Source organism: Sulfitobacter sp. G5_S2_6_S6, assembly GCF_054968505.1.
The window spans coordinates 616571-671520 of record NZ_JBQKUI010000001.1 but is presented as its reverse complement, the minus strand read 5'-3'; the positions used below and the strand labels follow the sequence as shown (position 1 = coordinate 671520).

Sequence of the window (54950 nt, the reverse complement as noted above, 5' to 3'; positions counted from 1 at the left end):
GGTGAACGAAAGTTCACCGACATTAAAAGGAGAAGGCCAATGGCCAAGAAACTCGTCGGTACGATGAAGTTGCAAGTTAAAGCGGGTCAAGCGAACCCATCCCCACCCGTCGGCCCCGCATTGGGTCAGCGCGGGATCAACATCATGGAATTCTGTAAGGCGTTCAACGCCAAGACAGCGGACATGGAGCCAGGTGCCCCTTGCCCGACCGTGATCAGCTACTATCAGGACAAGTCCTTCACCATGGACATCAAGACGCCTCCTGCGTCCTACTACCTGAAGAAAGCTGCCAAGGTTAACTCCGGCGCGAAAACACCAAGCCGCGAGACCGTCGGCACCGTGACCACCAAGCAACTGCGCGAAATCGCAGAAGCTAAAATGGCCGATCTGAGCGCTGTGGATGTTGAATCCGCGATGAAAATCATTCTGGGCTCTGCCCGCTCCATGGGCATCGAGGTTAAGTAAGATGGCAAAACTCGGAAAACGCACCCGCGCCGCACGCGAAGCATTCGTAGGCAAAGAAGATCTGACCGTTGAAGAAGCAGTCGCACTGATCAAAGCCAACGCAACCGCGAAATTTGACGAAACCATCGAAATCGCGATGAACCTTGGTGTTGACCCCCGTCACGCCGACCAAATGGTTCGCGGTGTTGTCGGCCTGCCAAACGGCACCGGCAAATCCGTTCGCGTTGCTGTATTCGCCCGTGGCCCCAAGGCTGACGAAGCACAAGCAGCAGGTGCCGACATCGTTGGTGCCGAAGACCTGATGGAAGCTGTCCAAGGCGGCAAGATCGACTTTGATCGCTGCATCGCGACACCTGACATGATGCCCATCGTTGGTCGTCTTGGTAAGGTTCTCGGCCCACGTAACCTGATGCCAAACCCAAAAGTCGGCACAGTTACAATGGACATCAAAGAAGCTGTTGAAGCTGCTAAAGGCGGTCAGGTTCAGTTCAAAGCTGAAAAAGGCGGCGTTGTGCATGCTGGCATCGGCAAACTGTCCTTTGACGAAGCCAAGCTGGTTGAAAACGTACGTGCCTTTGTTGGCGCTGTGTCCAAAGCCAAGCCTACCGGCTCCAAGGGTGCCTACATGAAAAAGATCGCGCTGAGCTCCACAATGGGGCCAGGTGTGACTGTAGAAGTCGACAACGCTGTAACCGAGTAAGGTTCAGCGATAGGCGCAGTCCTGCGCTTGCTATCAGGTCCCCGCATTGGTCATCCGATGCGGGGATTTTTTTATGCGCAAACCGGCCGGATAAACCCGGTCTGACGGCGTTTGAAACAGATTAGCCTAAACTCGGCGCAAGAAAGTCGAGTTTCCCCTTGGCATTCCGCGCTGCATTCCCTAAGAAGCCCTCGATTCACTATGCATCGCATGGTGAGTCTTCTGTCCGAGACGAAGGGTGGCGCAAGCCTTAATTCCTTTCTGAGATGGGAGATGCAAGAATTACCGTTCGCGTAAGCGTGGGGCTATTTTGGCTTATTCCCGTAAAATGGACCAAGACTGTTCGCGTAAGCGGACTTAATTGAGCCGGGGGGTAACCCCCAGATTTGGAGTGAAACTGTGGATAGAGCCCAGAAAGAACAGTTGGTCGAAGAGCTCGGCCAAATCTTCGAAAGCTCTGGCGTCGTTGTGGTAAGCCACTACGTCGGCCTGACAGTTGCTGATATGCAGGACCTTCGTGCGCGCGCTCGCGCTGCGGGCGGGGCCGTGCGTGTTGCCAAAAACAGGCTCGCCAAAATTGCCCTAGACGGAAAGCCATGCGAAAGCATTGCAGATCTCCTGACGGGTATGACCGTTCTGACCTATTCCGAAGACCCCGTGGCAGCTGCCAAGGTCGCTCAGGAATTCGCTAAAGAGAATCAAAAGTTTGTCATTCTCGGCGGCGCAATGGGTGAGAACGCACTGGATGTCGCCGGTGTTGAAGCCGTGTCCAAGATGCCTTCGCGGGAGGAGCTTATCTCCACCATCGCGGGTATGCTGGGCGCACCTGCTTCCAACATCGCCGGGGCCATTGGCGCACCTGCAAGCAACATCGCTTCCATCTTGTCCACCATCGAGGACAAGGCGGCTGCGTAAAGCAATATCGTCAAGCTGGCGCAGGGTTGAACACTCGCGTTGGAACACACATATCGTTAACGGAAAGAGCTAAACATGGCTGATCTGAAAAAACTGGCAGAAGACATCGTTGGTCTGACACTGCTGGAAGCACAAGAACTGAAAACCATCCTCAAAGACGAGTATGGCATCGAGCCCGCAGCTGGCGGCGCAGTGATGATGACTGGCCCTGCCGATGCAGGCGCGGCTGCTGAAGAGAAAACTGAATTCGACGTCGTTCTGAAGAACGCCGGCGCATCCAAAATCAACGTGATCAAAGAAGTTCGCGGCATCACCGGTCTGGGCCTGAAAGAAGCCAAAGATCTGGTTGAAGCTGGCGGCAAGATCAAAGAAGGCATCGACAAAGCCGAAGCCGAAGACATCAAAGCCAAGCTGGAAGCAGCTGGCGCAGAGATCGAACTGGCCTAAGCCATTAGATCTGGGTGCTGTTTTTGCTTGATGAAAGCAGACCGAAGTTTGTAAAGCTTTGGGCAAGCCCATAAAAATTAAGGCTGGACGGGGAATTCCCTGTCCAGCCTGATCTGTTTTGAAAAGTATTTCGCGCGAAATACTTCTCTGGATAGGTCCTAGTGGTCGGAAGAGGTACGGTGGGACGTGCCTCAAGAATTGATCAGGATTTACCGCTCTTATGGGCGCGCATCACGGCCCCGGTGATGGCGAGCTCGGCAAGAGATACGAAAGGTGACAGACACATGGCGCAAACCTTCCTTGGCCAGAAACGTCTACGTAAATACTATGGCAAAATCCGCGAAGTGCTGGAGATGCCGAACCTGATCGAGGTTCAGAAATCCTCTTATGATTTGTTCCTGCGCTCCGGCGATGCGGAAACACCGACAGACGGTGACGGCATCCAAGGCGTGTTCCAATCGGTTTTCCCGATCAAGGACTTCAACGAGACGTCGGTGCTTGAATACGTCAAGTACGAGCTCGAAAAACCCAAATACGATGTCGAGGAATGTCAGCAACGCGACATGACCTACAGCGCGCCTTTGAAGGTGACGCTGCGCCTCATCGTATTTGATGTGGATGAAGACACCGGTGCGAAATCGGTGAAAGACATCAAAGAACAAGACGTGTTCATGGGCGACATGCCCCTGATGACGCCAAACGGTACCTTTGTTGTCAACGGTACAGAGCGTGTTATCGTATCCCAGATGCACCGTTCGCCCGGCGTTTTCTTTGACCACGACAAAGGCAAAACCCACTCTTCGGGTAAGCTGCTGTTTGCTTGCCGCATCATCCCATACCGCGGGTCGTGGCTCGACTTCGAATTCGACGCCAAAGACATCGTGTTCGCGCGCATCGACCGTCGTCGTAAGCTGCCTGTAACAACGCTGCTCTACGCGCTTGGCCTTGACCAAGAAGCGATCATGAACGCGTATTACAACACCGTGAACTATACGCTGAAAGACGGCGAAGGCTGGGTTGCACCTTTCTTCCCTGACCGTGTGCGGGGCACACGTCCATCGTATGATCTGGTTGACGCCGCAACAGGCGAGATCCTGTTCGAGAAGGGCAAGAAGGTTACACCTCGTGCCGTTAAGCAGTTGATCGACGAAGGCAAAGTGACAGAACTGCTGCTGCCCTTCGGTCACATCGCTGGCAAATTCGCCGCGCGTGACATCATCAACGAAGAAACCGGCGCGATCTATGTCGAAGCGGGCGACGAGCTGACGCTCGAGCACGATAAAGACGGCACGCTCATCGGCGGTACAGCGAAAGAGCTGATCGACGCGGGCATCACCGAGATCCCACTTCTCGACATCGACAACATCAACGTCGGCCCCTACATGCGTAACACCATGGCGGCGGATAAGAACATGAACCGCGACACCGCGCTCATGGACATCTACCGTGTGATGCGCCCGGGCGAGCCGCCCACAGTCGAAGCCGCGTCGAACCTGTTCGACACGCTGTTCTTTGATGCGGACCGCTATGACCTTTCGGCGGTTGGCCGCGTGAAGATGAACATGCGTCTTGCGCTCGACAAAGAAGACACGCAGCGCACGCTGGACCGTGACGACATCGTCGCCTGTATCAAGGCGCTGGTTGATCTGCGTGACGGCCGTGGCGACATCGACGACATCGACCACCTTGGGAACCGTCGTGTACGCTCCGTTGGCGAACTGATGGAAAACCAGTACCGCGTCGGCCTGCTCCGGATGGAGCGCGCGATCAAGGAACGTATGTCCTCGGTCGAGATCGACACTGTCATGCCACAAGACCTGATCAACGCGAAACCAGCGGCTGCTGCGGTACGTGAATTCTTCGGCTCCAGCCAGCTGTCGCAGTTCATGGACCAAACCAACCCGCTGTCCGAGGTGACGCACAAGCGTCGTCTGTCCGCGCTTGGGCCAGGTGGTCTGACACGCGAACGTGCCGGCTTTGAGGTGCGTGACGTTCACGCGACCCACTACGGTCGTATGTGTCCGATTGAAACGCCCGAAGGTCCGAACATTGGTCTGATCAACTCTTTGGCAACATTCGCCCGCGTCAACAAATACGGCTTTATCGAAACACCCTACCGTAAAGTAACGAACGGTGTTGTTTCCGATGACGTGCAGTACATGTCCGCGACCGAAGAAATGCGTCACACCGTGGCGCAGGCGAACGCGAACCTTGATGAGAACATGAAGTTCGTCAACGATCTGGTGTCGACACGGAAATCCGGTGACTACACGCTGTCGCCTTCCGAGAATGTCGATCTGATCGACGTTTCGCCGAAACAGTTGGTCTCGGTCGCTGCGTCCTTGATCCCGTTCCTTGAAAATGACGATGCGAACAGGGCCTTGATGGGCTCGAACATGCAACGTCAGGCGGTGCCTTTGCTTCAAGCCGAAGCACCACTGGTGGGGACAGGTATCGAAGAAGTCGTCGCACGGGATTCCGGTGCTGCCTATATGGCGAAACGCGGTGGTATCATCGACCAAGTCGACGCCAGCCGTATCGTTATCCGCGCCACCGAAGACCTTGAACTGGGCGACGCGGGCGTAGACATCTACCGCATGCGCAAGTTCCAGCGTTCGAACCAGAACACCTGCATCAACCAGCGTCCGCTGGTGAAAGTGGGCGAGACGGTTCAAAAGGGTCAGGTTATCGCGGACGGTCCATCGACCGACATGGGTGAACTGGCGCTTGGTAAGAACGTGGTCGTCGCGTTCATGCCTTGGAACGGCTACAACTACGAAGACTCCATCCTGATCTCTGAACGTGTATCGCGTGACGACGTGTTTACCTCGATCCACATCGAGGAATTCGAAGTCGCCGCCCGTGACACAAAGCTGGGGCCAGAGGAAATCACACGCGATATTCCGAACGTCGGTGAAGAAGCGCTGCGCAACCTCGACGAGGCGGGCATCGTGTACATCGGTGCGGATGTTGAACCCGGTGACATTCTCGTCGGCAAGATCACACCCAAGGGCGAAAGCCCGATGACGCCAGAGGAAAAACTGCTGCGCGCCATCTTCGGTGAAAAAGCCTCGGACGTGCGCGATACATCGCTGCGTGTGAAGCCCGGTGATTTCGGTACCGTTGTTGAAGTCCGCGTGTTCAACCGTCACGGCGTTGAAAAAGACGAACGTGCGCTGCAGATCGAACGTGAAGAAGTCGAACGTCTGGCCCGTGACCGGGACGACGAACTTGGCATTCTTGACCGCAACATCTACGCGCGTCTGCAGTCGATGATCATCGGCAAGACGGCTGTCAAAGGCCCGAAAGGCGTCAAGGCAAACTCTGAGATCACCGAAGACCTGCTGGCATCCTTGTCGCGCGGTCAGTGGTGGCAGTTGGCTTTGGCCGACGAAGATGATGCCAAGATCGTCGAAGCCCTGAACGAGCAGTACGAGATCCAGAAACGGACCTTGGATGCACGTTTCGAGGACAAAGTCGAAAAAGTCCGTCGTGGTGACGATCTGCCCCCGGGCGTGATGAAGATGGTCAAAGTTTTCGTTGCGGTGAAGCGCAAGCTGCAACCGGGCGATAAGATGGCCGGTCGTCACGGCAACAAAGGCGTTATTTCCAAGGTTGTACCTATGGAAGACATGCCGTTCCTCGCGGATGGTACGCCGGTCGACTTCTGTTTGAACCCGCTGGGTGTTCCGTCGCGTATGAACGTCGGTCAGATCCTTGAAACCCACATGGGTTGGGCCGCACGTGGCCTGGGCATCAACATCGACGAGGCGCTGCAGGAATACAAACGCTCCGGTGATCTGACACCTGTGCGCGAAGCAATGCACCACGCCTATGGCGACGATGTCTACGAAGAAGGCATCTCGGGTATGGACGAGGAAACATTGCTGGACGCAGCCAAGAACGTCGCGCGCGGTGTCCCAATCGCCACGCCGGTATTCGATGGTGCCAAAGAAGCGGATGTGAACGACAGCCTGACACGGGCCGGTTTCGACAGCTCCGGTCAGTCGGTCCTGTTTGACGGCCGCACGGGCGAGCAGTTTGCACGTCCGGTGACCGTCGGCGTCAAATACCTGCTGAAACTGCACCACCTTGTGGACGATAAAATTCACGCGCGTTCAACTGGTCCATACTCGCTGGTCACCCAGCAGCCATTGGGCGGTAAAGCGCAGTTCGGTGGTCAGCGCTTCGGTGAGATGGAGGTCTGGGCTCTGGAAGCTTACGGCGCTGCATACACCCTGCAGGAGATGCTGACTGTGAAATCGGATGACGTGGCCGGACGGACCAAGGTCTATGAAAGCATCGTCAAAGGCGAAGACAACTTCGAAGCCGGTATTCCGGAATCGTTCAATGTACTTGTGAAAGAGGTACGCGGTCTTGGCCTGAACATGGAACTCCTGGATGCGGAGGAAGACGAGTGAGGCACGCGCCGGGGTTTTCATAAACCCCGGACCGTTTCCTGAAGCAGGAAACACCTTTCTCCCTCCGCTTTCGAGACTTATCTAAGGATTTAAGATGAACCAGGAACTGACAAACAACCCGTTCAACCCCGTCGCGCCGATGAAGACGTTCGACGAAATCAAGGTCTCTCTGGCATCGCCAGAGCGGATCCTGTCGTGGTCGTTCGGTGAAATCAAGAAACCAGAAACCATCAACTACCGGACGTTCAAGCCAGAGCGTGACGGCCTGTTCTGCGCGCGTATCTTTGGCCCGATCAAAGACTACGAATGCCTGTGCGGTAAATATAAGCGCATGAAGTATCGCGGCGTTGTCTGCGAGAAATGTGGTGTTGAAGTCACGCTGCAAAAGGTCCGTCGCGAGCGTATGGGCCACATCGAGCTGGCGTCGCCTGTTGCGCACATCTGGTTCCTCAAGTCGCTGCCGTCGCGCATCGGCCTGATGCTGGACATGACCCTGCGCGATCTGGAACGTGTTCTTTACTTTGAAAACTACGTTGTGATCGAACCCGGTCTGACGGATCTCACCTATGGTCAGATGATGACCGAGGAAGAGTATATGGACGCGCAGGATGCCTATGGCATGGACGCGTTCACCGCCAATATCGGTGCCGAAGCGATCCGCGAAATGCTGGCCGCCATCGATCTGGAAGCCGAAGCGGACCAGCTGCGTGCCGATCTGAAAGAGGCGACCGGCGAACTGAAGCCCAAGAAGATCATCAAGCGTCTGAAAGTCGTTGAATCCTTCCTCGAGTCTGGCAACCGGCCCGAGTGGATGATCATGACCGTCATTCCGGTGATCCCGCCAGAGCTGCGCCCGCTGGTGCCGCTGGACGGTGGCCGTTTCGCGACGTCGGATCTGAACGACCTGTATCGCCGCGTGATCAACCGGAACAACCGCTTGAAGCGTCTGATCGAACTGCGCGCGCCTGACATCATCGTCCGCAACGAAAAGCGGATGTTGCAGGAATCCGTCGATGCCTTGTTCGACAACGGCCGTCGCGGCCGCGTCATCACTGGTGCCAACAAGCGCCCGCTGAAGTCGCTGTCCGACATGCTGAAAGGTAAGCAAGGTCGCTTCCGTCAGAACCTTTTGGGTAAGCGCGTCGACTTCTCCGGTCGTTCGGTCATTGTGACTGGCCCCGAATTGAAGTTGCACCAATGCGGTCTGCCCAAGAAGATGGCGCTCGAGCTGTTCAAGCCGTTTATCTACTCGCGTCTTGAAGCCAAAGGTCTGTCTTCCACTGTGAAGCAAGCCAAGAAGTTGGTTGAAAAAGAGCGTCCCGAAGTGTGGGACATCCTCGACGAAGTGATCCGCGAACACCCTGTCATGCTGAACCGTGCGCCTACCTTGCACCGTTTGGGCATTCAGGCGTTCGAGCCGGTTCTGATCGAAGGTAAAGCGATCCAGCTTCACCCGCTGGTCTGTTCCGCCTTTAACGCTGACTTTGACGGCGACCAAATGGCTGTGCACGTGCCGCTTTCGCTGGAAGCACAGCTGGAAGCACGCGTCCTGATGATGTCGACGAACAACGTTCTGTCGCCTGCAAACGGCGCGCCGATCATTGTTCCGTCGCAGGATATGATCTTGGGTCTGTACTACACGACCCTGGAACGCGAAGGCATGCCGGGCGAAGGCATGGTGTTCGGCTCTGTCGAGGAAGTCGAGCACGCGCTTGGTGCCGGTGCGATCCACCTGCACTCCAAGATCAAGGCGCGGATCAAACAGATCGATGCCGAAGGCAACGAGGTGATGAAGCGTTACGACACCACGCCGGGCCGTATCCGCCTTGGCGCGCTGCTGCCGCTGAACGCCAAAGCGCCGTTCGATCTGGTGAACCGTCTGCTGCGTAAGAAAGAAGTGCAGCAGGTCATCGATACGGTCTACCGCTACTGTGGTCAGAAAGAATCCGTTATCTTCTGTGACCAGATCATGACCATGGGCTTCCGTGAAGCTTTCCGTGCCGGCATTTCCTTCGGCAAGGACGACATGCTGATCCCGGAAACCAAGTGGACCTTGGTGGACGAAACGCGCGAGCAGGTTAAAGACTTTGAACAGCAGTACATGGACGGCCTGATCACTCAGGGCGAAAAGTACAACAAAGTCGTCGACGCCTGGTCCAAGTGTAACGACAAGGTCACCGACGCGATGATGGGGGCCATTTCGGCCGAACGTCGCAACGATAACGGCGCGGTGATGGAGCCGAACTCGGTCTACATGATGGCGCACTCCGGTGCGCGTGGCTCGGTCACACAGATGAAACAGCTGGGCGGGATGCGCGGTCTGATGGCGAAGCCGAACGGCGACATCATCGAGACTCCGATTATCTCGAACTTTAAAGAAGGTCTGACCGTTCTGGAGTACTTTAACTCCACCCACGGTGCCCGTAAGGGTCTGTCGGATACCGCTTTGAAAACAGCGAACTCGGGTTACCTGACCCGTCGTCTGGTGGACGTGGCACAGGACTGTATCGTGCGTATGCATGACTGTGGCACCGAAACCGCGATCACGGCCGAAGCGGCTGTGAATGATGGTGAGGTTGTCTCTTCGCTGGCGGAACGTTTGCTGGGTCGCGTTGCGGCGGATGACATCCTGCGCCCCGGGACCGACGAAGTGTTGGTGCCTGCGCAGACTGTGATCGACGAACGTCTGGCTGACATCATCGATGAAGCGGCTGTTCAATCCGCACGGATCCGCAGCCCGCTGACCTGTGAGGCCGAAGAGGGCGTCTGCGCCATGTGCTATGGTCGTGACCTTGCACGCGGTACGCTGGTGAACCAAGGTGAAGCTGTCGGCATTATCGCTGCTCAGTCGATCGGTGAACCCGGCACGCAGCTGACCATGCGTACATTCCACATTGGTGGTGTTGCGCAGGGTGGCCAGCAGTCCTTCCTCGAGGCATCGCAGTCCGGTAAGGTTGTGTTCGAGAACGCTCAAACCCTTGAGAACGCCGCAGGCGAGATCATGGTAATGGGCCGGAACATGAAGCTTGCCATCGTTGATGATAACGGCGACGAGCGTGCCAGCCACAAGGTTGGCTACGGGACCAAGCTGTTCGTCAAGGAGGGTCAGTCGATCCTGCGCGGCGACAAGCTGTTCGAATGGGACCCCTACACGCTGCCGATCATCGCGGAGAAATCCGGTATGACCAAGTTCGTCGACCTGACGTCGGGGATCGCGGTCAAGGATGAAACCGATGATGCAACCGGTATGACACAGAAGATCGTGATCGACTGGCGTGCAGCACCCAAAGGCAATGAGCTGAAGCCTGAAATCATTCTGGTGGATGCCGATGGCGAGCCGGTCCGCAACGATGCGGGCAACCCGGTGACCTACCCAATGTCCGTTGATGCCATTCTGTCCGTTGAGGACCAGACTGAAATCAAGGCCGGTGACATCGTCGCGCGTATCCCGCGTGAAGGTGCCAAGACCAAGGATATTACCGGTGGTCTGCCACGTGTTGCGGAACTCTTCGAGGCACGTCGCCCCAAAGACCACGCGATCATCGCCGAGATCGACGGGTACGTCCGCTACGGCAAGGACTACAAAAACAAGCGTCGTATCTCGATCGAGTCGTCCGAGGATCCGGATCACAAGGTCGAATACATGGTGCCTAAGGGTAAGCACATTCCCGTTGCGGAAGGTGACTTTGTCCAGAAGGGCGACTACATCATGGACGGCAACCCTGCGCCGCATGACATCCTCGCGATTATGGGTGTCGAAGCGCTGGCTGACTACATGATCGACGAAGTGCAGGATGTTTATCGTCTGCAGGGCGTTAAGATCAACGATAAGCATATCGAAGTGATCGTGCGTCAGATGTTGCAGAAGTGGGAAGTCCAGGACAGCGGTGATACCACCCTGTTGAAAGGCGAACACGTCGACAAGCAAGAGTTCGACCAGGCCTGTGCCAAAGCGCTGTCCAAAGGCGGGCGCCCTGCGCAGGGCGAACCAATCCTGCTGGGGATCACCAAGGCGTCGCTGCAAACCCGCAGCTTCATCTCGGCGGCGTCCTTCCAGGAAACCACACGCGTTCTGACCGAAGCATCGGTCCAGGGTAAGCGCGACAAGCTGGTTGGCCTGAAAGAGAACGTCATCGTGGGCCGTCTGATCCCAGCCGGTACCGGTGGTGCGACGCAGCAGATGCGCAAGGTTGCGACGGATCGTGACAACGTGGTCATCGAGGCCCGTCGCGAAGAAGCCGAAGCCGCAGCACGTCTGGCCGCGCCCGAGCCTACAGCCGACGATGTTGTTGGTGGCGATGTCTTCGACAACGTCCCCAGCGACGACGAAAGCCGCAGCTAAGCCTAGGCTTGATAGCTAACTAACAGAGCCCCCGCCGAGAGATCGGCGGGGGTTTTTCGTTGTGGGGCAGGGGGATGAAATAGCGTCGAAAATTTGCGCCAGTGGGCTGGTTTTCCACCGCGGCTTGCGCCAATGATAAGTCAACCTAACAAACGGAAAGCCACCCGATGTCGCCAAACCTTGCCGGAGCACTTTTCATGATGGGCTCTATGGCGGCCTTTGTGTTGAACGACACGATGACCAAGACGACGGGCGGGGCCGTGCCCTTGTTCCAGCTGCTGTTCTTGCGCGGTGTGATCTCTATCTCGTTGATCGTTATGCTGTGGGGGCGGCTCGGCCCGATGCATCTGCGTCTTAACCGGCGCGATTGGAAGCTGGTCGCAATTCGGTCTGGTGCCGAAGTCGGGGCGAGCTTTTTCTTCGTGACCGCCTTGTTCAATATGCCCTTGGCGAACCTCAGCGCCATTCTGCAATCCCTGCCGCTGACGGTGACTTTGGGCGCGGCGCTGGTCTATCGCGAAAAGGTCGGCTGGCGGCGCTTCTCTGCGATCCTTGTGGGGTTCTTCGGCGTGATGCTGATCGTCAAGCCGGGCACCGAGGGCTTCAACATCTGGTCGATCTACGCGCTGATCGCGGTGTTCTTTGTCACCGTGCGCGACCTCAGCACCCGCCGCCTGTCGAAAGAGGTGCCGTCGATGACCGTGACCTTCGCCGCTGTGCTGGCCGTGACGGGGTTTTCGACCTTCGCGCAGTTCACCACGCCGTGGGCTCCGGTCTCTTCCGCGCATTGGGTCGCCATTACGGCGGCCGCGGTCTTTGTGCTGATGGGGTATTATTTCAGCGTGCAGACGATGCGGGTGGGCGACGTATCGTTCATCGCGCCGTTCCGCTATACGGGGCTGATCTGGGCGCTTATTCTCGGGTGGTTGGTGTTCGGCGACTGGCCGGTGCCGTCAACGCTCGCTGGGGCATCTATCGTCGCTGCGACGGGGCTGTTCACGCTCTACCGTGAACGCATCACCACCCGCCCGTTGCCGCCGCTTTAACCCTTGGCAAAGACGCGGCGCACAGTGTCGATGTCGATGGCAAAGCGGTCCTTGAACAGGCTCTCTTCCTCGGTGCTGAGTGGGGATAGGTCGACCGCCCGTGCATTCTTTTGGCGTGAATCGTTAAATCCATTGTGGCCGCGGACATACATCGCAGGGTCGGGAAAGCTCAGCGCTGGCATAAAGCGGGGCAGCTTGTCATGGGCAAAGTTCATGATCGTAAGCGGACACCCCGCGTTCACGAACATGGCCAACGCCGCGGTGTAGAACGGCCGGAACGACGGGGTCGCCGTGATACCATCCGCGCCGAACTCGGCCACGTAGCCCTTGTTCCAGTCAAGCGCGACGGATTTGTGCTGGACCAGTAGCGGGGCGGCGTCATCAACAGCTTTACGCAACTTGGCCACGAAATCGACCGCAATTGCGTCGTCGTCATCAAAGCGGAATTGCACACAGGGTTCAGAGCGCGCGTGGCGGGCCTTGTTCAGAATTTCCTTCATCACCTCGCGGTGCGGGCGTGGCGGCTCTACCACAATCCGCGCTTGGGGCAGGGGGGCGAGCAGGGCCGTGAGCCGTTCCAGATGGACAGGGGGAAAGCGATCGCCGACCAGCACGATCATCTCGAAATCCGGGTCTGTTTGCGCCATCAGGCAGGGCAGGGCGACGGTTTCGAACAGGCGGAACCTTTCCTCAAGCCGCGCGGGATCATAAAGGTAGGCGATACGATCAGCGGTGGTGTCATGCCCGACCTGAAACCCGCCAAGCGCCGGATAGGAAAAGCGGCATAGCCCAAGTACCTGCATCGTGATCCGCCCTGTCCGAATAATGTGGCATAAATATGCGCGGTAGCCGGGGTATCTTGCAAGGCGGAATACCCGTTTGGCGTGCCATGGGCGGCTTGGGGGCGGGGGCTGTTGACAGCGTGGACGACTCTGCCTATACGCCCCTTATCTCGGATGCGGGGGTCGCCCTGCTTTGCCGACATCATATCTACTGTGGTCACGATCCGGTCTACTGCTGACTCGATCCTCTGTTACCCCACCGCTTCGTTTTCCTCGGTACGGGAACGCTGCGGTGATTTTGCTTTGCGCCAGTGGTGTAGGGCGAAAGATAGGCTTCGTGGACGTGCGAAGTGACCGAATTTGAAACCGCACTGGGGTCCGCCCCGCTGCACCACTTATGTGAGCTAAACGGGGATAAAACCGGAATGCCAACGATCCAACAGCTGATCCGCAAACCGCGCCAGCCTAAAATCAAACGTTCGAAATCCATGCACCTGCAAGAATGCCCGCAAAAGCGCGGCGTTTGTACACGTGTTTACACCACCACACCTAAGAAGCCGAACTCGGCCATGCGTAAGGTTGCCAAAGTGCGCCTGACCAACGGTTTCGAAGTCATCAGCTACATCCCGGGTGAATCGCACAACCTGCAAGAACACTCCGTTGTTCTGATCCGCGGCGGCCGTGTAAAAGACCTTCCCGGTGTGCGCTATCACATCCTGCGCGGTGTTCTTGATACGCAAGGCGTTAAAGACCGTAAGCAGCGTCGCTCCAAATATGGTGCAAAGAAGCCAAAGTAATTTGGGTCGGTTTGGGGTCGCGTATCGCGGATACACGATGCCGGATCCCGCCGCCCGCCATGTTTTCCCGTAAGGGAGTGAGCCGAGTAAGACTGAGCGCCGGACGATCGGGGTGCAATATGCACCAGACGCACTGGACCAAACCTGCCTCGGCAACTGACAATTAGGAGCTTTAAATGTCACGTCGTCACGCCGCTGAAAAACGCGAAGTACTGCCAGACGCCAAGTACGGTGATCTGGTTCTCACCAAATTCATGAACAACCTGATGATCGACGGTAAGAAGTCGGTTGCGGAGCGTATCGTTTACAACGCGATGAACCGTGTTGAAGACAAAATCAAACGCGCGCCCATCGAAGTCTTCCACGAAGCGCTGGACAACATCAAGCCGTCCGTCGAAGTGCGTTCGCGCCGCGTTGGTGGTGCCACGTATCAGGTTCCTGTCGAAGTGCGCCCCGAGCGTCGCGAAGCACTGGCGATCCGCTGGTTGATCAAAGCGTCCCGCGCCCGCAACGAGAACACCATGGAAGAGCGCCTAGCAGGTGAGCTTCTGGACGCTGTTCAATCGCGCGGTACTGCTGTTAAGAAGCGCGAAGACACCCACAAGATGGCCGACGCGAACAAAGCGTTCAGCCACTACCGCTGGTAATTCGGGCGGCATAAGCCGTTCCCGTCGCGTCCCACCCCGGGGCGCGATTTATCCGTTTCAGATATATTCGAGGAAGCAGCCCAATGGCACGCGACTATCCGCTCTCACGCTACCGCAATTTCGGCATCATGGCCCACATCGACGCAGGCAAAACAACCTGCTCCGAACGGATCCTGTTTTACACTGGTAAGTCCCACAACATCGGCGAAGTGCACGACGGTGCCGCCACGATGGACTGGATGGAGCAGGAGCAGGAACGCGGTATTACAATTACTTCCGCTGCGACGACAACTTTCTGGCAGCGCCAGGAAGAGCCAACAGCCGACGCGACATCCGACACCAAGTACCGGATGAACATCATCGACACCCCCGGCCACGTTGACTTCACCATCGAAGTTGAACGTTCGCTGGCCGTTCTTGACGGCGCCGTTGCTGTTCTTGACGCCAACGCCGGTGTTGAGCCCCAGACCGAAACCGTTTGGCGCCAAGCGGACCGCTACAAGGTTCCGCGCATCGTTTTCGTCAACAAAATGGACAAAATCGGCGCTGACTTCTTCAACTGCGTGAAGATGATCAAAGACCGTACCGGTGCGACACCTGCGCCGATCCAAATTCCGATCGGTGCCGAAACCGAGCTGGAAGGCATGATCGATCTGGTCACCATGAAAGAATGGGTCTGGGCCGGTGAAGATCTTGGCGCGAGCTGGGAACAACGCGAAATCCGTGCCGAGTTGAAAGACCTGGCCGACGAATGGCGCGCGCATCTGATCGAGACTGCGGTCGAGATGGATGACGAAGCCATGGAAAACTACCTGATGGACGGCGCAGAGCCTGACGTCGACACCCTGCGCGGTCTGATCCGTAAAGGGACACTGGCGATCAAGTTCATCCCCGTACTCTGCGGCTCCGCGTTCAAAAACAAAGGTGTTCAGCCTCTGTTGAACGCTGTTATCGACTATCTGCCATCCCCGATGGACGTTGTTGACTACATGGGCTTCAAACCAGGCGACGAGACAGAGACACGTAACATCCCACGCCGTGCGGATGACGACATGGCCTTCTCCGGTCTGGCGTTCAAAATCATGAACGACCCCTTTGTTGGCTCGCTGACCTTTACCCGCATCTACTCCGGTGTGCTGAACAAGGGCGACACGCTCTTGAACTCCACCAAAGGTAAGAAAGAGCGCGTCGGTCGTATGATGATGATGCACTCCAACGATCGTGAAGAGATTCAAGAAGCGTTCGCGGGCGACATCATCGCGCTGGCAGGTCTGAAAGACACAACAACCGGTGACACGCTTTGCGCCGTCAACGACCCTGTTGTTCTTGAAACAATGACCTTCCCAGATCCGGTTATCGAAATCGCGGTTGAGCCTAAAACCAAGGCTGACCAAGAGAAGATGTCCACCGGTCTGGCGCGTCTGGCTGCAGAAGATCCCTCCTTCCGCGTTGAAACGGATCTGGAATCCGGTCAGACCATCATGAAGGGCATGGGCGAACTTCACCTCGACATTCTGGTGGACCGTCTGCGTCGTGAATTCAAAGTTGAAGCGAACATCGGTGCGCCTCAGGTTGCCTACCGCGAGACCATCTCGCGCGAAGCAGAAATCACCTACACCCACAAGAAACAGTCCGGTGGTTCCGGTCAGTTCGCTGAGGTGAAGATGATCCTGATGCCAACCGAGCCAGGCGAAGGCTATTCCTTCGAAAGCCGCATCGTTGGTGGTGCCGTTCCGAAAGAATACATCCCGGGCGTCGAAAAAGGGATCAACTCGGTCATGGACTCCGGTCCTTTGGCAGGCTTCCCGGTCATCGACTTCAAGGTTGCTCTGATCGACGGTAAATTCCACGACGTTGACTCCAGCGTTCTGGCGTTTGAAATCGCGGCCCGTATGGGTATGCGCGAAGGCATGCGTAAAGCTGGTGCGAAACTGCTCGAACCGATCATGAAAGTCGAAGTTATCACTCCTGAGGACTACACAGGCGGGATCATCGGCGATCTGACATCGCGTCGCGGTCAGGTTCAGGGTCAGGACACACGCGGGAACGCAATCGCGATCGACGCACAGGTGCCGCTGGCCAACATGTTCGGCTACATCAACACGCTGCGTTCGATGTCGTCGGGTCGTGCGAACTTCACCATGCAGTTCTCGCACTACGAACCTGTTCCGCAGAACATCTCTGACGAGATCCAAGCGAAATTCGCGTAACTGGCGCGTTGCAATAACTGGGACGGCGGGGATAACCCCGCCCTACCCAAACCGTAGGGTGGGTGTTCAACCCACCGCCCAATTTGAAAACCAAGGAGGCCACCATGGCTAAGGCAAAGTTTGAACGTAATAAACCACACGTTAACATCGGTACCATTGGTCACGTTGACCACGGCAAAACCACGTTGACCGCGGCGATCACCAAGTACTTCGGCGACTTCCGCGCCTATGACCAGATTGACGGCGCGCCCGAAGAAAAAGCACGCGGCATCACCATCTCGACCGCACACGTTGAGTATGAGACCGAAGGCCGTCACTACGCCCACGTCGACTGCCCAGGCCACGCTGACTATGTGAAAAACATGATCACCGGTGCGGCGCAGATGGACGGCGCGATCCTGGTTGTGAACGCAGCTGATGGCCCCATGCCACAGACCCGCGAGCACATCCTGCTGGGCCGTCAGGTCGGCATTCCCGCCATGGTTGTCTACATGAACAAAGTAGACCAGGTGGACGATGAAGAGCTGCTGGAACTGGTTGAAATGGAAATCCGCGAACTGCTGTCTTCCTACGACTACCCAGGCGACGACATCCCTGTGATCCCAGGTTCCGCTCTGGCGGCGATGGAAGGCCGTGACGAGAACATCGGCGAGAACTCCATCCGCAAGCTGATGGAAGAAGTCGACAACTACATCCCGACACCAGAGCGCGCTGTTGACCAGCCGTTCCTGATGCCTGTGGAAGACGTCTTCTCGATCTCCGGTCGTGGTACAGTTGTGACCGGCCGTGTTGAGCGTGGCGTGATCAACGTTGGCGACGAAATTGAAATCGTCGGCATCCGCGACACCAAGAAAACCACATGTACCGGCGTTGAAATGTTCCGCAAACTGCTGGACCGTGGGGAAGCTGGCGACAACATCGGCGCCCTGCTGCGCGGTATCGACCGTGAAGGCGTTGAGCGTGGTCAGGTTCTGTGTAAGCCAGGTTCGGTTAAGCCGCACACCAAGTTCACAGCCGAAGCCTATATCCTCACCAAGGAAGAGGGTGGCCGTCACACGCCGTTCTTCGCGAACTACCGTCCACAGTTCTACTTCCGGACCACAGACGTCACCGGTACCGTTCAGCTGCCAGAAGGCACTGAAATGGTTATGCCTGGCGACAACCTGCAGTTCGACGTGGAACTGATCGCCCCCATCGCGATGGAAGACGGTCTGCGCTTCGCGATCCGCGAAGGCGGTCGTACCGTTGGCGCGGGCGTGGTTTCCAAAATCACCGAGTAAGCCAACCCGCGGGTCATCCCGCGCACCGGCGACAAGACGAAGGCCGCTCCCAATCGGGGCGGCCTTTTTCGTTGTGTGGGGGCGGCGGTGCTGGCTATGACACGATTGTTTTGATCGCGGATGGCGGTCGTACTGGGCGGATTCGAGCGAAACCTCGGATTCCCCCCTTGCCACATGGCGCGACTCGACCTATAGAGCGCAAGTCTCAGCGGGGTGCGTTTTTACGCGCCCCGTTTGATTTACGACAAAACGCAATGAAGGGCCGTGATGAGGCGTCTCTTCCTCTTCGTTTCTACTCCCAATGAGGGATGATGACATATGGCACAAAGCCAAAATATCCGCATCCGTTTGAAGGCGTTCGATTACCGCGTGCTGGATGCGTCCACACAGGAAATCGTTAACACCGCCAAGCGTACCGGTGCATCTGTTCGCGGCCCAATCCCGCTGCCGAACAAGATCGAAAAATTTACAGTTCTGCGTGGCCCACACGTTGACAAGAAATCCCGTGACCAGTTCGAAATCCGCACGCACAAGCGTCTGCTGGATATCGTTGATCCGACCCCCCAGACCGTGGACGCGCTGATGAAGCTCGACCTGGCCGCTGGTGTGGACGTCGAGATCAAGCTGCAGTCATAAGCGTAGGAGGGTAATAATATGTTGCGCTCAGGCGTTATTGCAAAAAAGATGGGCATGACCCGTTTGTTCATGGAAGACGGTAAGCAGATCCCTGTGACCGTTCTTCAGCTCGACAAACTGCAGGTTGTGGCTCAGCGTACCCCCGAGAAGGACGGCTACACAGCTGTTCAGCTTGGTGCAGGTACAGCCAAGGCCAAGCGGACGTCGCAGGCCATGCGTGGTCACTTTGCTGCGGCAAAGGTTGAACCCAAGCGTAAGGTTGCGGAGTTCCGTGTGGACCCCGAAGCCATGTTGAACGTTGGCGAAGAAATCATCGCCGATCACTACTTTGCTGGTCAGTATGTTGACGTTGCAGGCACCTCCATCGGTAAAGGTTTTGCCGGTGCGATGAAACGCCACAACTTTGGCGGTCTGCGTGCGACACACGGTGTTTCGATCTCTCACCGTTCGCACGGTTCGACAGGTCAGTGTCAGGATCCAGGCAAGGTTTTCAAAGGCAAGAAAATGGCCGGTCACATGGGTGCTGCCCGTGTTACCACGCAGAACCTCGAAGTTGTCAAAACCGACAGCGCACGTGGTCTGATCATGGTCAAAGGCGCCGTACCAGGCTCCAAAGGTGGTTGGGTGACTGTTAAGGACGCGGTGAAAAAGCCGTTCCCAGCAGACGCGATCCTGCCTGCCGCTTTGAAATCCGCCGCTGACGAAGCCGCGAAAGCCGCTGAAGAAGCCGCCGCAGCAGCCGCTGCAGAGGCCGAAGCAGAAGCAGCACGCTTGGCAGAAGAGCAAGCAGCGACCGAAGCTGCCGCACTTGCCGAAGCCGAAGCATCCATTGAGTCGGACAAGAAGGAAGGTGACGAATGAAACTTGATGTCATCAAACTCGACGGCGGCGCAGCCGGTTCGGTAGACTTGGACGAGGCCCTGTTCGGTCTTGAGCCACGCGCCGACATTCTGCACCGTGTTGTCCGCTGGCAGCGTAACAACGCGCAGCAGGGTACGCACAAGGTCAAGACACGGTCCGAGGTCAGCTATTCGACCAAGAAGATCTATCGTCAGAAAGGCACCGGCGGCGCACGCCACGGCGCACGTTCTGCACCGATCTTCCGTTCGGGTGGTATCTACAAGGGTCCAACCCCTCGTAGCCACGGCCACGACCTGACCAAGAAGTTCCGCAAACTGGGTCTGCGCCACGCTTTGTCTTCCAAGGCAAAAACCGGCAACCTGGTCATCATCGACGATGCCACATCCGATGGGAAAACAGCTGCTTTGGCCAAACAGGTTAAGAACCTGGGCTGGAAGCGCGCGTTGATCATCGACGGTGCCTCGGTAAATGAGAACTTCTTGCAAGCCGCGCGCAACATCGAAGGTCTGGATATCCTGCCGACGATGGGTGCAAACGTCTATGACATCCTCAAGCGTGACACTCTCGTGATCACCAAAGCGGGGATCGAAGCACTGGAGGCCCGTTTGAAATGAGCGCCAAGCACGAACATTACGATGTGATCCGCAAGCCGATCATCACTGAAAAAGCGACAATGGCTTCCGAGCACAATGCAGTCGTTTTCGAAGTTGCGATCGACAGCAACAAGCCAATGATCAAAGAAGCTGTTGAGGCTCTCTTTGGTGTCAAGGTGAAGGCCGTGAACACGACCATCACCAAAGGCAAGGCAAAGCGTTTCCGTGGCCAGATGGGTCGCCGGAAAGACGTGAAGAAGGCTTACGTTACGCTCGAAGAAGGTAATTCCATCGACGTATCCACCGGTCTGTAAGTCAGCCTGGACGTAAAAGTTAAAGGGCCCCTCGCTGCAAGGCGGGGGGCCTTTTCCGTTTTCAAGGCGGTGGTGCCTGGATGATACCCGCTGCGCATGTCGCGCGGGAACCTGCCGACCTACGGTGCGTTGACCTTGCACATCACGTCAAAGGAATGGCCCCGCTGAATGGTGGCCAGCTTTGCCCGAAGGGATAGCGCCACTATGTCGATCAACTCCGTCCAGTCCACCCGATCAGAGATCCTGTCCCATAATGACCCCGACGATTTCGCCTGGGCCGTGCCGATCATGCGGACGGGGTATGCCGGGCGCGGATTGGTTTACCTTGTCGTGGCCGGGCTGTCGCTCTGGTCCGTTGTATCTGGCGGTCAGGCCGAGGGCACCAAGTCGACGCTGCAGTCATTAGACGGCGCGACGGGGTTTGCAGTGATCTTCGCGATCGCCACGGGCATGTTCGCCTATGCGATCTGGCGCGCGGTTGATAGCTTTTGGGACCTTGAGGCATATGGCAGCGGTGCCAAGGGCATCGTTGCGCGGTTCGGGATGCTGGTCACAGGCCTGATCCACGGTGCCATCGGTGCGCTGGCTGTGACGGTGCTGGGGGTGGCGTCGTCTGGCTCTAGCAGCAAGGAGCTGCTGAACCAGTTCCTGCAGACCACAGCGGGCGTGTGGGTCGTGGGCGGGATCGGTCTGGCGACGATGGGCACGGGGTTCTACTATTTCTACAAAGCAGCGTCGCAGTCGTATCGCGAGCATCTGGAGGCCAACCACTTTACCCTGCATTGGAACCCGCTATTGCGTATCGGCGTGGCTGCGCAGGGCGTGGTGGTGCTGATCATCGGCGGTTTGATCGCCTATGCCGCGATAAGTGCCAATGCGTCGAGTGCAGGCGGCATCGATGCGGCGTTTGAGTGGTTGCACCAGCAGGCCTACGGGCGGGTGCTGGTTGGGCTTCTCTGTGCCGGATTGCTGATGTTTTCGCTGTTCTGCTTTGTGAATGCGGTCTACCGTATTGTACCGAAGGCTGCCGACCCGTCGGTTGAAAGCGTCGCGCGCAAGGTCAAGGCAATGGCGTCCTGACGGGCACCGCGTAGGTCTACGTCGGGTTTTCGAGACTATTCCCGAACGCTCCCTTGACCCTCGGCTGATCCTCCCCTAAACGACCCCATCGGCAGTGCCCCGGATTCGTCCGGGGCTGTGTCGTTTTGCGCATTGGTGAGTTCTAGCCATGCGCGAGGTTGGGCAAAGGGGTTCTTTGTCCGGCATTTCAAATTGGGGACCTTCGGGGCCCTACAACCATCTCGGCACCAGCACGACGGGGCCGGGGACAAGCAAAACGGAAGACAGAGAACATGGCACTCAAGTCGTACAAACCGACGACGCCAGGCCAGCGTGGGCTGGTACTGATCGACCGTTCGGAGCTTTGGAAAGGCCGCCCGGTCAAATCCCTTACACAGGGTTTGACCAAATCTGGCGGTCGGAACAACACCGGACGGATCACAATGCGTCGCACAGGCGGTGGGGCAAAGCGCCTTTACCGTATCGTCGATTTCAAGCGCAACAAGCTGGACATGTCCGCGGTTGTCGCTCGCATCGAATATGACCCTAACCGGACCGCATTCATCGCACTGATCCAGTACGAAGACGGCGAACAGGCTTACATCCTGGCCCCACAGCGTATCGCTGTTGGCGACAAGGTGATTTCCTCGGCCAAGGCCGACATCAAGCCTGGGAACGCTATGCCATTTTCGGGCATGCCAATCGGTACAATCGTTCACAACATCGAAATGAAGCCAGGCAAAGGCGGCCAGATCGCACGCGCCGCCGGTACCTACGCACAGTTCGTAGGCCGTGATGGTGGATACGCTCAGATCCGTTTGTCCTCGGGCGAACTGCGTCTGGTGCGTCAGGAATGCATGGCCACCGTTGGTGCCGTGTCCAACCCTGACAACTCCAACCAGAACTACGGTAAAGCGGGCCGCATGCGTCACAAGGGTATCCGCCCTTCGGTACGTGGTGTTGTTATGAACCCGATCGACCACCCTCACGGTGGTGGTGAAGGCCGTACATCGGGTGGTCGTCACCCTGTTACGCCTTGGGGCAAGCCCACAAAGGGTGCAAAAACCCGCAACAAGAACAAAGCGTCCAGCAAGCTTATCCTACGCTCGCGCCACGCCAAGAAGAAGGGGCGTTAATAGATGTCTCGTTCAGTATGGAAAGGTCCTTTTGTTGACTCTTATGTCCTCAAGAAGGCCGAAGCCTCCCGCGAAAGCGGTCGCAGCGAAGTGATCAAAATCTGGTCGCGCCGTTCCACGATCCTGCCACAGTTTGTTGGCCTGACGTTCGGCGTGTACAACGGTCACAAGCATATCCCAGTAAACGTCAGCGAAGAAATGATCGGTCAGAAGTTTGGTGAGTATTCGCCAACTCGCACCTATTATGGTCACGCAGCTGACAAAAAAGCGAAGCGGAAATAAGCCATGAGCAAGGATAAAAATCCCCGCCGCGTGGCTGACAACGAAGCCCGTGCAAAACTGCGCATGCTTCGCACAAGCCCGCAGAAACTGAACCTCGTCGCCGCGATGATCCGTGGCAAGAAGGTAGACAAGGCCCTGACGGACCTGACCTTCTCGAAAAAGCGGATCGCACAGGACGTGAAGAAATGCCTTCAGTCCGCCATCGCGAACGGTGAAAACAACCACAACCTTGACGTGGATGAACTGGTCGTTGCCGAAGCATATGTCGGCAAGAACCTGATCATGAAGCGTGGTCGTCCACGTGCGCGTGGCCGTTTCGGCAAGATCATCAAGCCGTTTTCGGAAATCACGATTGTCGTGCGTCAAGTTGAGGAGCAAGCCTGATGGGTAACAAAGTAAATCCGATCGGTATGCGTCTTCAGGTCAACCGCACCTGGGACAGCCGCTGGTACGCCGATACGAAGGACTATGGTGATCTTCTGCTCGAAGACCTCGCCATCCGTGACTTCATCAAGAAAGAATGTGCACAGGCCGGTATCGCCCGTGTGATCATCGAACGCCCACACAAGAAGTGCCGCGTCACGATCCACACAGCGCGCCCCGGTGTGATCATCGGCAAGAAAGGTGCAGACATCGAAGGTCTGCGTCAGAAAATCGCCAAGATCACCAAATCTGACCTGCACCTCAACATCGTTGAAGTGCGCAAGCCAGAGCTGGACGCAGCCCTTGTTGGTGAATCCATCGCACAGCAGCTGGAACGCCGGGTCTCTTTCCGTCGCGCCATGAAGCGTGCGGTACAGAACGCCATGCGTATGGGTGCCCTGGGTATCCGTGTGAACGTTGCTGGTCGTCTGGGTGGTGCAGAAATCGCGCGTACCGAATGGTACCGTGAAGGCCGCGTGCCGCTCCACACTCTGCGTGCCGACATCGATTACGCGCATGTTGAAGCGTCGACCGCTTACGGCATCATCGGGATCAAAACCTGGATCTTCAAAGGCGAGATCATGGAACATGACCCGGCTGCGCGTGACCGCAAGGCACAAGAAATGCAAGACGGCCCAGCACCACGCGGTGCCGGCGGTCGTCGCTAAGGGGGAATGAAAGATGCTACAACCAAAGCGTACTAAATTCCGCAAGCAGCACAAAGGCCGTATCAAAGGTGTGGCAAAGGGCGGGTCTGACCTGAACTTTGGTACCTACGGTCTGAAGGCTCTCGAGCCCGAGCGTGTAACTGCACGTCAGATCGAAGCTGCTCGTCGTGCCATGACGCGTCACATGAAGCGTCAAGGTCGTGTCTGGATCCGTATTTTCCCGGATGTACCTGTCACCGCAAAGCCCATCGAAGTTCGTATGGGTAAAGGTAAAGGTTCCGTGGATCGTTGGGTCTGCAAGGTCAAGCCAGGCCGTGTTATGTTCGAAATCGACGGTGTCGCCGAGGACGTTGCACAAGAAGCTCTGCGTCTTGCCGCGATGAAGCTGCCTATCAAAACCCGCGTCGTTGTACGCGAAGATTGGTAAGACCTTCGCTTCGACACATGTCGGAGGAATGAATAGAAAAGCCCCCGCTGAGACATCAGCGGGGGCTTTTGTTTTTGTCGGTCGGTGCGGGGTTTAGGTAAACAGCTTGGCGGTGCGGCGTGCCAGTTTCTGCCAGACCAGCGCGATGACAATGGTCATGCCCACGTGCCCCACGAAGGATGACTGCGTGTAGGTGCCAAAACCCATCATGAAGCTACGCCCCATCAGCGGTGCCAAAATACCTTGGGCGACAAACCACAAGATGACTCCGGCCAGGGCACCCGCGCCGAAATAGCCGAGCTGTGTCATCCGCTTGGTCAGATAGACCACCGCTGCAAATCCTAACGCGCCAATCAGGAAGTGGACGGCGAAGGCCGCGCCGTAAGTCAGGTCGAGGCCCAAAAGCTTTTTGCTTAGCCCGATGACCAGGTTCGCGGGTTCTAGCTTGACGCCGAACAGGACGGGAGAGGCGAGCCATGCGTAGGCCTCGAATGTGAGTTCGCCGACCAGACCGGCAAGGGCAAGGGCGGGCAGGGGGATTTGGTTTGGGGTATCCACGTGGGGCTTCCTTATGTGCGCATCGTTTACGGTAACGGGGTCGAGATGGCACCGGGACACATGCAATCCTAGTCACAAGCTGCTGAACCCGCGGTGACGTGATCCAGCCCGCGATTTTTGAAACATTAATGCACGATGAATAAGCGGCGGCAGGGTCTAGCCAGCGCAAGGCGTGGCGCATAGGCTCGGGCTAACCTGCCTATAGGAGCTGACATGAAGCATGTGCCCAAGCCCACCACCGACGAAGACCTGATCAAAGCGTTTCTCGAGAAGGGGGGTACGATCAAAAAGGGCAAGACCAAGCCGATGCCGGATGATCTGGGGCTTAGCAATAATCAGTGGGGCAATAAGCTGACCAAAGAGGAAAAGGCCGCGATCAAAGAGCAAGAGGCGGCGCGCAAGGCAACGCCGCCCAAACGTGGTTAACCCCAGGCGTAGTTGAACGAGACCGAGATGCGATCGTCTTCGGACATGTTCATCGGCACTTCGTGTCGCAGCCAGCTTTCCCAAAGCAGCACGTCACCGACGACGGGTTGTGCATAGACGAACTGGCGCAGCTCTCGCGGGGCGTCTTTCTTGCGACCGGGGGCAGCCATCATCATCGGCAGCCGCGGATCTTCGAGCTTAAGCGCGCTCGTGCCTTCGGGCATCGCCACATAGGTCGTGCCGGAGATCACCGAATGGGGATGGATATGTGCCGTATGGATGCCGCCTTCGGGTAGGATGTTAATCCAGAGGTCTTCCAGCTTGAGCTTGCGCCCGTCCAGATCAAACGCCAGTTCCTTTGCAAAAGCCTTGACGTGTTTATCCAGCGCTTTCTTCACCGTCTTGAAGATCGGGAACCGCCACGGCAGATCGGTGAGCGATGCATAGCTGGTGTAGCCCGGGAAATCATGTTCCTCGCACCATTCCTGCCCGGCCTCGTCATCCTCGGCGATGGACAGGCACGCGGCCTCCAGCTCGGCCGGATCAACGGGTTGACCGTGCTCGGACAGGGCGGCGCGGTAAAGACGGGTGACGAAAAGGGATTCTATCTGTGACATAGGGCCGTTCTATATCAGCCCGTTCTGGGTGGCGATACGGTTTTATAGAAAGCTTGCTTGCCAAACAGGGGTAGGGCCTGTAGAGGAACCTTTCACATGAACTCCACCAGAATCATGGTCACCCATAAGGGGCCTACTGGTGATGTCGAAAGGAAGAGGCGATGAACGCCAAAGAACTGCACGACAAGACGCCGGATCAACTCCGCGATGAGCTTGTTAACCTGAAAAAAGAATCCTTCAACCTGCGTTTCCAGCAAGCCACAGGCCAGCTGGAAAACTCCGCACGTTTGAAGACCGTTAAGCGTGACGTCGCACGTGTCAAAACCGTTCTGAACCAGAAAGCCGCTGCCGCGGCATCTGCTGAATAATAGGAGCCTGAGAGTATGCCCAAACGTATCCTGACAGGCACCGTGACAAGCGATGCCAACGCACAGACAGTAACCGTTTCCGTAGAGCGTCGCTTTACGCACCCGGTTCTGAAGAAAACCATCCGTAAGTCCAAAAAATACCGGGCGCACGATGAGAACAACACATTCAAAGTGGGCGACGCCGTTCGCATCATCGAATGTGCACCAAAGTCGAAAACCAAACGTTGGGAAGTGCTGCAAGCCGCTGAGGCTTAAGGTACTGCTCGCTCGGGCCTGAGGTCCTTGTTTCCCTTGACTCTGAGGGCGGCAAGGCCCAAAGGCACGAGCGAGATGCCCATTTCGGGCGGACCAATATAATCGAAACCCTGGGGTTAGGGCACGCATCGCCCCCCAGAAGGTCGGGAGAAACCAAATGATCCAGATGCAGACCAACCTGGATGTTGCTGACAACAGCGGCGCGCGCCGTGTTCAGTGCATCAAGGTATTGGGTGGTTCCAAGCGTAAATACGCATCCGTCGGCGACATTATTGTCGTGTCGGTCAAGGAAGCCATCCCTCGCGGTCGTGTGAAAAAGGGTGACGTGCGTAAAGCCGTCGTCGTTCGCACTGCCAAGGAAGTTCGTCGTGAAGATGGCACAGCCATCCGTTTCGATCGTAACGCCGCCGTCATCCTGAACAACTCGAATGAACCTGTAGGTACACGTATCTTCGGGCCAGTTGTTCGTGAGCTGCGCGCCAAAAACTTCATGAAGATTATCTCGCTTGCGCCGGAGGTGCTGTAATGGCTGCTAAACTTCGCAAAGGTGACAAAGTCATCGTGCTTGCTGGCAAGGACAAGGGCAAGACGGGTTCCATCTCGTCCGTTGACCCAAAGGCCAACAAAGCAATCGTAGATGGTATCAACATGGCAATCCGCGCCACGCGTCAGTCCCAGACGTCGCAAGGCGGCCGTATTCCCAAAGCGATGCCCATCGATCTGAGCAACCTGGCGCTGGTTGATGCCAACGGCAAAGCAACCCGCGTTGGCTTTAAAATCGAAGGCGACAAGAAAGTGCGCTTTGCAAAAACCACGGGGGACGTGATCGATGCTTGATAACGCAACATACACACCCCGCCTGAAGGGCGAATACGCGGACAAAATTCGCGCTGCTCTGAAGGAAGAGTTCGGTTACAAGAACGAAATGCAGATCCCGCGTCTGGATAAGATCGTTCTGAACATCGGCTGTGGTGCAGAAGCTGTTCGTGACAGCAAGAAAGCCAAATCCGCACAGGAAGACCTGACAACAATCGCCGGCCAAAAAGCGCTGACAACTGTTGCCAAGAAATCCATCGCTGGTTTCCGCGTACGTGAAGACATGCCTTTGGGTGCGAAAGTGACCCTGCGTGGCGAGCGTATGTACGAATTCCTGGATCGTCTGATCACGATCGCAATGCCTCGTATCCGCGACTTCCGCGGCATCAACGGCAACAGCTTTGACGGCCGTGGCAACTACGCCATGGGCTTGAAAGAGCACATCGTGTTCCCCGAAATCGACTTTGATAAAGTTGATGAGACTTGGGGAATGGACATCGTGATCGCCACCACGGCGAAAACCGACGCTGAAGCGAAGGCACTGTTGAAAGCGTTCAACATGCCCTTCACATCGTAAGCGCGGGGAGGATTTAGATATGGCTAAGAAATCCATGATCGAGCGCGAAAAGAAGCGCGAAGCACTGGTCAAGAAGTACGCTGCCAAGCGCGCTGCCTTGAAAGAGATCGTAAGCGACGAATCCAAGCCGATGGAAGAGCGTTTCCGCGCCTCCCTGAAGCTGGCAAAACTGCCTCGCAACTCCAGCGCTGTGCGTCTGCACAACCGCTGCCAGCTGACAGGCCGTCCACACGCTTACTACCGTAAACTGAAAATTTCGCGGATCGCGCTGCGGGACCTTGGCTCTTCGGGCCAAATCCCCGGCATGGTCAAGTCGAGCTGGTAAGGAGCGCATCAGATGAACGATCCTATCGCAGATATGCTGACACGCATCCGTAACTCTTCGCTGCGCGGCAAATCCACCGTCATGACACCAGCTTCCAAGCTGCGTGCATGGGTTCTGGACGTGCTTGCAGACGAAGGCTACATCCGTGGCTACGAAGCAAAAACGGGCGCCGATGGCCACCCCGCGATTGAAATCAGCCTCAAGTACTACGAGGGCGAACCTGTTATTCGCGAGCTGAAGCGGGTTTCCAAGCCCGGTCGCCGCGTCTACATGGGCGTCAATGACATTCCCGTTGTCCGTCAGGGCCTTGGTGTGTCGATTGTCTCCACCCCCAAGGGTGTGATGTCGGATCAGAATGCACGCAGCCAGAACGTTGGCGGCGAAGTGCTCTGCACCGTATTCTAAGGAGAGCAAAATGTCTCGTATTGGTAAAAAACCGGTCGACCTGCCAAGCGGTGTTACAGCATCCGTGAGCGGCCAGACCATCGAAGTCAAAGGCCCCAAGGGAACACGTTCCTTCAAGGCAACTGACGACGTTACATTGGCTGTCGAAGACAACGTGGTCACCATCACACCACGCGGCAAATCCAAGCGCGCACGCCAGCAGTGGGGCATGAGCCGCACAATGGTTAGCAACCTGGTTGCCGGCGTCACCGAAGGCTTCAAAAAAGAGCTTGAGATCCAGGGTGTTGGTTATCGTGCTGCCATGAACGGCAACACGCTGAAACTGAACCTGGGACTGTCCCACGATGTTGACTATGTGGCACCCGAAGGTGTGACAGTCACAGCCCCGAAACAGACCGAGATTGTGGTAGAAGGCATTGACGAACAGCTTGTTGGTCAGGTCGCTGCGAACATCCGCGCATGGCGCAAGCCCGAGCCCTACAAGGGCAAAGGCATCCGCTATAAGGGTGAGTTCGTCTTCCGCAAAGAAGGCAAGAAGAAGTAAGGATCGCACAGATGGCAAACAGCAAAAGACAACTGTTTCTGAAACGCCGCCTGCGCGTTCGGAACAAACTTCGCCGGGTCAACGCAGGGCGTCTTCGCCTCTCCGTTCACCGCTCGAACAAAAACATCAGCGCCCAGCTGATCGACGACGTAAACGGGGTCACATTGGCTTCCGCGTCCTCGATGGAAAAAGACTTGGGCGTTGTTGGCAAGAACAACATCGAAGCAGCGACCAAGGTTGGTTCGGCGATCGCCGAGCGTGCCAAGAAGGCCGGTGTAAGCGAAGCATATTTTGACCGTGGCGGTTTCCTGTTCCACGGCAAGATCAAAGCTTTGGCCGATGCAGCCCGTGAAGGCGGTCTGAAAATCTAAGCGAACGTAGGCGGCGCGGGTCTCGCGCCGCCTCGATGATCCGGGGGCTTTGCCCACTTGGATTGACTCTATGACGCGCGCAAGCGCAGCACCAAAAGGATGATGCCGCATGGCAAGAGATGACAACCGGGGTGGCAACCGCCGCAACCAACGCGACGAGACACCCGAATTCGCCGACCGCCTAGTGGCGATCAACCGCGTTTCCAAAACCGTTAAGGGTGGTAAGCGCTTTGGCTTCGCTGCACTTGTCGTTGTTGGCGACCAAAAGGGCCGCGTAGGCTTCGGCAAAGGTAAAGCGAAAGAGGTTCCAGAAGCCATTCGCAAAGCCACCGAGCAAGCTAAGCGCCAAATGATCCGCGTTCAGCTGCGCGAAGGCCGCACTTTGCACCACGACATGGAAGGCCGTCACGGTGCCGGTCGCGTTGTAATGCGCACAGCACCAGAAGGTACCGGGATCATCGCCGGTGGTCCAATGCGTGCCGTATTCGAAATGCTGGGTGTTAAGGACGTTGTATCGAAGTCCATCGGGACCCAGAACCCTTACAACATGATCCGTGCCACCATGGACGGCCTGAAAAAAGAATCTTCGCCACGTGCTGTTGCTCAGCGTCGCGGCAAGAAAGTTGCAGACATTCTGCCCAAGCGTGAGGACAATGTTGAATCGTCCGCACAAGTCGCTGAGGAGGCATAAGCATGGCTAAGACGATCGTAATCAAGCAGGTTGGCTCGCCAATCCGCCGCCCCGCCGACCAGCGCGCTACGTTGATTGGTCTGGGTCTGAACAAAATGCACCGTGTGCGTGAACTGGAAGACACACCTTCCGTTCGCGGCATGATCCGCAAGATTTCTCACATGGTTGAGATCATCGAAGAAAAAGGCTGAACGCTTTCCTAGAAAGCTAGAGACTTTATAATGGTCTTGTTGCTCGGTATCGACGCCCCGTGGGAAACTACGGGGCGTTTTCATTTGTCTCGGGCACCTGGGAGTTGGGGCAGGGCTTGAAACCTTCAGGCCTCCCGTCTATACGCCCCCAGTGGCCACCAATCCGCCACAAGAATCATGCAACGCCGCGTTTGGCCGCTCCCGTCGCTGGGGGCCACATCCGGCAAAAGGAGAAGCGACATGAAACTTCATGAACTGTCTGACAACGAAGGCGCCACCAAGAAACGCAAGCGCGTAGGCCGTGGTCCTGGTTCCGGCACCGGTAAAATGGGTGGCCGTGGTATCAAAGGTCAGAAATCCCGTTCGGGTGTATCGATCAACGGTTACGAAGGCGGTCAAATGCCCTTGTACCAACGTCTTCCAAAGCGCGGCTTCACCAAGCCAAACCGGAAGTCCTATGCCGTTGTAAACCTGGGCCTGATCCAGAAATTCATCGACGCCAAAAAGATCGACGCCTCCGCTGCGATCACCGAGGACGCCCTGATTTCCTCCGGTCTGGTTCGTCGCAAGTTGGACGGTATCCGCGTTCTGGCCAAAGGCGATTTCAACGCCAAGGTTGAACTGCAGGTATCCGGTGCATCCAAATCCGCGGTTGAAGCCGTAGAAAAAGCGGGCGGCAAACTGACCGTCACAGCACCTGCCGCGGCAAACGCAGACGCGTAACCCGACCTTTTGCCTTGTGAGCGGGACGCGTCCCGCTTACATAGTCAATCGAGTTTTCCCAAATGCCGCCCGCCGGAAAACGGCTTGGGCGGCGTTTTTGCAAAGAAAGAGCCCTATATCATGGTATCAGCCGTCGAAAGCATGGCCGCCAACACCAGTTGGTCCGCGTTGGGCAAGGCGACAGACCTGCGCAACCGGATTCTATTCACTCTGGGGTTGTTGATCGTTTATCGCCTTGGCACGTTCATTCCGGTTCCCGGGATCGACGGCACCGCCCTGCGCCAGTTTATGGAAAGCGCGGGTCAAGGCATCGGCGGCATGGTTTCCATGTTCACCGGCGGCGCACTTGGCCGTATGGGGATCTTTGCCTTGGGTATCATGCCCTACATCTCTGCATCGATCATCGTTCAGCTGATGACCTCGATGGTGCCCGCGCTTGAGCAGCTCAAGAAAGAGGGCGAGCAGGGACGCAAGAAGATCAACCAATACACCCGCTTCGGTACGGTGGCTCTGGCGACGCTCCAGGCCTATGGCCTGGCTGTCTCCCTTGAGGCTGGCGATATCGCCGCTGATCCGGGCATGTATTTCCGCATCGCTTGTATGATCACGCTGGTCGGTGGCACGATGTTCCTGATGTGGCTGGGTGAGCAGATCACCGCACGCGGCATCGGTAACGGTATCTCGCTGATCATCTTTGTTGGCATCATCGCCGAGGTTCCTGCCGCGATTGCGCAGTTCTTCTCTTCGGGTCGTTCTGGTGCGATCAGCCCCGCGATTATCGTTGGCGTGCTGGTTATGGTTATCGCGACGATCATGTTCGTCGTCTTTATGGAACGCGCCTTGCGCAAGATCCACATCCAGTACCCGCGCCGTCAGGTTGGGCAAAAGATGTACGATGGCGGTTCTTCGCACCTGCCGGTCAAGGTGAACCCCGCCGGTGTTATCCCTGCGATCTTTGCCAGCTCTTTGCTGCTGCTGCCGGTCACGATCAGCACGTTCTCGGGCAATTCTACCGGTCCGGTGATGTCGGTTCTGCTGGCCAACTTCGGCCCCGGCCAGCCGCTGTACCTGCTGTTCTTTGTCGCGATGATCGTCTTCTTTGCATACTTCTACACGTTCAACGTCAGCTTCAAGCCTGACGAGGTTGCGGACAACCTGAAGAACCAGAACGGTTTCGTCCCCGGTATCCGTCCCGGTAAGAAAACCGCCGAGTATCTGGAATATGTTGTGAACCGCATTCTGGTGCTCGGGTCGCTTTACCTCGCGGCTGTTTGTATTCTGCCCGAAATCCTGCGTGGCCAGTTTGCGATCCCGTTCTACTTTGGCGGTACGTCGGTGCTGATTGTTGTGTCCGTGACCATGGACACGATCCAGCAGGTACAAAGCCATTTGCTTGCACATCAGTATGAAGGTCTGCTTGAGCGTTCCCAGTTGCGCGGTAAGTCTGGCAAACCACGGAAAAAACGGAGCCCGGTACGTCGATGAACATTATTCTCTTAGGACCACCCGGAGCGGGTAAAGGTACACAAGCGCGTCATCTGGTTGAGACACGCAATATGGTACAGCTTTCCACCGGTGACATGCTGCGTGAAGCCAAAGACAGCGGGACAGAGATGGGCAACATGGTTGCCGATGTTATGGCGCGCGGTGATCTGGTGACCGACGAGATCGTGATCGGCCTGATCCGCGAAAAGCTGGAAGACACCACTGACCACGGCGGTTTCATCTTTGACGGTTTCCCACGCACGCTGGCGCAGGCCACTGCGCTTGGTGAACTGCTGGAAGCGACAGGCAAGCCATTGGATCACGTGATCCAGTTGGGCGTGGATGATGAGGCGCTGGTTACGCGTATCTCCGGTCGGTCCACCTGCGGCAACTGTGGTGAAGTCTATCACGACGTGACCAAGCCTCAGCCCGCCGACGGAAAATGCGAAAAATGCGGCGCGTCTGACTTCAAACGCCGCGCAGACGATAACGAGGAAAGCCTCCGCAACCGTTTGATGGAATACTACAAGAAGACCTCGCCGCTGTTGGGCTATTATTACGCCCACAACATGCTCACGCGGGTTGACGGTCTGGCGGACATTAAAGAGGTGCAGAACAGCATCGCCAAGGTTCTGGACGCTTAATGCAACCTTACGACCGATAGGCAACGGCGCGCTTTTCGAAGCGCGCCGTTTTGCTATTATATGGGGCAGGGTGGGGTGCTTTCAGATTGAAAGGGATATCCATGCGGCGTTCAGCCGCTATGGGTTGACGCGCCGGTCAATTCCTCATAACCAGCCGTATCTCGTAAGAGAATCGAATTGCAACGGGCACCGATCACGCCCTGCGCATGAACACCTGATCAGCTGGAGCCCGACGGCACATTCGCCTCGGGCTTCACGTTGTGAAAAAAGGGTCTGGCATGACGGACCCGCAACGAAAAGGAAGCACACACGTGGCACGTATTGCCGGCGTAAACATCCCGACTGCAAAGCGGGTTCCAATCGCCCTCACATATATCACCGGTATCGGTAACTCCTCCGCAGCTGCAATCTGCGAAGCTGTTGGCATCGATTCCACACGTCGTATCAACGAACTTTCGGATGCTGAAATCCTGAAAATCCGTGAGTATATCGACGAAAACTACACCGTCGAAGGTGACCTGCGTCGCGACACGCAGATGAACATCAAGCGTCTGATGGACCTTGGTTGCTACCGTGGCCTGCGCCACCGTCGTAACCTGCCGGTTCGTGGTCAGCGTACCCACACCAACGCTCGTACGCGCAAAGGCCCTGCAAAGGCCATTGCCGGTAAGAAGAAGTAAGGGAGGGTCTGATCAATGGCACGCGAAAAGACAAAGACGAAGCGTAAGGTTTCCAAGAACATCGCCGCAGGTGTGGCGCATGTTAATTCCAGCTTCAACAACACAAAGATCCTGATCTCTGACGTTCAGGGTAACGCAATTTCCTGGTCCTCCGCAGGCACCATGGGCTTTAAAGGGTCGCGTAAATCGACACCTTACGCGGCTCAGATGGCTGCTGAAGATGCAGGTAAAAAAGCCCAGGACCACGGCGTGAAAACGCTGGAAGTCGAAGTGCAAGGCCCCGGCTCCGGCCGTGAAAGCGCCCTGCGCGCGCTGGCAGCTGCCGGGTTCAACATCACATCGATCCGTGACGTGACCCCAATGGCGCACAACGGCTGCCGCCCTCCGAAACGCCGCCGCGTCTAAGAGTATAAGTTACAATAGGGGCCGCGTCTTTGCGCACGGCCTCTTACTGCTTTGTTGAAACCTCGGGAGTTCTTCGCCATTTGGACATGGGGCGCAGAACAGGAATGGAGGGACGTATGATCCACAAAAATTGGGCTGAATTGATCAAGCCACAGCAGTTGGACGTCAAGCCGGGCAATGACCCTGCACGTCAGGCTACTGTCATCGCAGAGCCGCTCGAGCGTGGCTTTGGTTTGACAATGGGCAACGCGCTGCGCCGCGTTCTGATGTCGTCGCTGCAAGGTGCCGCCATCACATCTGTACAAATTGATAATGTTTTGCACGAATTTTCGAGCGTTGCGGGTGTTCGCGAAGATGTCACCGACATCGTTCTGAACCTCAAAGGCGTTTCCCTGCGCATGGAAGTCGAAGGGCCAAAGCGCCTGTCGATCTCTGCCAAGGGGCCGGGTGTTGTCACTGCTGGTGACATCTCCGAAAGCGCTGGTATCGAAATTCTGAACCGCGATCACGTGATCTGCCACCTGGATGACAACGCTGACGTTTACATGGAACTGACGGTCAACACCGGCAAGGGCTATGTGGCGGCAGACAAGAACAAGCCAGAAGATGCGCCTATCGGTCTTATCCCGATCGACGCGATCTATTCGCCGGTCAAGAAAGTGTCCTATGACGTGCAACCGACCCGCGAAGGTCAGGTGCTGGATTATGACAAGCTGACGATGAAAGTCGAAACAGACGGCTCCATCTCTCCTGACGATGCCGTGGCCTTTGCTGCGCGTATTCTGCAGGATCAGCTGGGCATCTTCGTCAACTTCGACGAGCCTGAATCCGCATCGCGTCAGGACGACGACGACGGTCTGGAATTCAACCCGCTGCTGCTGAAGAAAGTGGACGAGCTGGAACTGTCCGTCCGTTCGGCAAACTGCCTGAAGAACGACAACATCGTCTACATCGGCGATCTGATCCAGAAGACCGAAGCCGAAATGCTGCGCACGCCGAACTTTGGCCGCAAGTCTTTGAACGAGATCAAGGAAGTGCTATCGGGCATGGGCCTGCACCTTGGTATGGACGTCGAGGACTGGCCACCAGACAACATCGAAGACCTCGCGAAAAAGTTCGAGGATTCGTTCTAAGAGATTTGTCGGGTGGGGCTTCCCCGCCCGACAATACGACCGGGCATCGGCCCCAAGGAGAGTTGGCGCTACGCACGCCAGCCAGACAAAGCAAAACCGCCCGTAGAGGGCATTAAACTGGAGACTAGAAAATGCGTCACGCACGTGGTTACCGCCGCCTGAACCGTACACATGAACACCGCAAGGCGTTGTTCTCGAACATGGCAGGCTCGCTCATCGAACATGAGCAAATCAAAACAACATTGCCAAAAGCCAAAGAATTGAAGCCAATCATCGAAAAGATGATCACATTGGCAAAGCGCGGCGACCTGCACGCGCGTCGTCAGGCTGCAAGCAAGCTGAAGCAAGACCAGTATGTCGCGAAACTGTTCGACATCCTGGGCCCTCGCTACAAAGACCGTCAGGGTGGCTATGTCCGCGTTCTGAAGGCGGGCTTCCGTTATGGCGATATGGCACCTATGGCCATCATCGAATTCGTAGATCGCGACCGCGACGCGAAGGGTGCAAACGACAAGGCGCGCGTCGCGGCCTATGAGGTTGCCGAAGACTAAAGCGACCTGCTTTTGTTAAGAATTCTGAAAGCCCCTGCCAACGCAGGGGCTTTTTGCTTTTATGCCTTCGGCGAGGATTTAAATCCATTTGGAACTCGGGTGTTGCGCAAGGGCCTATGGCTGCGCATATCTGGGGGCATGAGAATACTTCTGATCCTGCTGACCGTTCTGTCTTTCCCTGCCGCTGCGCAAACTGTGCCAAGCTCTGCCGCGCAGATCCAGTTGAGCTTTGCGCCGCTGGTCCGCGAGGCCGCGCCCGCCGTGGTGAACATCTACGCCCGCACCATCGTCGAACAAAGCCGCACGCCGCTGCAGGCTGATCCATTCTTTGAACGTTTCTTCCGACGGCCAGATGCCGGCCGCCCACGGGTTCAGAACTCGCTCGGGTCCGGCGTGATTCTGTCGGAGGACGGGATCGTGGTGTCGAATTATCATGTGGTCGGGATGTCGACGGACATTCGGATCGTCCTGTCGGACCGTCGCGAGTTTTCCGCCCGTGTGCTGCTGAGCGATGCAGAGAGCGATCTGGCTATCCTGAAAATCGATGACGTCGACGGGCTTACCCCTTTGTCGTTGCGCGATAGCGATACCGTCGAGGTCGGAGAGTTGACGCTGGCCATCGGCAACCCCTTTGGGGTCGGGCAAACGGTGAGCAGCGGGATCGTGTCAGGGCTTGCGCGGTCTGGCGGTATGAACGGTGGCGGGCAGGGATACTTCATCCAGACGGATGCACCGATCAACCCGGGCAACTCTGGCGGTGCGTTGATCGACGTAGAGGGCCGGTTGATCGGGATCAACACCTCGATCTTGACACGCTCTGGCGGGTCAAACGGGATTGGCTTTGCGATACCTGCCAATTTGATCGCGGCGTTCATGGCGCAGGCGCGCGACGGGGCCGTTGAATTTACCCGACCTTGGGCGGGGATGAGCGGGCAGCCGGTGGACGCGGATATGGCGGGCCCGCTTGGGCTGGACCGGCCTGGCGGGATCATCGTGTCTGGGATGCACCCTGCCAGCCCGTTTCTGAAGGCCGGTGTGGCTGTCGGCGATGTGATCACAGCGGTCGATGGGCAAGAGGTACATACACCCGCCGAGATGATCTACCGCATGAGCGTGGCCGGGATGGGGGCGCAAGCGCGGATCACGCGGCTGCGCGATGGCAAGGTGGAAGAGGTTGAGGTCGCGTTGATCGCCGCACCGGAAGAGCCATCGCGTGCCGCGCTCACGCTGGATGAAAGCAGCTTGCTACCGGGGTTGGCGTTGGCGCGGATCAATCCTGCTGTGATGGCTGAATTGAACCTCCCGCTTGAGGTAGCGGGTGTGGCGGTGATGGATACCGGGCCCTATGGTGCGCGCGTGGGGTTGCGGCAGGGGGATGTGATCTTGGCCGTGAACGGGGCCGAGGTGCAAGCACCGTCGGACGTCAGCGACCAGATGGCGGGCAGCCGTCAGGTGTCGATGGTGGTGCAGCGTGGCGTGCAGCGTCTGTCGCTGCAATTCCGGGTCTAGCGCGATGGCGGACCTATTTGGATCGGACGCGCCGGCTGTGGAAAGCGGGCACCGCCCGTTGGCGGACCGGCTGCGCCCGCGAAGCTTGGGCGAGGTCATCGGCCAGTCACAAGTGTTGGGGCCGGACGCGCCGCTGACGGTCATGCTGCAGTCGGGGTCGCTGGGGTCGCTGATTTTCTGGGGGCCGCCCGGCGTTGGCAAAACGACGATCGCGCGACTGCTGGCAGATGAGACGGACCTGCATTTCGTGCAGATCAGCGCGATTTTCAGCGGTGTGCCTGAGCTCCGCAAGGTCTTTGATGCGGCGAAAATCCGGCGACAGAACGGGCAGGGGACACTGCTGTTCGTCGACGAGATCCACCGCTTTAACAAGGCGCAGCAGGACGGCTTCCTGCCTCATATGGAGGATGGAACGATCCTGCTGGTCGGGGCCACGACCGAGAATCCATCGTTCGAGCTGAACGCCGCTGTGCTGAGCCGGTCGCAGGTTCTGGTGTTGGAGCGCTTGCCGCTGTCTGATCTGGAACGGCTGGCCCAAAGGGCCGAAAAGGAACTGGGTCGTGGCCTGCCACTGGACGGGCCTGCGCGTGAAAACCTGCTTGAGATGGCTGATGGCGACGGGCGTGCGTTGCTCAACCTGATAGAGCAAGTCGCCGCTTGGAAGGTCGAGGGCAAGCTGGACGGTAAGGCGCTGTCGGCGCGGTTGATGCGGCGCGCGGCGCAATACGACAAGGGGGGGGACGCGCATTATAACCTCATCTCAGCGCTGCATAAATCCGTGCGCGGCTCTGACCCAGACGCGGCGCTGTACTGGCTGGCGCGGATGCTGGAGGGAGGCGAAGACCCACGGTATCTGATGCGCCGGATCACGCGCATGGCGGTCGAGGATATCGGGCTTGCCGATCCGCAAGCGCAGTCTGTTTGCCTGCAATCGTGGGAGACCTACGAGCGGCTCGGCTCGCCCGAAGGGGAGCTGGCGATTGCGCAGGCGTTGACGTATCTTGCGCTGGCACCCAAGTCGAACGCGGCCTACGTGGCCTATAAGGCAGCGCGGCGTGCGGCCAAGCAAACCGGCTCCTCTCCGCCGCCAAAGCACATCATGAACGCGCCCACCAAGATGATGAAAGAACAGGGCTACGGCGCGGGGTATGCCTATGACCATGATGCCGAAGACGGGTTTTCCGGCCAGAACTACTTTCCCGACGGGATGGAGCGACCGCAGTTCTATCAACCTGTCGAACGAGGCTTTGAACGTGACCTGAAAAAACGCGTCGATTATTTCGAAAAGCTGCGGTCAACGCGGAAAACTTGACATTCGGGACGTGAACCGTGAGAGACCGCAGATGATTTCAACCCTGTCCCTTGTCGCTCTGGGCGGCGCGATCGGTGCCTCCTTGCGGTATCTGTTTGGTGTCGCCGTGACGCGGCTGGTCGGGCTGTCGGATTTTCCGGTCGCGGTCCTGACGGTCAACATCATCGGGTCGTTCTTGATGGGCCTCTTTGTGGTGTGTGCCGCACAAAAAGGGCTGACGCAGATCAGCCCGTTTGTGATGACCGGGGTGCTTGGCGGCTTTACAACGTTCTCGTCCTTCTCGCTCGAGACGGTCACGTTGATGGAGCGCGGCCAGATCGGGGCGGCAGGGATATATGTGGCACTGTCCGTCGGGCTATCGGTGCTAGGATTAATGCTGGGCCTTTTCGTGGCCAGAGGGGTATTTGCATGAGCCGGGTTCAACATCTGGTCGTAGAAGAAGGCGACGGGGATCAACGGTTGGACCGTTGGTTCAAACGGACCTTTCCGCTGATTGGCCAAGGGCTGATCGAAAAGATGTGCCGGAAAGGTGACATCCGTGTTGATGGGGGGCGGGTAAAAGCCTCTACTCGGCTTGAGGTCGGGCAGACCGTACGTATTCCCCCACTGCCTGATGAAAAGGCTCCGCCGCCGCCCAAGCGCACGCGGATATCAGAGGCGGATACCAAGTTTATCCGGTCCTGTGTGATCTATCGCGACGATCACATCATCGCGCTGAACAAACCGCCGGGGCTGCCGGTGCAAGGCGGGTCTGGTCAATCGGACCGCCACGTCGACGCGCTTGCCGATGCTTTGATGTTCGAGCTTGATGAAAAGCCGCGCCTTGTGCACCGGTTGGATAAAGACACCTCTGGCGTGCTGATCATGGCGCGGACACGGTCAATTGCCGCCGCGCTGACAGCGTCGTTCCGCCATCGCGAAACCCGCAAGATCTACTGGGCTGCGGTCGCGGGCGTCCCGCATCCGCGCAACGGGACGATCAAATTCGGGCTGGTCAAAGCCTTCGGTCACGGGGCCCGTGGTGAGGGCGAAAAGATGTACTGCGTCCACCCGAAAGACATGGAAACAACCGAAGGCGCCAAGCGCGCGACCACCGATTATGCGACCCTCGCACAAGCCGGTAAGCGGACCTGCTGGATGGCGCTGATCCCTGTGACGGGCCGGACGCACCAGCTGCGTGCGCATATGGCTGAAATCGGGCATCCCATTGTCGGAGATGGAAAATATGGCGGTTCAGGTCAGGAAAACATGGGCGACGGATGGGGCGCGCAACTGGGAGGTGATATCTCGAAGAAGCTGCACTTGCATGCGCGATCCCTGACGCTGGAGCACCCTGTAACCAAGGCGCGACTGAACCTCACGGCCCCGCTGCCGGACCATATGGCGCGCACCTGGGACACGTTCCAGTGGGCACCCTCCGACGTGCCTGCTGACCCGTTCGAGGAGGATTGGGGGTGAGCGATTGGAAAGCGAAACGTTTCTGGAAAGAGGCGGCCGTTGTCGAGGCGGAGGGTGGCTATACTGTCGAGCTTGACGGGCGCGGGATCAAGACGCCGGCCAAACGTGCACTGGTGGTGCCAACCCGCGCTATGGCACAGAAAATCGCCGCTGAGTGGCAGGCACAGGACGGGGTGATCAACCCCGACACCATGCCCGCTACCAAAACCGCCAATGCAGCGATCGACAAGGTTGCGCTGCAACATGCCGAGGTTGCGGATATGTTGGCGGCCTACGGCGACTGTGATCTGCTGTGCTATCGCGCGGATAGCCCGGCTGAGCTGGTCGCGCGGCAGGCCGAACAATGGGACCCCATGCTGGAGTGGGCCCGCGAAGCCTTGGGCGTGAGCTTGCAGACCCGAGTGGGGATCATGCACGAACCCCAGTCACCTGCGGATGTCGCACGCCTGTCCGCGCGCACCCATGCGTTAAGCAACTTGCAACTCGCTGCCTTTCACGACCTTGTGAGCCTGTCTGGCTCGTTGATCTTGGGCTTTGCGGCTGCGCTTGACGCGAGGGAAGCGGAATCGATTTGGGAAATCTCGCGTCTGGACGAGATTTGGCAGGCCGAGCAGTGGGGCAATGATGACGAGGCAGACGCCTTGGCCGCAGTGAAAAAGACTAGTTTCTTACACGCTAAGTTGATGTTTGACCTGAGCGTGCCCGAATAGGTTTCACGGTGACCCCAATACATAGGATTGAGGGCATTTTTGAGCACACTGACTTGACGTTCCGGCGTAAATTCGCCCAAACTCCCTTCCACTGACGGGGATAACCCCGCCAAAACATCTCCGGTCCGAAAAGGTGCCGGGTGAACCGCCCTAAAACGTGGCGGAAAATCAGGAAGAGGTTAAAATGAACAAATCCGTATTTTTTGGTGCGCTAACAGTAGCCGGCCTTGCGGCTGGCGCAGCTGCTGCGTCCACGCTTGACGATGTCAAAGCGCGCGGCAAGCTGAACTGCGGCGTTACCACCGGTCTGGCTGGCTTTGCGGCCCCCAACGCTAATGGTGAATGGGAAGGCTTTGACGTGGCGGTATGCCGCGCCGTTGCCGCTGCTGTACTGGGCGACCCCGCTGCTGTCGAATTCATCCCCACAACCGGCAAAACACGCTTTACCGCGCTGGCTTCGGGCGAGATCGATTTCCTCGCACGTAACACCACATGGACCTTCAGCCGCGATGTCGACCTCAAGTTCGACTTCATCGGCGTGAACTACTATGACGGTCAGGGCTTCATGGTTCCGAAAGAGCTTGGCGTTTCCTCTGCCAAGGATCTGGATGGCGCGACTGTCTGCATCCAAACCGGCACCACGACCGAGCTGAACCTCGCGGACTTCTTCCGCAACAACAACATCAGCTACGAGCCCGTTCCTGTTGAAACAAACGCCGAAGGCCAACAGCAGTATCTGGCCGGTGCGTGCGACACCTATACTACCGACGCCTCCGGTCTGGCTGCGACACGTGCGACCTTTGAAAACCCAGGTGAGCACATCATCCTGCCCGAAATCATCTCCAAAGAGCCTCTGGGCCCGCTTGTTCGCCATGGCGACAACGACTGGGGCGATGTAACCCGCTGGGTTCTCTACGCTCTGATCGCAGCTGAAGAGCTGGGTGTCACATCGGCAAACGTCGAAGAGATGACAACAAACACCACAAACCCAGAAGTTGCCCGTCTGCTTGGCACCGAAGGTACTTTGGGTGAAATGCTGGGTCTGGAAGCTGACTGGGCGAAGAAAGCCATCGCGTCGCAAGGTAACTACGGCGAAATCTTTGCCAAGAACATCGGCGAAGAAACACCAATCGGTCTGGCCCGTGGCCTGAACGCTCAGTGGACAGACGGCGGCCTGATGTACGCGCCTCCTTTCCGCTAAACACATCCGTCGAGGGGCGCGGAGCAATTCCGCGCCCTTTGCGCCTATACGACGCAAAAATAAAACCCGGCCCGCGACACCGAATGGTGCGTGAAAAACAGGTCCGGCACACAGGGAAAATCTGATGACGACAATGTCCGACCCTCAACAGGGCTCGTTCCGGCTGTCGATGTTGCTTAACGACACCCGCTATAGATCCTACACTTTCCAGTTTATCGCGCTGATACTGCTTATCGCATTGATGTCGTTTCTGGGCATTAACCTGGTACGAAATCTGGCAGAGGCCGGATTGAACATCTCTTACGGGTTTTTGAACGTGCCAGCCGGCTACGATATCAACCAATCCTTAATCGATTATAACAGCCAGTCATCGAATCTGCGTGCCGCAATGGTCGGTATCATTAACACGCTTCTTGTTGCGTTTCTGGCCTGTGTCACTGCGACAATTCTGGGTGTGATCGCCGGTGTGGCGCGCCTGTCCAAGAACTGGCTCGTGTCCAAACTGATGTCGGTCTACGTCGAGATTTTCCGGAATATTCCGGTGCTGATCTGGATCCTGATGATCTACACCTTGATGACGGCCGTATTGCCCGCGCCCAACAAGTTCCGCGGTGACAACGCCACGTCGAGCATGCTTTTCGACGCCTTCGCCTTCACCAACCGCGGCATCTACATTCCCGCACCGGTTTGGGGCCCGGGGTCTATGATCGTGGTTGCGACCTTTGTGCTGTCGATCATCGCCGCGATTATCTATCGCCGGTATGCGGTTAGCCTTCTGTTCCGTACGGGCAAGCTGCTGCCTATGGGATGGCCCACTGTCGCGATCTTGCTGGTGCCGACGATTGTGATGTTCTTCATCATGGGCAGCCCCATCGCATTGGATTACCCCGAGCTTAAGGGCTTTAACTTCCGTGGTGGTCTGCAGATCGGCGCGCCGCTGATCGCATTGTGGTTGGCTTTGTCCGTATACACCGGTGCCTTCATCGCCGAAAACGTGCGTGCAGGTATTCAGGCGATCTCAAAAGGGCAGACCGAAGCTGCATCGTCGCTGGGCTTGCGCCCGAAGCGGGTCATGAACCTTGTGGTTCTGCCGCAGGCGTTGCGTGTGATCATTCCGCCGCTGATTTCGCAATACCTCAACATCACCAAGAACTCGTCGCTCGCGATTGCCGTCGGGTATGCCGATATCACTGCGACACTGGGGGGGATCACATTGAACCAAACCGGCCGCGCGATCGAATGCGTGCTTTTGCTGATGCTGTTCTATCTCACGATCTCGCTGTCGATCTCTGCGATCATGAACGTTTACAACAACTCTGTCAGCTTGAAGGAGCGGTAAGATGTCAGATACACACGCCGCCTCCGTCCCTTATGTGCGGGACACCATGTTGCCACAGCACGCGCCCCCGCCAACCGCGCAAGGGCCCGTAAAATGGGTCCGCGAAAGCCTGTTTTCGTCGATCCCTTACACCATTCTCACGCTCGCAGCGCTTTACGTTATCTACCTGATCCTTTCCGGCTTCCTTCCTTGGTTGCTGGGCGGGGTTTGGACGACATCCAACATTCGCGAGTGTCGCGAAGTATTGGACGGCGTCCAAGCTGGCTGTTTCTCGGTGCTGACAGAACGCTGGAACCAGCTGTTGTTTGGTATCGCCTATCCACAGGACGGCTATTGGCGCCCGACATTTGCATTCGTGCTCTTGTTCGTCGCCGTGTCACCGGTGCTGTTTAGCAATCTGCCACGTGGGCTCATCCTTTTTACCGTCATCTACCCTTTCATCGCCTTCTGGTTGATCTGGGGCGGTTCCCTTTTGGTGCCATTGTCGGCGTTGCTGGCCGTTGTGGTTGGCTATGTGGTCTACAGCAGAATCGTTAAGACAAGCTTTGCAGGCGGACTTTTTGCGGGTCTCATCGCAGGCATCGTGACGTGGTTTATCTGCGGCTTCATTACGCCAAGCCTATCGGGCGTGCTCGCGCTGGAACCGGTCGCCTCGCGGAACATGGGGGGCTTTATGCTCAACATGATCTTGGGCGTGATCTGTGTGTCTTTGTCCCTGCCGATGGGCATTCTGCTTGCGCTGGGTCGTCAATCGAGCTTGCCGATCATCAAACTGATCTGCGTTGTTTTTATTGAGTTTATCCGAGGGGTGCCTCTGATTACGTTGCTTTTTGTTGCCAACGTGGTCCTGGCTTACTTCCTGCCACCGGGCACAAACTTCGACCTGATCCTACGTGTTATTATCATGATCACCATGTTCGCGTCGGCCTATATCGCCGAGGTGATCCGGGGCGGGTTGGCAGCCTTGCCACGTGGTCAATACGAGGCTGCAGACAGCTTGGGCCTAGATTATGCGCAGGCCATGCGCCTGATTATTTTGCCCCAAGCCTTGAAAATCTCGATCCCAGGAATCGTTAACGTGGCCGTCGGGCTGTTCAAGGATACTACGCTGGTGTCGATTATTTCGATGTTCGACCTGGTTGGGATGATCCGCGGGCCGATCCTAGCGTCGACTGACTGGAACGGCGTTTACTGGGAACTTTGGGGCTTTGCCGCCTTGCTCTTCTTCGTCGTCTGCTACGGCATCTCGCAATATTCACAATGGCTGGAACGTCAACTCCAGACCGACCACCATTAAGGAAAGGCTGTAATTATGGCTGAACAAGCACAAGCGCTGAAAGTCTCGAACGAGGTCGCGATCAGCATCGAGAACATGAACAAGTGGTACGGCACGTTTCACGTGCTGCGGGATATTGATCTGACCGTTTACCGTGGTGAACGTATCGTTATTGCCGGACCGTCGGGCTCGGGGAAGTCAACTCTGATCCGCTGTATCAATGCCTTGGAAGAGCACCAGAAAGGCCGGATCGAAGTCGACGGTACGGTGCTGTCTTCGGACGTTAAAAACATCGACAAGATCCGCTCCGAAGTCGGGATGTGTTTCCAGCACTTCAACCTTTTCCCGCACTTGACGATCCTCGAAAACTGCACGCTTGCTCCGATCTGGGTGCGAAAAACACCTAAGAAGGAAGCCGAAGAAATCGCGATGCATTTCCTTGAGAAGGTTAAGATCCCGGATCAGGCGGACAAGTACCCAGGTCAGCTTTCTGGTGGTCAGCAGCAACGCGTGGCGATCGCGCGCAGCCTGTGTATGCGTCCGCGTATCATGTTGTTTGACGAACCAACGTCTGCCTTGGACCCGGAGATGATCAAAGAGGTCCTGGACACGATGGTCGAACTGGCTGAGGAAGGCATGACGATGCTCTGCGTGACGCACGAGATGGGCTTTGCCCGTCAGGTGGCAAACCGCGTCATCTTTATGGATGAAGGCCAGATCGTCGAACAGAACGAACCTGAGGAGTTCTTCAACAACCCCCAAAGCCCGAGGACCAAGCTCTTCCTCAGCCAAATTTTGGGCCACTAAGTTTCAAGGGCGGGGATTTCCCCGCCCTTTTCTATTGGGCAAGTATCCGTGGCGTCATGTACGCCTGTACGTCGCCGCTGTGCCAGTGCACGCCCCTCCAGTCGTCCACTTCGAATGACATCACCATTGTCGCACCCGGTGGGGTTCCGGCTGCAAGATGAGCTGTGGCACCCACACGGGGCAGGAGGTGCGCCATCTCTGCCACGCCGGGGTTATGCGCAAGAACTAAAACTGTGGACCCTTCAGCGCCCTGTATGGCCGCCATCAGCCGTTCTGTATCTGCTAGATAAAGACGGTCTGTGAAGATTCGTTTAACAGCGGAGGGAATTTCCAAAAATTCGAGCGTTTCCGACGTTCGCCGAGATGCAGAGCATAGCACAAGATCAGGTCTGTAGTCTTCGGCGTCGAGCCATTGCCCGATTGCATGTGCGTCTTGCCGACCTTTGTCATCCAAAGGCCGGTCAAAGTCCGTTGCGATCCCCGCCGGCCAACCTGCTTTTGCATGGCGCATCAGAATAAGGCGTCTCATCAACGTTTCCTTAATGTATCGGCCGCATAAACGAGAAGCTCAGACAGCCGGAAACAGGGGAGGGTGCAATATGCAGTAATTTATAAAGTGGTTGTTACTGGCCGCGGATAATGCTGCCTGCACCATGTTCGGTGAAAAGCTCCAACAAGCAGGCGTTAGGGGCTCTCCCGTCCAAAATCACCGCTGCGCGCACGCCACCGTCGATCGCATCAAGCGCAGTTTGCGTTTTGGGTATCATACCACCGGCAATCGTTCCGTCTGCCACCATCTCGCGTATCTGGCTCGCTGTTAGCTCCGTCAGTACGTCGCCTTCGGCATTCTTCACGCCTGCAACGTCGGTGAGCAGCAGCAAGCGGTCTGCCTTCAGCGCAGCTGCAATCGCGCCCGCCGCAGTATCGCCGTTGATGTTAAATGTTTCGCCGTTGCGGCCCATGCCAAGGGGCGCAATCACCGGGATAATCCCTTTGTCGGCTAGATCGCGTAGCAAACGGGGGTTTACTTCGGTCGGTGCGCCAACCAACCCCAGCTCTGGGTCCTCTTGGTCACAGATAATAAGGCCGCTGTCCTTGCCAGACACACCGACGCAACGCCCACCCTGTGCCGTGATCGCTTGCACAATGCGGGCGTTCACAAGGCCCGACAGAACCATCTCAACGATTTCCATCGTGGCAGCGTCGGTCACCCGTTTGCCGTTTACGAATTCGGACTTGATGTTCAGCCGGCCGAGCATGTCATTGATCATCGGGCCGCCGCCGTGAATGATGACGGGGTTCACGCCGACCTGGCGCATAAGTGCTACGTCGCGCGCGAACTCTTCCATCGCATCGTCGCTGCCCATGGCGTGACCGCCTAGCTTGATAACAACGGTCGCGTCAGCGTAACGCTGCAAGTAGGGGAGCGCTTGGCTCAGGGTGCGTGCGGTGGCGATCCAGTCGCGATTCATGTCTTGTTTTCTCATTCTCTGCCTCGGTAAACGCCGAAGTGCTCGTCACTCCAACGTCGCGATAATGGCACGGAGCGTAGGGATGCCCCAGCCCTTTTCAGAAGACGTAACCACGATTTCGGGGTAGGCGGCTGGGTGCTTGGCAAGCGCACCGCGGACCTGATCCAGAACCTTCTGACGCTCAGCTTCTTTAACCTTGTCGGCTTTCGTGAGGACACATTGAAAAGTCACGGCTGAGCTATCCAGCAAGGACATGATTTCGTCATCGACCTTCTTAACGCCATGCCGCGCGTCGATCAGCACAAACGCCCGGCGGAGCGTTTGCCGACCTGAAAGGTACTGTTTCAGCAACCGTTGCCATTTTTCGACGACGGGTAGAGGAGCGTTTGCATAGCCATACCCGGGCAAATCGACGAGGTAGTGATCGTCGGCCGCGGTAAAATAGTTGATCTCTTGCGTGCGCCCCGGCGTGTTGGACGCCCTTGCCAGCGCTTTTGTGCCCGTCAAGGCATTGATCAAAGTCGATTTACCAACGTTTGATCGCCCTGCGAAACACACCTCCATCCGGTCGGCGGGTGGCAGGCCGTCCATCGCGACAACGCCTTTCACAAACAGCGTTTCGCCTGCAAATAGCATGCGGCCTTTTTCGGCTGCATAGGCATCAGGCTCTTCGGCGATGCTAAATTGGACTTGCATGAGTTAAAGTACCTTTACCTGGTCGCTAAGTGCGACGGAGCCTGTGTGAATGACCTTAGCGTATACGCGGAAATCTTGGTGACCCCAAGTGCTCAATACGCGCAATATGTCGATGTCGCGCTCGCCGTTGTGTCGATTCGCGGTGGTCGCTTGGCACCGCTTGGTGGGGTCCCGTACACGTAGGACAGTTTCGCCACGTGACACGTCGTTCCCGACCCAATCAAGCTCGCTCCATGGTGTTGCGGTATCAAACCAAATGGTGCTTTTGACCCGGTGCTCAAATTTGCACAATGCGACCATTCGTTCCCATCTAGACGCGCCGCGCCATGCGCCACCGCCCAGGTCTGGTTCCACGGCATCGACTGCCCCGTGGAGGGCGCTGTATGATCCAGCTCTTCGCGACCGTGGCTTTTGAGCGGGTGGCGATAGAGCTGGGTCACCGTTGTCATTATTTCGGATCACCCTTCCGTCCGAATTTCATGCTGCCTTTAATATTCCCTAGGATATCAGGCTTATAGCCCTGGCTGCGCATGATCAGGTACTGCTGCGTAAAGGTAATCGTGTTGTTTGCGATCCAGTAGACGACGAGGCCAGATGCGAAACCGCCAAGCATGAACATAAAGACCCATGGCATCCATGCAAAGATCATCTGCTGCGTGGGGTCCGTAGGGGCCGGGTTCAGTTTCTGCTGCAGGAACATCGAAATACCCAGCAGCAGCGGTAGGATCCCGATAAAGACCAATGCAAGAACGGTCCCTGCTTCGGGCGCAGCCCATGGCAGCAGTCCATAGAAGTTGAAGATAGATGTCGGGTCTGGGGCGCTCAAATCCTGAAACGGGCCAAAGAAGGGTGCGTGGCGCAGCTCCAACGTGACGAAGATCACTTTGTAGAGGGAAAAGAAAATCGGGATCTGCATCAAAATCGGCAGACAGCCGGCGGCTGGGTTCACTTTCTCGCGTTTATATAGCTCCATCATGCCCTGTTGAAGCTTTTGACGGTCGTCGCCTGCATCCTTTTTCAGCTTCTCCATCTGTGGCTGAAGCTCTTTCATCTTCGCCATCGAAACGTAGGATTTATACGCAAGTGGGAAGAGCAGAGCTTTGATCAGCAACGTCAGGCCGATGATCGCGACACCCATGTTGCCGATCAGCAGGTTTAGATGGTGAAGTACCCAAAAGATCGGTTTGGTCAGGAAAAAGAACCAGCCCCAATCGATGGAGTCGATGAATTTGTACACGCCTTGCGCCTCATAGTCGCGCAAAATTTCCCATTCTTTGGCACCGGCGAACAACTGTGTGGTGACCGTTGCTGTCTGCCCGCTTGCGACAGTTTGCGTCGGCATCACGGATTCGGTTTGAAAAATCTCAGTGCGTGGCAGGTACTTGACTGATAAGCGCGTTGGCTGTGCCGGATCCGGGATCAGGTTGGTCATGAAATAGTGCCCGGTGAAGCCGATCCAGCCGTTGGTTACACCGTCAATACGTTTGGATGGCACGCCGTTCACGACATCCAGCTCGGGAATGTCATCCCAAGCGGTCTCAAGCAGTTCACCATTGTTCATGGCGACAAGACCCTCGTGAAGAATGAAGAAATTCTGCGCGTCGCTTGGAATACCGTGGCGTGCAATTAGCCCGTAAGGTGCAAGTGAAACCGAGTTTTCGGAAGTGTTCTCAACCTTCTGTTCGATCTTGAACATATAGTTTTCGTCGATTGAGATGGTGCGTGAGAAAAGCTGACCGGCTTCGTTATCCCAAGTGAGCGTGACAGGGGTTTCGACTGACAGCGTTTCACCTTGGCTAAGTGTCCAAAGGGTGTTTGGTCCTGGAACCTGTTCAGGGGCAATCCCCGCACCTGGAGCCCAGCCGTAAAGCGCATAGTAGGCGTCGGGTGTGCCTGCAGGTGATAGCAAGCTTACGATGGGAGCATCGTCTTCGATAGTTGTGTTGTAATCCTTCAAATGAAGGTCATCGACCCGCCCCCCTAGCAGCGAGATTGAGCCGGAAATGCGCGCCGTTTCAACGGGGATACGCGGCGCTTCTTCGAGAGCTGCCGTTGCTTCGTCCGACGCGTCGGTAACATTGTCGGCTGCGCCGGCACTTGAAGGGACAACAGCTTCTGTCGAGGTCGCGTCCGTCACTTGCTGTGTGGCAGCCGGGTCAGTGACGGTTTCGGTTTCCGGAGGCGGAAACAACACGAACCATCCTAGGATGACTATGAAACTTAGAACCGTCGCGAAAATGAGATTCTTGTTTTGATCGTCCATGTGACCGTCACCTGATGCCTGTAATATCAGCGTGGGTTCAACAGAGTAAGGCACCAAAGGTCAAGTAGATTCGCCTTTTCCCCTTTGGTGCACACTGATCTGCCGAAGCCAAACATCAACGAATGCCACCTACCACACCGGGCAGACGTGTCAGTTTTTGGCTATGTGTATGCATCCAAGTGGTCGCTTCGTGTATCTGCATGGGCGGCGCGATGCCGTCGCCTTGAACATGGTCGCAGCCCAGTTGAGACAATAAGCTATGCTCTCCGGCGGTTCGTATATCACAGGCCAGAGTTTCGACGCCTAAATCATGAGCCATCGCAACTACCGCTGACAGGATGCGGCGACGGTTGGGGTGGTTATCAACGTCATTAGTGAGAGACGGGTCGATAATAGCTAGGTCAACGCCGCATTTCTGAATGGTCTCAACGCAATGTGGGCCGCTGCCAAAACCGTGAAGCGCGATACTGCATCCTAGTGTGCGAAGGTCACGGCATGTGGAAATCAGTGGGTGAGAAGGCGTATGCTGGCAAAGGTGTTGCGGTAGGGCTAGTCGCAAAGTACCGGGTTTGACGTCAAGACGATCAAGTTCCCATTCCAGTTTTGCCGCCAGCTGCACGTCATCCACTTGCTCGGTAGAAAGGCTGCATGTGATGAGAATAGGAAAGTGAGGCGCTCGTTGCAGGGTTTTGGCCCTGTGCAGCGCGTGGGTCAGACTGCTGAAGTGACTGAAAAGGGTTTCATCCTCTGCAATTTCCGAGGTGCTGACCGGCGCGGTCATGTCGGTGTTCATGCTGGTGTGGCAGGCCGGAACTGCAGAAAATCCGGTGATCATGCCGGAATGGGTGGATATCTGAGGCTGAAATAGAGTTCGAGCGTGCTGCCTCGGTTCCCGAGGTGTAGGATCGGTGCCGCCGCTTGGTCGGGCAGTGGCCGTCCTATCCAGGGGGCGCGGGTGCGTTGGTTCTGATGGTGTATTACGCCAGCTATCTGAAGCCAAATACAGCAAAGAGGGGGCGACAAAGCCGATGATAATCAACCCCTGCCAGCCGAACCAAAATACGGACAGCGCAAACCCAAGCAAGAGCAAGAGACCAGCGGGTAGATGGCGGCGGGTTGTGCCGCGCCTCGAAAGATTGGGTTTAAGATCGTGTTGCAAATGAAGCCTCGGCTGACAGTGTTACCGCCATACCGATAGCCCTTGCCTCTGACCAAAAGATTAATGTTCTGCCTTTGATCTAAAGGATTTGAATTAAACCCTCAGCTTTTCGAGGGTTTACTTGTCTCGACTGAGTCCTGCAAAATCAAACAGGTTCGGATCCAACAGATGCGAAGGGCGTGCGTTCATCAGCGCGCGGAACATCACCTGACGGCGTCCGGGGCTATTCGCCTCCCAGCCGTCTAGAATCGATTTTACCTGCTGGCGTTGCAGACCGTCTTGCGAGCCGCACAAATCACACGGAATGATTGGATAATTCATGGCAGTAGAGAATTTTTCGCAATCGACCTCCGCAACATGGGCGAGGGGGCGGTATAGGAACAGATCGCCTTCTTCGTTCACGAGTTTTGGCGGCATGGTCGCCAAGCGCCCGCCATGAAACAGGTTCATGAAAAACGTCTCTAGGATATCGTCACGGTGGTGGCCTAGGACAACAGCGGTACATCCTTCTTCGCGTGCGATGCGATAGAGGTGCCCCCGACGAAGCCTACTGCACAGCGCACAGAATGTGCGGCCCGCGGGTATTTTATCCATGACGATGGAATAGGTATCTTGGTATTCGATGCGGTGTTTGACACCCATCTTTTCAAGAAACGCGGGCAAGACCGTGGCGGGGAAATTGGGCTGACCTTGATCAAGGTTACAGGCGACCAGTTCGACGGGCAGAAGACCACGCCATTGGAGCTCGTGCAAGATGGCCAGCAGGGTGTAGCTATCTTTGCCCCCGGACATGCAAACCAGCCATTTGCCGCCGGGTTCGATCATCCCGTATTGCTCAATCGCCTCGCGCGTTTGTCGCACAAGACGTTTGCGCAGTTTGCGAAACTCGGTGCTTTGGGGGGCACCGTTGAAGAGCGGGTGAATATCTTCGGGATGATCAAGCATGGGCTTGGCTTAGTGCAACTGAGTTTGCCGATCAAGCGCCAGTGCATGTGTATGTCGGCGATTGGTGATGTAAAGAAAGGAGAGAAACGGAAGGGCTAGTCCGGTACGTTGTCGATGCCGCTATCGCCCCAAGGGTGGCAGCGAGCGATGCGCCGCAGGGTGAGCCAGCCGCCCTTGATGCCGCCATGTTTAGCAAGTGCTTCCAGCGCATATGCGCTGCATGTCGGGTGGTATCGGCAGTTGTGGCCAACCCAGGGGCTGAAGACGAGGCGATACCCTTTCACAGGCAGTGCCAAAACGCGCGCCAAAGGGGTCACTTTTTTGAGCCAGAGCGTTGCTTGCCGTGCAGGATCCCCAAGGCTTTGGTGAAATCCGACTGCAATTTGTCAAAAGGGAGGGAAGCCGTGGCATCGCTGCGACCTACGAGGACATAATCCATACCGTCGCGTCCCTCGTGAGGGAGCGTCAGGCGTGCGACTTCGCGTAGACGTCGTTTGGCCCGATTGCGCGCGACGGCGTTGCCCACTTTTTTAGAGCAGGTGAACCCAACCCGTATGCCATCGGCTTCGCCCGCTGCGCGTTTACGCATCTGCAGGATGAAACCGGGCATGGCGACCCGAGGGGCGCGGGACGCCCGTTGAAAGTCGGGGCGATTTTTGAGCGTTTGCACACGTAAAGAAACCGCCGGAAGGGTTTCCTCTGGTGTGGCGATGCTGCCATCCATAGGTGCCTCCGACGGTGTCATATCTTTTTGAAACCGAGGTCGCGTATTACGCGCTCAGTTCCTTCCGGCCTTGTGCACGGCGCGCGTTGATGATCTTGCGACCCGCTTTGGTTGCCATGCGTGCGCGGAAACCGTGGCGCCGTTTGCGCACAAGGTTTGAAGGTTGATAGGTGCGTTTCATCGCTCCGACTCCACTTTATACTTTAGCACGCGACCAGATTCGGCGCGTCACTGTCATTTCAAGCCCTGCTCCTAAAGCTGCAGCACGGGCAAGTCAAACCCTTGGTGCCGTTATTTCGGCCTTTGCAACAAATTAAGCCAGCTTATCTGCGCAATGATACAGTTTTCTTGGGAATTGCCGTGACATCGTCATAAAAGCCGCCTTCACATCAACCACACGTGAGCACCCTATCTGACTGGCGATATTTGACCCATCTAATAAGGAGCAACTTATACCCTTTTGAAAGTGACCCGACAATATGTCCGCACAAGCCTCTGAAAAGCCTTCGTGGTTTCGCTACTTGCCCTTTGTGGCCATCTTGGCGGTCGCGGTGATCGGCTATTTCGCCCTGCGCGATTACCTTACCTTCGAGACGCTGCGCGACAACCGCGAGGCGCTGATCGCTTTTCGTGACCAGCACTACGCGCTGACGATCCTCGTTTTTCTGGGCATTTATATCATGATTGTGGGGTTTTCCCTTCCAGGGGCGAGTGTGGCAACAATCACTGGCGGTTTTCTATTCGGGACAGTGTTCGGCGTTCTGGCAAATGTCACCGGCGCGACACTGGGGGCGGTCGTGATCTTTCTTGCCGCGCGTATGGGTCTCGGAGAGACATTGAAGGCGCGCATGGACGCGTCGGAGGGGCTTGTGCGGAAGGTCAAAGCGGGCATTGACGAAAACCAGTGGTCGATGCTTTTCTTCATACGATTGGTGCCCGTGGTGCCCTTCTTTGTGGCGAACCTTATTCCTGCCTTTCTGGGCGTGCCTCTTTATCGCTTTGTGATCTCTACCTTTCTAGGGATCATTCCCGGGTCGCTTGTGTTCACCTCAATCGGTGCTGGGCTGGGTTCCGTTTTTGCACGGGGTGAAACGCCAGACTTCGGCATTATATTCGAACCTCACATCCTGCTTCCTATTCTGGGGCTTTGCGCTTTGTCGGTGCTGCCCGTCGTGTTGAAAGCTGTCACCGGCAAAAAGGAACTTTTGAAATGAACCGCATTAAAACCGACCTGTTGATCATTGGCGCAGGCTCCGGCGGGTTGTCCGTCGCGGCGGGGGCGTCACAAATGGGGGCGGATGTTGTGCTGCTTGAAGGGCACAAGATGGGCGGCGACTGCCTGAACTTTGGTTGCGTGCCGTCGAAGGCGCTGATTGCTACGGGCAAAGCGGCCTATGGGCAGCGGCACAGCGCGGAATATGGCGTGGCCAATGCGGCGGGCGAGGTGGATTACGCCGCTGCAAAAGATCATGTGGCGGACGTGATTGCGCAGATCGCGCCCGTCGATAGTCAGGAACGCTTCGAAGGCTTCGGGGTTAACGTGATCCGGGAGTACGGGCGCTTCATCTCCGAAGACGAAGTGCAGGCCGGAGATACGGTGATCAAGGCGCGGCGCATCGTCATCGCGACGGGATCATCGCCGCTGGTGCCCCCGATTACAGGTCTGGATAAAACGCCATACGAGACGAACGAGACGTTGTTCAATCTGCGCGAGAAGCCCGAGCATCTGCTGATCATCGGTGGCGGGCCGATCGGGATGGAAATGGCGCAGGCCCATATACGCATGGGGTGCAAGGTTACCGTGATCGAGGGAGATAAAGCGCTTTCAAAGGACGACCCCGAACTTGCCGCCATCGTTTTGCA

General features: G+C 56.9%; 64 protein-coding genes (1 of these 64 cut by a window edge). 51 read left to right on the top strand and 13 right to left on the bottom strand.

Going from position 1 to position 54950, the window contains the following annotated elements:
* Window positions 1-39: 39 nt before the first annotated feature.
* The 7 genes from rplK to ACTRWK_RS03255 all read left to right on the top strand — a co-directional run bounded on the left by rplK (window position 40) and on the right by ACTRWK_RS03255 (window position 12336).
* Entirely contained in the window at window positions 40-465 is a 426-nt protein-coding gene (gene rplK / locus ACTRWK_RS03285) for a 50S ribosomal protein L11 (protein ID WP_005849876.1), read from the top strand.
* A 1-nt stretch (window position 466) separates the two neighbouring features.
* Window positions 467-1165 carry a 50S ribosomal protein L1 gene (rplA, locus tag ACTRWK_RS03280; RefSeq protein ID WP_005849875.1) on the top strand — a complete coding sequence of 233 codons (699 nt, stop codon included), beginning with the start codon at window positions 467-469 and terminating at the stop codon, window positions 1163-1165.
* A 399-nt stretch (window positions 1166-1564) separates the two neighbouring features.
* Window positions 1565-2080, top strand: coding sequence for a 50S ribosomal protein L10 (gene rplJ, locus ACTRWK_RS03275; protein WP_037941629.1), 516 nt, complete (start codon window positions 1565-1567; stop codon window positions 2078-2080).
* A 75-nt stretch (window positions 2081-2155) separates the two neighbouring features.
* Window positions 2156-2527: a 50S ribosomal protein L7/L12 gene (rplL, locus tag ACTRWK_RS03270; protein WP_037941631.1), complete on the top strand. Its 372-nt coding sequence runs from the start codon at window positions 2156-2158 to the stop codon at window positions 2525-2527.
* 284 nt (window positions 2528-2811) lie between these two features.
* On the top strand, window positions 2812-6948 hold the full coding sequence (rpoB, locus tag ACTRWK_RS03265; RefSeq protein ID WP_005849870.1) for a DNA-directed RNA polymerase subunit beta: 4137 nt from the start codon (window positions 2812-2814) through the stop codon (window positions 6946-6948).
* A gap of 94 nt (window positions 6949-7042) precedes the next feature.
* Window positions 7043-11290 carry a DNA-directed RNA polymerase subunit beta' gene (rpoC, locus tag ACTRWK_RS03260; protein WP_289084199.1) on the top strand — a complete coding sequence of 1416 codons (4248 nt, stop codon included), beginning with the start codon at window positions 7043-7045 and terminating at the stop codon, window positions 11288-11290.
* Window positions 11291-11457: 167 nt separating this feature from the next.
* A complete protein-coding gene (locus ACTRWK_RS03255) occupies window positions 11458-12336 on the top strand; it encodes a DMT family transporter (protein ID WP_289084200.1) in 879 nt (292 codons plus the stop codon).
* Here ACTRWK_RS03255 and ACTRWK_RS03250 read toward each other — a convergent pair.
* Entirely contained in the window at window positions 12333-13139 is an 807-nt protein-coding gene (locus tag ACTRWK_RS03250; protein WP_289084201.1) for a putative rhamnosyl transferase, read from the bottom strand. The two genes, ACTRWK_RS03255 and ACTRWK_RS03250, sit on opposite strands and share 4 nt — an antisense overlap.
* Window positions 13140-13543: 404 nt before the next feature.
* Here ACTRWK_RS03250 and rpsL point away from each other — a divergent pair, with 404 nt between their 5' ends.
* The 14 genes from rpsL (at window position 13544) to rplP (ending at window position 24451) form a co-directional block, all read left to right on the top strand.
* The gene (gene rpsL / locus ACTRWK_RS03245; protein WP_005849863.1) at window positions 13544-13915 is read left to right on the top strand and encodes a 30S ribosomal protein S12; all 372 of its coding nucleotides are present in this window, start codon (window positions 13544-13546) and stop codon (window positions 13913-13915) included.
* A 176-nt stretch (window positions 13916-14091) separates the two neighbouring features.
* Window positions 14092-14562 (top strand): 30S ribosomal protein S7, encoded by a 471-nt coding sequence (gene rpsG, locus ACTRWK_RS03240; RefSeq protein ID WP_005849857.1) that lies wholly within the window; start codon window positions 14092-14094, stop codon window positions 14560-14562.
* An 83-nt stretch (window positions 14563-14645) separates the two neighbouring features.
* On the top strand, window positions 14646-16772 hold the full coding sequence (gene fusA, locus ACTRWK_RS03235) for an elongation factor G (RefSeq protein ID WP_037941636.1): 2127 nt from the start codon (window positions 14646-14648) through the stop codon (window positions 16770-16772).
* Between the two features lie 104 nt (window positions 16773-16876).
* Window positions 16877-18052 (top strand): elongation factor Tu, encoded by a 1176-nt coding sequence (tuf, locus tag ACTRWK_RS03230; RefSeq protein WP_005849852.1) that lies wholly within the window; start codon window positions 16877-16879, stop codon window positions 18050-18052.
* A 318-nt stretch (window positions 18053-18370) separates the two neighbouring features.
* Window positions 18371-18688: a 30S ribosomal protein S10 gene (gene rpsJ / locus ACTRWK_RS03225; protein ID WP_005849850.1), complete on the top strand. Its 318-nt coding sequence runs from the start codon at window positions 18371-18373 to the stop codon at window positions 18686-18688.
* 18 nt (window positions 18689-18706) lie between these two features.
* Entirely contained in the window at window positions 18707-19549 is an 843-nt protein-coding gene (rplC, locus tag ACTRWK_RS03220) for a 50S ribosomal protein L3 (protein ID WP_005849843.1), read from the top strand.
* Window positions 19546-20163 carry a 50S ribosomal protein L4 gene (gene rplD, locus ACTRWK_RS03215; protein ID WP_009825301.1) on the top strand — a complete coding sequence of 206 codons (618 nt, stop codon included), beginning with the start codon at window positions 19546-19548 and terminating at the stop codon, window positions 20161-20163. The genes rplC and rplD overlap by 4 nt, the downstream gene beginning before the upstream one ends.
* Window positions 20160-20456 carry a 50S ribosomal protein L23 gene (locus tag ACTRWK_RS03210; RefSeq protein WP_005849839.1) on the top strand — a complete coding sequence of 99 codons (297 nt, stop codon included), beginning with the start codon at window positions 20160-20162 and terminating at the stop codon, window positions 20454-20456. Before rplD ends, ACTRWK_RS03210 begins: the two co-directional genes overlap by 4 nt.
* Window positions 20457-20660: 204 nt before the next feature.
* Complete coding sequence (locus tag ACTRWK_RS03205; RefSeq protein WP_288960218.1) at window positions 20661-21536, top strand: DUF1206 domain-containing protein; 876 nt, start codon at window positions 20661-20663, stop codon at window positions 21534-21536.
* Between the two features lie 272 nt (window positions 21537-21808).
* Window positions 21809-22651, top strand: a complete 843-nt coding sequence (rplB, locus tag ACTRWK_RS03200) for a 50S ribosomal protein L2 (protein ID WP_005849835.1) — start codon at window positions 21809-21811, stop codon at window positions 22649-22651.
* A 3-nt stretch (window positions 22652-22654) separates the two neighbouring features.
* Window positions 22655-22933, top strand: a complete 279-nt coding sequence (gene rpsS, locus ACTRWK_RS03195) for a 30S ribosomal protein S19 (protein WP_005849833.1) — start codon at window positions 22655-22657, stop codon at window positions 22931-22933.
* Window positions 22934-22936: 3 nt separating this feature from the next.
* Window positions 22937-23317: a 50S ribosomal protein L22 gene (gene rplV, locus ACTRWK_RS03190; protein ID WP_005849831.1), complete on the top strand. Its 381-nt coding sequence runs from the start codon at window positions 22937-22939 to the stop codon at window positions 23315-23317.
* Complete coding sequence (rpsC, locus tag ACTRWK_RS03185) at window positions 23317-24024, top strand: 30S ribosomal protein S3 (protein ID WP_005849830.1); 708 nt, start codon at window positions 23317-23319, stop codon at window positions 24022-24024. The genes rplV and rpsC overlap by 1 nt, the downstream gene beginning before the upstream one ends.
* Before the next feature lie 13 nt (window positions 24025-24037).
* Entirely contained in the window at window positions 24038-24451 is a 414-nt protein-coding gene (gene rplP, locus ACTRWK_RS03180) for a 50S ribosomal protein L16 (protein ID WP_005849828.1), read from the top strand.
* A 93-nt stretch (window positions 24452-24544) separates the two neighbouring features.
* On the opposite strand, the gene ACTRWK_RS03175 is transcribed toward rplP, so the two are convergent.
* Complete coding sequence (locus ACTRWK_RS03175; RefSeq protein ID WP_289081708.1) at window positions 24545-25009, bottom strand: hypothetical protein; 465 nt, start codon at window positions 25007-25009, stop codon at window positions 24545-24547.
* 213 nt (window positions 25010-25222) lie between these two features.
* Here ACTRWK_RS03175 and ACTRWK_RS03170 point away from each other — a divergent pair, with 213 nt between their 5' ends.
* Window positions 25223-25435 (top strand): hypothetical protein, encoded by a 213-nt coding sequence (locus tag ACTRWK_RS03170; RefSeq protein ID WP_005849822.1) that lies wholly within the window; start codon window positions 25223-25225, stop codon window positions 25433-25435.
* Here the strand turns inward: ACTRWK_RS03170 and ACTRWK_RS03165 are convergent.
* Entirely contained in the window at window positions 25432-26052 is a 621-nt protein-coding gene (locus ACTRWK_RS03165; RefSeq protein ID WP_064215813.1) for a TIGR02466 family protein, read from the bottom strand. The two genes, ACTRWK_RS03170 and ACTRWK_RS03165, sit on opposite strands and share 4 nt — an antisense overlap.
* A gap of 161 nt (window positions 26053-26213) precedes the next feature.
* Here ACTRWK_RS03165 and rpmC point away from each other — a divergent pair, with 161 nt between their 5' ends.
* The 27 genes from rpmC to ACTRWK_RS03030 all read left to right on the top strand — a co-directional run bounded on the left by rpmC (window position 26214) and on the right by ACTRWK_RS03030 (window position 45828).
* Window positions 26214-26420 (top strand): 50S ribosomal protein L29, encoded by a 207-nt coding sequence (gene rpmC / locus ACTRWK_RS03160; protein WP_005849818.1) that lies wholly within the window; start codon window positions 26214-26216, stop codon window positions 26418-26420.
* Between the two features lie 15 nt (window positions 26421-26435).
* Window positions 26436-26675, top strand: a complete 240-nt coding sequence (rpsQ, locus tag ACTRWK_RS03155) for a 30S ribosomal protein S17 (RefSeq protein ID WP_005849816.1) — start codon at window positions 26436-26438, stop codon at window positions 26673-26675.
* Window positions 26676-26832: 157 nt separating this feature from the next.
* Entirely contained in the window at window positions 26833-27201 is a 369-nt protein-coding gene (rplN, locus tag ACTRWK_RS03150) for a 50S ribosomal protein L14 (protein ID WP_005849814.1), read from the top strand.
* A complete protein-coding gene (rplX, locus tag ACTRWK_RS03145; protein WP_005849812.1) occupies window positions 27201-27512 on the top strand; it encodes a 50S ribosomal protein L24 in 312 nt (103 codons plus the stop codon). Before rplN ends, rplX begins: the two co-directional genes overlap by 1 nt.
* Window positions 27505-28068 carry a 50S ribosomal protein L5 gene (gene rplE / locus ACTRWK_RS03140; protein WP_005849810.1) on the top strand — a complete coding sequence of 188 codons (564 nt, stop codon included), beginning with the start codon at window positions 27505-27507 and terminating at the stop codon, window positions 28066-28068. The genes rplX and rplE overlap by 8 nt, the downstream gene beginning before the upstream one ends.
* A gap of 19 nt (window positions 28069-28087) precedes the next feature.
* Window positions 28088-28393 carry a 30S ribosomal protein S14 gene (rpsN, locus tag ACTRWK_RS03135; protein WP_005849808.1) on the top strand — a complete coding sequence of 102 codons (306 nt, stop codon included), beginning with the start codon at window positions 28088-28090 and terminating at the stop codon, window positions 28391-28393.
* A gap of 12 nt (window positions 28394-28405) precedes the next feature.
* Window positions 28406-28798, top strand: coding sequence for a 30S ribosomal protein S8 (gene rpsH, locus ACTRWK_RS03130; RefSeq protein ID WP_005849806.1), 393 nt, complete (start codon window positions 28406-28408; stop codon window positions 28796-28798).
* A 10-nt stretch (window positions 28799-28808) separates the two neighbouring features.
* On the top strand, window positions 28809-29342 hold the full coding sequence (rplF, locus tag ACTRWK_RS03125; RefSeq protein WP_005849804.1) for a 50S ribosomal protein L6: 534 nt from the start codon (window positions 28809-28811) through the stop codon (window positions 29340-29342).
* Between the two features lie 11 nt (window positions 29343-29353).
* Window positions 29354-29713 (top strand): 50S ribosomal protein L18, encoded by a 360-nt coding sequence (rplR, locus tag ACTRWK_RS03120; protein WP_005849801.1) that lies wholly within the window; start codon window positions 29354-29356, stop codon window positions 29711-29713.
* Window positions 29714-29822: 109 nt separating this feature from the next.
* A complete protein-coding gene (gene rpsE / locus ACTRWK_RS03115) occupies window positions 29823-30404 on the top strand; it encodes a 30S ribosomal protein S5 (RefSeq protein ID WP_005849799.1) in 582 nt (193 codons plus the stop codon).
* A 2-nt stretch (window positions 30405-30406) separates the two neighbouring features.
* Window positions 30407-30595: a 50S ribosomal protein L30 gene (gene rpmD, locus ACTRWK_RS03110; RefSeq protein ID WP_005849797.1), complete on the top strand. Its 189-nt coding sequence runs from the start codon at window positions 30407-30409 to the stop codon at window positions 30593-30595.
* A gap of 240 nt (window positions 30596-30835) precedes the next feature.
* A complete protein-coding gene (gene rplO, locus ACTRWK_RS03105; protein ID WP_005849796.1) occupies window positions 30836-31318 on the top strand; it encodes a 50S ribosomal protein L15 in 483 nt (160 codons plus the stop codon).
* Window positions 31319-31438: 120 nt separating this feature from the next.
* The gene (secY, locus tag ACTRWK_RS03100; protein ID WP_037945112.1) at window positions 31439-32803 is read left to right on the top strand and encodes a preprotein translocase subunit SecY; all 1365 of its coding nucleotides are present in this window, start codon (window positions 31439-31441) and stop codon (window positions 32801-32803) included.
* Window positions 32800-33447: an adenylate kinase gene (locus tag ACTRWK_RS03095; protein WP_289081709.1), complete on the top strand. Its 648-nt coding sequence runs from the start codon at window positions 32800-32802 to the stop codon at window positions 33445-33447. The genes secY and ACTRWK_RS03095 overlap by 4 nt, the downstream gene beginning before the upstream one ends.
* A gap of 311 nt (window positions 33448-33758) precedes the next feature.
* The gene (gene rpsM / locus ACTRWK_RS03090) at window positions 33759-34127 is read left to right on the top strand and encodes a 30S ribosomal protein S13 (RefSeq protein ID WP_005849790.1); all 369 of its coding nucleotides are present in this window, start codon (window positions 33759-33761) and stop codon (window positions 34125-34127) included.
* 15 nt (window positions 34128-34142) lie between these two features.
* A complete protein-coding gene (gene rpsK, locus ACTRWK_RS03085; protein WP_005849789.1) occupies window positions 34143-34532 on the top strand; it encodes a 30S ribosomal protein S11 in 390 nt (129 codons plus the stop codon).
* Window positions 34533-34648: 116 nt separating this feature from the next.
* A complete protein-coding gene (locus ACTRWK_RS03080; protein WP_005849787.1) occupies window positions 34649-35665 on the top strand; it encodes a DNA-directed RNA polymerase subunit alpha in 1017 nt (338 codons plus the stop codon).
* A gap of 131 nt (window positions 35666-35796) precedes the next feature.
* Entirely contained in the window at window positions 35797-36216 is a 420-nt protein-coding gene (gene rplQ, locus ACTRWK_RS03075; protein WP_005849785.1) for a 50S ribosomal protein L17, read from the top strand.
* A 138-nt stretch (window positions 36217-36354) separates the two neighbouring features.
* On the top strand, window positions 36355-37725 hold the full coding sequence (locus tag ACTRWK_RS03070; RefSeq protein WP_289081710.1) for a trypsin-like peptidase domain-containing protein: 1371 nt from the start codon (window positions 36355-36357) through the stop codon (window positions 37723-37725).
* Between the two features lie 4 nt (window positions 37726-37729).
* Window positions 37730-39037: a replication-associated recombination protein A gene (locus ACTRWK_RS03065; protein WP_289081711.1), complete on the top strand. Its 1308-nt coding sequence runs from the start codon at window positions 37730-37732 to the stop codon at window positions 39035-39037.
* Between the two features lie 31 nt (window positions 39038-39068).
* Entirely contained in the window at window positions 39069-39449 is a 381-nt protein-coding gene (gene crcB / locus ACTRWK_RS03060) for a fluoride efflux transporter CrcB (RefSeq protein ID WP_289081712.1), read from the top strand.
* Entirely contained in the window at window positions 39446-40495 is a 1050-nt protein-coding gene (locus ACTRWK_RS03055) for an RluA family pseudouridine synthase (protein ID WP_005849777.1), read from the top strand. The genes crcB and ACTRWK_RS03055 overlap by 4 nt, the downstream gene beginning before the upstream one ends.
* Window positions 40492-41205 carry an ATP12 family chaperone protein gene (locus ACTRWK_RS03050; RefSeq protein WP_462843789.1) on the top strand — a complete coding sequence of 238 codons (714 nt, stop codon included), beginning with the start codon at window positions 40492-40494 and terminating at the stop codon, window positions 41203-41205. The genes ACTRWK_RS03055 and ACTRWK_RS03050 overlap by 4 nt, the downstream gene beginning before the upstream one ends.
* A 184-nt stretch (window positions 41206-41389) precedes the next feature.
* The gene (locus ACTRWK_RS03045; protein ID WP_037944858.1) at window positions 41390-42406 is read left to right on the top strand and encodes an amino acid ABC transporter substrate-binding protein; all 1017 of its coding nucleotides are present in this window, start codon (window positions 41390-41392) and stop codon (window positions 42404-42406) included.
* Window positions 42407-42530: 124 nt separating this feature from the next.
* Complete coding sequence (locus ACTRWK_RS03040; protein WP_037944857.1) at window positions 42531-43745, top strand: amino acid ABC transporter permease; 1215 nt, start codon at window positions 42531-42533, stop codon at window positions 43743-43745.
* A gap of 1 nt (window position 43746) precedes the next feature.
* Entirely contained in the window at window positions 43747-45042 is a 1296-nt protein-coding gene (locus ACTRWK_RS03035; RefSeq protein WP_037944856.1) for an amino acid ABC transporter permease, read from the top strand.
* A 15-nt stretch (window positions 45043-45057) separates the two neighbouring features.
* On the top strand, window positions 45058-45828 hold the full coding sequence (locus tag ACTRWK_RS03030) for an amino acid ABC transporter ATP-binding protein (RefSeq protein WP_005849767.1): 771 nt from the start codon (window positions 45058-45060) through the stop codon (window positions 45826-45828).
* A 31-nt stretch (window positions 45829-45859) separates the two neighbouring features.
* On the opposite strand, the gene ACTRWK_RS03025 is transcribed toward ACTRWK_RS03030, so the two are convergent.
* The 10 genes from ACTRWK_RS03025 to rpmH form a co-directional block, all read right to left on the bottom strand.
* Window positions 45860-46357, bottom strand: a complete 498-nt coding sequence (locus ACTRWK_RS03025) for a SixA phosphatase family protein (RefSeq protein ID WP_037944855.1) — start codon at window positions 46355-46357, stop codon at window positions 45860-45862.
* Window positions 46358-46451: 94 nt separating this feature from the next.
* Window positions 46452-47315, bottom strand: coding sequence for an acetylglutamate kinase (gene argB, locus ACTRWK_RS03020; protein ID WP_174226614.1), 864 nt, complete (start codon window positions 47313-47315; stop codon window positions 46452-46454).
* A 30-nt stretch (window positions 47316-47345) separates the two neighbouring features.
* Window positions 47346-47996: a ribosome biogenesis GTP-binding protein YihA/YsxC gene (gene yihA, locus ACTRWK_RS03015; RefSeq protein WP_037944854.1), complete on the bottom strand. Its 651-nt coding sequence runs from the start codon at window positions 47994-47996 to the stop codon at window positions 47346-47348.
* A 3-nt stretch (window positions 47997-47999) separates the two neighbouring features.
* Window positions 48000-48296 carry an MOSC domain-containing protein gene (locus ACTRWK_RS03010; RefSeq protein WP_037944853.1) on the bottom strand — a complete coding sequence of 99 codons (297 nt, stop codon included), beginning with the start codon at window positions 48294-48296 and terminating at the stop codon, window positions 48000-48002.
* 148 nt (window positions 48297-48444) lie between these two features.
* Window positions 48445-50259, bottom strand: coding sequence for a membrane protein insertase YidC (yidC, locus tag ACTRWK_RS03005; RefSeq protein WP_289081713.1), 1815 nt, complete (start codon window positions 50257-50259; stop codon window positions 48445-48447).
* A 115-nt stretch (window positions 50260-50374) separates the two neighbouring features.
* On the bottom strand, window positions 50375-51343 hold the full coding sequence (locus ACTRWK_RS03000; protein ID WP_462843788.1) for an EAL domain-containing protein: 969 nt from the start codon (window positions 51341-51343) through the stop codon (window positions 50375-50377).
* Between the two features lie 192 nt (window positions 51344-51535).
* On the bottom strand, window positions 51536-52363 hold the full coding sequence (ttcA, locus tag ACTRWK_RS02995; protein WP_074634767.1) for a tRNA 2-thiocytidine(32) synthetase TtcA: 828 nt from the start codon (window positions 52361-52363) through the stop codon (window positions 51536-51538).
* A 95-nt stretch (window positions 52364-52458) separates the two neighbouring features.
* Window positions 52459-52680: a membrane protein insertion efficiency factor YidD gene (gene yidD / locus ACTRWK_RS02990; RefSeq protein WP_152540662.1), complete on the bottom strand. Its 222-nt coding sequence runs from the start codon at window positions 52678-52680 to the stop codon at window positions 52459-52461.
* Window positions 52677-53087: a ribonuclease P protein component gene (gene rnpA, locus ACTRWK_RS02985; protein WP_005849750.1), complete on the bottom strand. Its 411-nt coding sequence runs from the start codon at window positions 53085-53087 to the stop codon at window positions 52677-52679. The genes yidD and rnpA overlap by 4 nt, the downstream gene beginning before the upstream one ends.
* A 46-nt stretch (window positions 53088-53133) precedes the next feature.
* On the bottom strand, window positions 53134-53268 hold the full coding sequence (gene rpmH / locus ACTRWK_RS02980; RefSeq protein ID WP_005849748.1) for a 50S ribosomal protein L34: 135 nt from the start codon (window positions 53266-53268) through the stop codon (window positions 53134-53136).
* 298 nt (window positions 53269-53566) lie between these two features.
* Here rpmH and ACTRWK_RS02975 point away from each other — a divergent pair, with 298 nt between their 5' ends.
* Window positions 53567-54301 (top strand): TVP38/TMEM64 family protein, encoded by a 735-nt coding sequence (locus ACTRWK_RS02975; RefSeq protein ID WP_009825278.1) that lies wholly within the window; start codon window positions 53567-53569, stop codon window positions 54299-54301.
* Window positions 54298-54950 carry the 5' end (the start) of a dihydrolipoyl dehydrogenase family protein gene (locus tag ACTRWK_RS02970; RefSeq protein WP_037944840.1) on the top strand. It continues 766 nt past the right edge of the window, so only the first 653 of its 1419 coding nucleotides appear in the window; it begins with the start codon at window positions 54298-54300; its stop codon lies off the right edge, out of view. Before ACTRWK_RS02975 ends, ACTRWK_RS02970 begins: the two co-directional genes overlap by 4 nt.

Excerpts from the sequence above, each read along its gene's own strand:
- rpoB (WP_005849870.1), top strand. The coding sequence starts at position 2,812 with ATGGCGCAAACCTTCCTTGGCCAGAAACGTCTACGTAAATACTATGGC.
- ACTRWK_RS03065 (WP_289081711.1), top strand. The coding sequence starts at position 37,730 with ATGGCGGACCTATTTGGATCGGACGCGCCGGCTGTGGAAAGCGGGCAC.
- rplA (WP_005849875.1), top strand. The coding sequence starts at position 467 with ATGGCAAAACTCGGAAAACGCACCCGCGCCGCACGCGAAGCATTCGTA.
- rpsG (WP_005849857.1), top strand. The coding sequence starts at position 14,092 with ATGTCACGTCGTCACGCCGCTGAAAAACGCGAAGTACTGCCAGACGCC.
- rplE (WP_005849810.1), top strand. The coding sequence starts at position 27,505 with ATGCTTGATAACGCAACATACACACCCCGCCTGAAGGGCGAATACGCG.
- rplC (WP_005849843.1), top strand. The coding sequence starts at position 18,707 with ATGTTGCGCTCAGGCGTTATTGCAAAAAAGATGGGCATGACCCGTTTG.
- ACTRWK_RS03030 (WP_005849767.1), top strand. The coding sequence starts at position 45,058 with ATGGCTGAACAAGCACAAGCGCTGAAAGTCTCGAACGAGGTCGCGATC.
- rpsH (WP_005849806.1), top strand. The coding sequence starts at position 28,406 with ATGAACGATCCTATCGCAGATATGCTGACACGCATCCGTAACTCTTCG.
- rplF (WP_005849804.1), top strand. The coding sequence starts at position 28,809 with ATGTCTCGTATTGGTAAAAAACCGGTCGACCTGCCAAGCGGTGTTACA.
- ACTRWK_RS03205 (WP_288960218.1), top strand. The coding sequence starts at position 20,661 with ATGTCGATCAACTCCGTCCAGTCCACCCGATCAGAGATCCTGTCCCAT.
- rpsC (WP_005849830.1), top strand. The coding sequence starts at position 23,317 with ATGGGTAACAAAGTAAATCCGATCGGTATGCGTCTTCAGGTCAACCGC.
- ACTRWK_RS03080 (WP_005849787.1), top strand. The coding sequence starts at position 34,649 with ATGATCCACAAAAATTGGGCTGAATTGATCAAGCCACAGCAGTTGGAC.
- ACTRWK_RS03250 (WP_289084201.1), bottom strand. The coding sequence starts at position 13,139 with ATGCAGGTACTTGGGCTATGCCGCTTTTCCTATCCGGCGCTTGGCGGG.
- ACTRWK_RS03055 (WP_005849777.1), top strand. The coding sequence starts at position 39,446 with ATGAGCCGGGTTCAACATCTGGTCGTAGAAGAAGGCGACGGGGATCAA.
- rpoC (WP_289084199.1), top strand. The coding sequence starts at position 7,043 with ATGAACCAGGAACTGACAAACAACCCGTTCAACCCCGTCGCGCCGATG.
- rplX (WP_005849812.1), top strand. The coding sequence starts at position 27,201 with ATGGCTGCTAAACTTCGCAAAGGTGACAAAGTCATCGTGCTTGCTGGC.
- rplV (WP_005849831.1), top strand. The coding sequence starts at position 22,937 with ATGAGCAAGGATAAAAATCCCCGCCGCGTGGCTGACAACGAAGCCCGT.
- rplQ (WP_005849785.1), top strand. The coding sequence starts at position 35,797 with ATGCGTCACGCACGTGGTTACCGCCGCCTGAACCGTACACATGAACAC.
- secY (WP_037945112.1), top strand. The coding sequence starts at position 31,439 with ATGGTATCAGCCGTCGAAAGCATGGCCGCCAACACCAGTTGGTCCGCG.
- rplD (WP_009825301.1), top strand. The coding sequence starts at position 19,546 with ATGAAACTTGATGTCATCAAACTCGACGGCGGCGCAGCCGGTTCGGTA.
- rpsQ (WP_005849816.1), top strand. The coding sequence starts at position 26,436 with ATGCCCAAACGTATCCTGACAGGCACCGTGACAAGCGATGCCAACGCA.
- ACTRWK_RS03095 (WP_289081709.1), top strand. The coding sequence starts at position 32,800 with ATGAACATTATTCTCTTAGGACCACCCGGAGCGGGTAAAGGTACACAA.
- rpsJ (WP_005849850.1), top strand. The coding sequence starts at position 18,371 with ATGGCACAAAGCCAAAATATCCGCATCCGTTTGAAGGCGTTCGATTAC.
- rplN (WP_005849814.1), top strand. The coding sequence starts at position 26,833 with ATGATCCAGATGCAGACCAACCTGGATGTTGCTGACAACAGCGGCGCG.
- rpsN (WP_005849808.1), top strand. The coding sequence starts at position 28,088 with ATGGCTAAGAAATCCATGATCGAGCGCGAAAAGAAGCGCGAAGCACTG.
- rpmD (WP_005849797.1), top strand. The coding sequence starts at position 30,407 with ATGGCTAAGACGATCGTAATCAAGCAGGTTGGCTCGCCAATCCGCCGC.
- fusA (WP_037941636.1), top strand. The coding sequence starts at position 14,646 with ATGGCACGCGACTATCCGCTCTCACGCTACCGCAATTTCGGCATCATG.
- ACTRWK_RS03070 (WP_289081710.1), top strand. The coding sequence starts at position 36,355 with ATGAGAATACTTCTGATCCTGCTGACCGTTCTGTCTTTCCCTGCCGCT.
- ACTRWK_RS03025 (WP_037944855.1), bottom strand. The coding sequence starts at position 46,357 with ATGAGACGCCTTATTCTGATGCGCCATGCAAAAGCAGGTTGGCCGGCG.
- rpsK (WP_005849789.1), top strand. The coding sequence starts at position 34,143 with ATGGCACGCGAAAAGACAAAGACGAAGCGTAAGGTTTCCAAGAACATC.
- rplP (WP_005849828.1), top strand. The coding sequence starts at position 24,038 with ATGCTACAACCAAAGCGTACTAAATTCCGCAAGCAGCACAAAGGCCGT.
- argB (WP_174226614.1), bottom strand. The coding sequence starts at position 47,315 with ATGAGAAAACAAGACATGAATCGCGACTGGATCGCCACCGCACGCACC.
- ttcA (WP_074634767.1), bottom strand. The coding sequence starts at position 52,363 with ATGCTTGATCATCCCGAAGATATTCACCCGCTCTTCAACGGTGCCCCC.
- rpmH (WP_005849748.1), bottom strand. The coding sequence starts at position 53,268 with ATGAAACGCACCTATCAACCTTCAAACCTTGTGCGCAAACGGCGCCAC.
- ACTRWK_RS03210 (WP_005849839.1), top strand. The coding sequence starts at position 20,160 with ATGAGCGCCAAGCACGAACATTACGATGTGATCCGCAAGCCGATCATC.
- rplR (WP_005849801.1), top strand. The coding sequence starts at position 29,354 with ATGGCAAACAGCAAAAGACAACTGTTTCTGAAACGCCGCCTGCGCGTT.
- rplO (WP_005849796.1), top strand. The coding sequence starts at position 30,836 with ATGAAACTTCATGAACTGTCTGACAACGAAGGCGCCACCAAGAAACGC.
- rnpA (WP_005849750.1), bottom strand. The coding sequence starts at position 53,087 with ATGGATGGCAGCATCGCCACACCAGAGGAAACCCTTCCGGCGGTTTCT.
- crcB (WP_289081712.1), top strand. The coding sequence starts at position 39,069 with ATGATTTCAACCCTGTCCCTTGTCGCTCTGGGCGGCGCGATCGGTGCC.
- rpmC (WP_005849818.1), top strand. The coding sequence starts at position 26,214 with ATGAACGCCAAAGAACTGCACGACAAGACGCCGGATCAACTCCGCGAT.
- ACTRWK_RS03170 (WP_005849822.1), top strand. The coding sequence starts at position 25,223 with ATGAAGCATGTGCCCAAGCCCACCACCGACGAAGACCTGATCAAAGCG.
- ACTRWK_RS03035 (WP_037944856.1), top strand. The coding sequence starts at position 43,747 with ATGTCAGATACACACGCCGCCTCCGTCCCTTATGTGCGGGACACCATG.
- yidC (WP_289081713.1), bottom strand. The coding sequence starts at position 50,259 with ATGGACGATCAAAACAAGAATCTCATTTTCGCGACGGTTCTAAGTTTC.
- rplK (WP_005849876.1), top strand. The coding sequence starts at position 40 with ATGGCCAAGAAACTCGTCGGTACGATGAAGTTGCAAGTTAAAGCGGGT.
- ACTRWK_RS03040 (WP_037944857.1), top strand. The coding sequence starts at position 42,531 with ATGACGACAATGTCCGACCCTCAACAGGGCTCGTTCCGGCTGTCGATG.
- ACTRWK_RS02975 (WP_009825278.1), top strand. The coding sequence starts at position 53,567 with ATGTCCGCACAAGCCTCTGAAAAGCCTTCGTGGTTTCGCTACTTGCCC.
- yihA (WP_037944854.1), bottom strand. The coding sequence starts at position 47,996 with ATGCAAGTCCAATTTAGCATCGCCGAAGAGCCTGATGCCTATGCAGCC.
- rpsL (WP_005849863.1), top strand. The coding sequence starts at position 13,544 with ATGCCAACGATCCAACAGCTGATCCGCAAACCGCGCCAGCCTAAAATC.
- ACTRWK_RS03045 (WP_037944858.1), top strand. The coding sequence starts at position 41,390 with ATGAACAAATCCGTATTTTTTGGTGCGCTAACAGTAGCCGGCCTTGCG.
- ACTRWK_RS03010 (WP_037944853.1), bottom strand. The coding sequence starts at position 48,296 with ATGGTCGCATTGTGCAAATTTGAGCACCGGGTCAAAAGCACCATTTGG.
- rpsE (WP_005849799.1), top strand. The coding sequence starts at position 29,823 with ATGGCAAGAGATGACAACCGGGGTGGCAACCGCCGCAACCAACGCGAC.
- ACTRWK_RS03165 (WP_064215813.1), bottom strand. The coding sequence starts at position 26,052 with ATGTCACAGATAGAATCCCTTTTCGTCACCCGTCTTTACCGCGCCGCC.
- ACTRWK_RS03255 (WP_289084200.1), top strand. The coding sequence starts at position 11,458 with ATGTCGCCAAACCTTGCCGGAGCACTTTTCATGATGGGCTCTATGGCG.
- rplB (WP_005849835.1), top strand. The coding sequence starts at position 21,809 with ATGGCACTCAAGTCGTACAAACCGACGACGCCAGGCCAGCGTGGGCTG.
- rplL (WP_037941631.1), top strand. The coding sequence starts at position 2,156 with ATGGCTGATCTGAAAAAACTGGCAGAAGACATCGTTGGTCTGACACTG.
- tuf (WP_005849852.1), top strand. The coding sequence starts at position 16,877 with ATGGCTAAGGCAAAGTTTGAACGTAATAAACCACACGTTAACATCGGT.
- rpsS (WP_005849833.1), top strand. The coding sequence starts at position 22,655 with ATGTCTCGTTCAGTATGGAAAGGTCCTTTTGTTGACTCTTATGTCCTC.